At 66.8% G+C, this 55,453-nt stretch carries 51 protein-coding genes and 2 tRNA genes (2 of these 53 only partly in view); 26 read left to right on the top strand and 27 right to left on the bottom strand.

Translation table 11 applies throughout. The features are described 5' to 3' along the window. The 4 genes from MMF98_RS13180 to MMF98_RS13165 all read left to right on the top strand — a co-directional run. A protein-coding gene (locus MMF98_RS13180; protein WP_243306728.1) for a transglycosylase SLT domain-containing protein crosses the window boundary here: on the top strand, positions 1-1,571 show its 3' portion. The gene continues 661 nt to the left of window position 1, outside the view; 1,571 of the gene's 2,232 nt are visible here — the last part of the coding sequence; its start codon lies beyond the left edge, outside the window; its stop codon occupies positions 1,569-1,571. Beyond that, the gene (locus tag MMF98_RS13175) at positions 1,572-8,498 is read left to right on the top strand and encodes a GNAT family N-acetyltransferase (RefSeq protein WP_243306727.1); all 6,927 of its coding nucleotides are present in this window, start codon (positions 1,572-1,574) and stop codon (positions 8,496-8,498) included. A 174-nt stretch (positions 8,499-8,672) separates the two neighbouring features. Next, a complete protein-coding gene (locus tag MMF98_RS13170) occupies positions 8,673-9,137 on the top strand; it encodes a helix-turn-helix domain-containing protein (protein ID WP_243306726.1) in 465 nt (154 codons plus the stop codon). A gap of 30 nt (positions 9,138-9,167) precedes the next feature. After that, positions 9,168-9,713, top strand: a complete 546-nt coding sequence (locus MMF98_RS13165) for a PIN domain-containing protein (RefSeq protein ID WP_243306725.1) — start codon at positions 9,168-9,170, stop codon at positions 9,711-9,713. 51 nt (positions 9,714-9,764) lie between these two features. On the opposite strand, the gene MMF98_RS13160 is transcribed toward MMF98_RS13165, so the two are convergent. Both MMF98_RS13160 and MMF98_RS13155 read right to left on the bottom strand, forming a co-directional pair. Then, the gene (locus MMF98_RS13160) at positions 9,765-10,217 is read right to left on the bottom strand and encodes a Rap1a/Tai family immunity protein (protein WP_243306724.1); all 453 of its coding nucleotides are present in this window, start codon (positions 10,215-10,217) and stop codon (positions 9,765-9,767) included. 21 nt (positions 10,218-10,238) lie between these two features. Further along, positions 10,239-10,712 carry a hypothetical protein gene (locus MMF98_RS13155; RefSeq protein ID WP_243306723.1) on the bottom strand — a complete coding sequence of 158 codons (474 nt, stop codon included), beginning with the start codon at positions 10,710-10,712 and terminating at the stop codon, positions 10,239-10,241. A gap of 118 nt (positions 10,713-10,830) precedes the next feature. Between MMF98_RS13155 and MMF98_RS13150 the strand changes: the two genes are divergently transcribed. The 4 genes from MMF98_RS13150 to MMF98_RS13135 all read left to right on the top strand — a co-directional run bounded on the left by MMF98_RS13150 (position 10,831) and on the right by MMF98_RS13135 (position 12,848). Beyond that, the gene (locus tag MMF98_RS13150; RefSeq protein WP_243306722.1) at positions 10,831-11,016 is read left to right on the top strand and encodes a hypothetical protein; all 186 of its coding nucleotides are present in this window, start codon (positions 10,831-10,833) and stop codon (positions 11,014-11,016) included. 105 nt (positions 11,017-11,121) lie between these two features. Then, positions 11,122-11,511 (top strand): hypothetical protein, encoded by a 390-nt coding sequence (locus MMF98_RS13145; RefSeq protein ID WP_243306721.1) that lies wholly within the window; start codon positions 11,122-11,124, stop codon positions 11,509-11,511. 186 nt (positions 11,512-11,697) lie between these two features. Beyond that, complete coding sequence (locus MMF98_RS13140; protein WP_243306720.1) at positions 11,698-12,621, top strand: site-specific integrase; 924 nt, start codon at positions 11,698-11,700, stop codon at positions 12,619-12,621. Next, positions 12,618-12,848, top strand: coding sequence for a DUF4224 domain-containing protein (locus tag MMF98_RS13135; RefSeq protein WP_243306719.1), 231 nt, complete (start codon positions 12,618-12,620; stop codon positions 12,846-12,848). Before MMF98_RS13140 ends, MMF98_RS13135 begins: the two co-directional genes overlap by 4 nt. 102 nt (positions 12,849-12,950) lie before the next feature. Here MMF98_RS13135 and MMF98_RS13130 read toward each other — a convergent pair. From MMF98_RS13130 to MMF98_RS13105, 6 genes are all read right to left on the bottom strand, one after another. Next, a tRNA-Lys gene (locus MMF98_RS13130) sits at positions 12,951-13,026 on the bottom strand. A gap of 174 nt (positions 13,027-13,200) precedes the next feature. Further along, positions 13,201-13,276, bottom strand: a tRNA-Ala gene (locus MMF98_RS13125). Positions 13,277-13,352: 76 nt separating this feature from the next. Beyond that, a complete protein-coding gene (locus MMF98_RS13120) occupies positions 13,353-14,222 on the bottom strand; it encodes an NAD(P)-dependent oxidoreductase (RefSeq protein ID WP_243306718.1) in 870 nt (289 codons plus the stop codon). 106 nt (positions 14,223-14,328) lie between these two features. Further along, positions 14,329-15,687, bottom strand: coding sequence for an NAD(P)H-dependent oxidoreductase (locus MMF98_RS13115; RefSeq protein ID WP_243306717.1), 1,359 nt, complete (start codon positions 15,685-15,687; stop codon positions 14,329-14,331). Between the two features lie 4 nt (positions 15,688-15,691). Further along, positions 15,692-16,564, bottom strand: coding sequence for a phytanoyl-CoA dioxygenase family protein (locus MMF98_RS13110; protein ID WP_243306716.1), 873 nt, complete (start codon positions 16,562-16,564; stop codon positions 15,692-15,694). Beyond that, the gene (locus tag MMF98_RS13105) at positions 16,561-17,244 is read right to left on the bottom strand and encodes a GntR family transcriptional regulator (protein ID WP_243306715.1); all 684 of its coding nucleotides are present in this window, start codon (positions 17,242-17,244) and stop codon (positions 16,561-16,563) included. The genes MMF98_RS13110 and MMF98_RS13105 overlap by 4 nt, the downstream gene beginning before the upstream one ends. 129 nt (positions 17,245-17,373) lie before the next feature. On the opposite strand from MMF98_RS13105, the gene MMF98_RS13100 reads away from it, so the two are divergent. Together MMF98_RS13100 and MMF98_RS13095 are read left to right on the top strand one after the other, a co-directional pair. Continuing rightward, positions 17,374-18,228, top strand: coding sequence for an alpha/beta hydrolase (locus MMF98_RS13100; protein WP_243306714.1), 855 nt, complete (start codon positions 17,374-17,376; stop codon positions 18,226-18,228). Between the two features lie 227 nt (positions 18,229-18,455). Next, positions 18,456-18,917, top strand: a complete 462-nt coding sequence (locus MMF98_RS13095) for a hypothetical protein (RefSeq protein ID WP_243306713.1) — start codon at positions 18,456-18,458, stop codon at positions 18,915-18,917. A gap of 79 nt (positions 18,918-18,996) precedes the next feature. Here MMF98_RS13095 and MMF98_RS13090 read toward each other — a convergent pair whose 3' ends face one another. Continuing rightward, on the bottom strand, positions 18,997-19,974 hold the full coding sequence (locus MMF98_RS13090; RefSeq protein ID WP_243306712.1) for a GMP reductase: 978 nt from the start codon (positions 19,972-19,974) through the stop codon (positions 18,997-18,999). Positions 19,975-20,116: 142 nt separating this feature from the next. Beyond that, on the bottom strand, positions 20,117-20,809 hold the full coding sequence (locus tag MMF98_RS13085; RefSeq protein WP_243306711.1) for a hypothetical protein: 693 nt from the start codon (positions 20,807-20,809) through the stop codon (positions 20,117-20,119). Positions 20,810-20,834: 25 nt separating this feature from the next. Between MMF98_RS13085 and MMF98_RS13080 the strand changes: the two genes are divergently transcribed. Further along, positions 20,835-23,213 carry a UvrD-helicase domain-containing protein gene (locus MMF98_RS13080; RefSeq protein WP_243306710.1) on the top strand — a complete coding sequence of 793 codons (2,379 nt, stop codon included), beginning with the start codon at positions 20,835-20,837 and terminating at the stop codon, positions 23,211-23,213. 95 nt (positions 23,214-23,308) lie between these two features. On the opposite strand, the gene MMF98_RS13075 is transcribed toward MMF98_RS13080, so the two are convergent. From MMF98_RS13075 to MMF98_RS13065, 3 genes are read right to left on the bottom strand one after another with little or no spacing between them, the layout of a single operon-like run. Continuing rightward, entirely contained in the window at positions 23,309-23,965 is a 657-nt protein-coding gene (locus tag MMF98_RS13075) for an ABC transporter permease (RefSeq protein ID WP_243306709.1), read from the bottom strand. After that, positions 23,958-25,694 (bottom strand): transporter substrate-binding domain-containing protein, encoded by a 1,737-nt coding sequence (locus MMF98_RS13070; RefSeq protein WP_243306708.1) that lies wholly within the window; start codon positions 25,692-25,694, stop codon positions 23,958-23,960. Before MMF98_RS13070 ends, MMF98_RS13075 begins: the two co-directional genes overlap by 8 nt. Next, positions 25,694-26,377 (bottom strand): 50S ribosomal protein L11 methyltransferase, encoded by a 684-nt coding sequence (locus MMF98_RS13065; protein WP_243306707.1) that lies wholly within the window; start codon positions 26,375-26,377, stop codon positions 25,694-25,696. The genes MMF98_RS13070 and MMF98_RS13065 overlap by 1 nt, the downstream gene beginning before the upstream one ends. A 239-nt stretch (positions 26,378-26,616) precedes the next feature. Here MMF98_RS13065 and MMF98_RS13060 point away from each other — a divergent pair, with 239 nt between their 5' ends. Further along, the gene (locus MMF98_RS13060) at positions 26,617-27,069 is read left to right on the top strand and encodes a tetratricopeptide repeat protein (RefSeq protein ID WP_243306706.1); all 453 of its coding nucleotides are present in this window, start codon (positions 26,617-26,619) and stop codon (positions 27,067-27,069) included. Between the two features lie 60 nt (positions 27,070-27,129). Here MMF98_RS13060 and MMF98_RS13055 read toward each other — a convergent pair whose 3' ends face one another. The 4 genes from MMF98_RS13055 to MMF98_RS13040 form a co-directional block, all read right to left on the bottom strand. Next, complete coding sequence (locus tag MMF98_RS13055) at positions 27,130-27,891, bottom strand: FecR family protein (RefSeq protein ID WP_243306705.1); 762 nt, start codon at positions 27,889-27,891, stop codon at positions 27,130-27,132. After that, positions 27,888-28,679, bottom strand: a complete 792-nt coding sequence (locus MMF98_RS13050; protein WP_243306704.1) for a BPSS1780 family membrane protein — start codon at positions 28,677-28,679, stop codon at positions 27,888-27,890. The genes MMF98_RS13055 and MMF98_RS13050 overlap by 4 nt, the downstream gene beginning before the upstream one ends. Positions 28,680-28,771: 92 nt before the next feature. Beyond that, positions 28,772-29,722, bottom strand: a complete 951-nt coding sequence (locus MMF98_RS13045) for a homoserine kinase (protein ID WP_243306703.1) — start codon at positions 29,720-29,722, stop codon at positions 28,772-28,774. A 32-nt stretch (positions 29,723-29,754) separates the two neighbouring features. Further along, on the bottom strand, positions 29,755-30,108 hold the full coding sequence (locus MMF98_RS13040; protein ID WP_243306702.1) for a hypothetical protein: 354 nt from the start codon (positions 30,106-30,108) through the stop codon (positions 29,755-29,757). Positions 30,109-30,164: 56 nt separating this feature from the next. Here MMF98_RS13040 and polA point away from each other — a divergent pair, with 56 nt between their 5' ends. Next, complete coding sequence (gene polA, locus MMF98_RS13035) at positions 30,165-32,969, top strand: DNA polymerase I (RefSeq protein WP_243306701.1); 2,805 nt, start codon at positions 30,165-30,167, stop codon at positions 32,967-32,969. Positions 32,970-33,005: 36 nt separating this feature from the next. Here polA and MMF98_RS13030 read toward each other — a convergent pair whose 3' ends face one another. After that, positions 33,006-33,230 (bottom strand): 4-oxalocrotonate tautomerase, encoded by a 225-nt coding sequence (locus MMF98_RS13030; RefSeq protein WP_279343567.1) that lies wholly within the window; start codon positions 33,228-33,230, stop codon positions 33,006-33,008. Between the two features lie 114 nt (positions 33,231-33,344). Here MMF98_RS13030 and acnA point away from each other — a divergent pair, with 114 nt between their 5' ends. The 5 genes from acnA to MMF98_RS13005 are packed head-to-tail and all read left to right on the top strand — an operon-like array spanning position 33,345 to position 39,612. Next, positions 33,345-35,984, top strand: coding sequence for an aconitate hydratase AcnA (acnA, locus tag MMF98_RS13025; protein WP_279343566.1), 2,640 nt, complete (start codon positions 33,345-33,347; stop codon positions 35,982-35,984). After that, on the top strand, positions 35,981-37,132 hold the full coding sequence (locus MMF98_RS13020) for a 2-methylaconitate cis-trans isomerase PrpF family protein (RefSeq protein ID WP_243306698.1): 1,152 nt from the start codon (positions 35,981-35,983) through the stop codon (positions 37,130-37,132). Before acnA ends, MMF98_RS13020 begins: the two co-directional genes overlap by 4 nt. Continuing rightward, on the top strand, positions 37,125-37,847 hold the full coding sequence (locus MMF98_RS13015) for a GntR family transcriptional regulator (protein WP_243306697.1): 723 nt from the start codon (positions 37,125-37,127) through the stop codon (positions 37,845-37,847). The genes MMF98_RS13020 and MMF98_RS13015 overlap by 8 nt, the downstream gene beginning before the upstream one ends. A gap of 10 nt (positions 37,848-37,857) precedes the next feature. Continuing rightward, complete coding sequence (locus tag MMF98_RS13010) at positions 37,858-38,859, top strand: tripartite tricarboxylate transporter substrate binding protein (RefSeq protein WP_243306696.1); 1,002 nt, start codon at positions 37,858-37,860, stop codon at positions 38,857-38,859. A 27-nt stretch (positions 38,860-38,886) separates the two neighbouring features. Continuing rightward, on the top strand, positions 38,887-39,612 hold the full coding sequence (locus MMF98_RS13005; protein ID WP_243306695.1) for an ABC transporter substrate-binding protein: 726 nt from the start codon (positions 38,887-38,889) through the stop codon (positions 39,610-39,612). Between the two features lie 56 nt (positions 39,613-39,668). On the opposite strand, the gene MMF98_RS13000 is transcribed toward MMF98_RS13005, so the two are convergent. Genes MMF98_RS13000 through MMF98_RS12990 form a run of 3 tightly spaced genes read right to left on the bottom strand, consistent with a single transcriptional unit; the run spans position 39,669 to position 42,345 of the window. After that, on the bottom strand, positions 39,669-40,427 hold the full coding sequence (locus MMF98_RS13000) for an SDR family NAD(P)-dependent oxidoreductase (RefSeq protein ID WP_243306694.1): 759 nt from the start codon (positions 40,425-40,427) through the stop codon (positions 39,669-39,671). Position 40,428: 1 nt separating this feature from the next. Continuing rightward, positions 40,429-41,412 carry a Bug family tripartite tricarboxylate transporter substrate binding protein gene (locus tag MMF98_RS12995; RefSeq protein ID WP_243306693.1) on the bottom strand — a complete coding sequence of 328 codons (984 nt, stop codon included), beginning with the start codon at positions 41,410-41,412 and terminating at the stop codon, positions 40,429-40,431. Positions 41,413-41,436: 24 nt separating this feature from the next. Then, a complete protein-coding gene (locus MMF98_RS12990) occupies positions 41,437-42,345 on the bottom strand; it encodes a cupin domain-containing protein (RefSeq protein ID WP_243306692.1) in 909 nt (302 codons plus the stop codon). Between the two features lie 91 nt (positions 42,346-42,436). Here MMF98_RS12990 and MMF98_RS12985 point away from each other — a divergent pair, with 91 nt between their 5' ends. After that, complete coding sequence (locus MMF98_RS12985; protein ID WP_243306691.1) at positions 42,437-43,108, top strand: TetR/AcrR family transcriptional regulator; 672 nt, start codon at positions 42,437-42,439, stop codon at positions 43,106-43,108. Positions 43,109-43,126: 18 nt separating this feature from the next. Then, positions 43,127-44,422 carry a M20/M25/M40 family metallo-hydrolase gene (locus tag MMF98_RS12980; protein WP_243306690.1) on the top strand — a complete coding sequence of 432 codons (1,296 nt, stop codon included), beginning with the start codon at positions 43,127-43,129 and terminating at the stop codon, positions 44,420-44,422. A gap of 45 nt (positions 44,423-44,467) precedes the next feature. Here the strand turns inward: MMF98_RS12980 and MMF98_RS12975 are convergent, their stop codons facing one another. Genes MMF98_RS12975 through MMF98_RS12965 form a run of 3 tightly spaced genes read right to left on the bottom strand, consistent with a single transcriptional unit; the run spans position 44,468 to position 47,259 of the window. Then, complete coding sequence (locus MMF98_RS12975) at positions 44,468-45,250, bottom strand: 3-hydroxybutyrate dehydrogenase (RefSeq protein WP_243306689.1); 783 nt, start codon at positions 45,248-45,250, stop codon at positions 44,468-44,470. Positions 45,251-45,305: 55 nt separating this feature from the next. Beyond that, positions 45,306-46,046 carry an acetoacetate decarboxylase gene (locus tag MMF98_RS12970; protein WP_243306688.1) on the bottom strand — a complete coding sequence of 247 codons (741 nt, stop codon included), beginning with the start codon at positions 46,044-46,046 and terminating at the stop codon, positions 45,306-45,308. A 22-nt stretch (positions 46,047-46,068) separates the two neighbouring features. Then, complete coding sequence (locus MMF98_RS12965; protein ID WP_243306687.1) at positions 46,069-47,259, bottom strand: patatin-like phospholipase family protein; 1,191 nt, start codon at positions 47,257-47,259, stop codon at positions 46,069-46,071. A 152-nt stretch (positions 47,260-47,411) separates the two neighbouring features. Here MMF98_RS12965 and MMF98_RS12960 point away from each other — a divergent pair, with 152 nt between their 5' ends. Then, positions 47,412-48,293 carry a dienelactone hydrolase family protein gene (locus tag MMF98_RS12960; protein ID WP_243306686.1) on the top strand — a complete coding sequence of 294 codons (882 nt, stop codon included), beginning with the start codon at positions 47,412-47,414 and terminating at the stop codon, positions 48,291-48,293. Positions 48,294-48,390: 97 nt separating this feature from the next. Beyond that, on the top strand, positions 48,391-49,218 hold the full coding sequence (locus MMF98_RS12955) for a ZIP family metal transporter (protein WP_243306685.1): 828 nt from the start codon (positions 48,391-48,393) through the stop codon (positions 49,216-49,218). A gap of 37 nt (positions 49,219-49,255) precedes the next feature. Here MMF98_RS12955 and MMF98_RS12950 read toward each other — a convergent pair whose 3' ends face one another. Continuing rightward, on the bottom strand, positions 49,256-49,756 hold the full coding sequence (locus tag MMF98_RS12950; protein ID WP_243306684.1) for a DUF4019 domain-containing protein: 501 nt from the start codon (positions 49,754-49,756) through the stop codon (positions 49,256-49,258). A gap of 180 nt (positions 49,757-49,936) precedes the next feature. Next, the gene (locus MMF98_RS12945; protein WP_243306683.1) at positions 49,937-50,263 is read right to left on the bottom strand and encodes a hypothetical protein; all 327 of its coding nucleotides are present in this window, start codon (positions 50,261-50,263) and stop codon (positions 49,937-49,939) included. A 147-nt stretch (positions 50,264-50,410) separates the two neighbouring features. Here MMF98_RS12945 and MMF98_RS12940 point away from each other — a divergent pair, with 147 nt between their 5' ends. Continuing rightward, positions 50,411-51,691, top strand: coding sequence for an FAD-dependent oxidoreductase (locus tag MMF98_RS12940; protein WP_243306682.1), 1,281 nt, complete (start codon positions 50,411-50,413; stop codon positions 51,689-51,691). A 42-nt stretch (positions 51,692-51,733) separates the two neighbouring features. Here the strand turns inward: MMF98_RS12940 and MMF98_RS12935 are convergent, their stop codons facing one another. Next, entirely contained in the window at positions 51,734-52,663 is a 930-nt protein-coding gene (locus tag MMF98_RS12935; protein ID WP_243306681.1) for a LysR family transcriptional regulator, read from the bottom strand. A 124-nt stretch (positions 52,664-52,787) separates the two neighbouring features. On the opposite strand from MMF98_RS12935, the gene MMF98_RS12930 reads away from it, so the two are divergent. The 3 genes in view from MMF98_RS12930 to MMF98_RS12920 are tightly spaced (at most 31 nt apart) and all read left to right on the top strand, a layout consistent with a single transcriptional unit that may run on beyond the window. Continuing rightward, positions 52,788-53,816 (top strand): ABC transporter substrate-binding protein, encoded by a 1,029-nt coding sequence (locus tag MMF98_RS12930; protein WP_243306680.1) that lies wholly within the window; start codon positions 52,788-52,790, stop codon positions 53,814-53,816. 31 nt (positions 53,817-53,847) lie between these two features. Further along, positions 53,848-54,675: an ABC transporter permease gene (locus MMF98_RS12925; RefSeq protein WP_243306679.1), complete on the top strand. Its 828-nt coding sequence runs from the start codon at positions 53,848-53,850 to the stop codon at positions 54,673-54,675. Positions 54,676-54,680: 5 nt separating this feature from the next. Further along, a protein-coding gene (locus tag MMF98_RS12920; protein ID WP_243306678.1) for an ABC transporter permease crosses the window boundary here: on the top strand, positions 54,681-55,453 show its 5' portion. 1 nt of this gene lie beyond the right edge of the window; the window shows 773 of its 774 coding nt (coding positions 1-773); the start codon lies at positions 54,681-54,683; its stop codon straddles the right edge of the window (only 2 of its three bases are visible, at positions 55,452-55,453).

Here is a 55,453-nt window from a genome sequence, read left to right as displayed (position 1 = left end):
CGGGGACTCCGGCCGAGGAGGCAATGCTTGCAGCCGTCAGCAAAGCGCAAAGTGGGGTCGTGCTGACCGCGCTCGCCAAGGGAAACCCGCAATACGCGCTGCAGTACCTTGACGGTGCCCGCAAGCGCGGCGAGCTGTCTGCGGATGACGTGCTGAAGCTGCAAGGACACGTCGACCTGGCTGTCTCAAACAACCTTGCTCAGGCCGCCGTCACGGTGGCGACCACGCGGGTATTGCCAGCAATTGCACCCTCCAGCTTTGACACGATGGTGCAGATCACGGCGATGTCGGAGAGCGGCGGGCGAGAGACGAACCGCGACGGCTCAACTGTCACCAGCCCCAAGGGTGCACAAGGTGTGATGCAGGTGATGCCAACCACGAATAAAGACCCTGGTTTTGGCGTCACGCCTGCGCGCGACGACAGCCCCGGCGAACGCGCCCGCGTCGGCCGCGACTACCTGCAAAGCATGCTGCAGAAATACGGTGACCCCGCAAAAGCATGGGCGGCGTACAACGCGGGCCCTGGTGCGCTCGACAAAGCCCTGAGCCAGGCCGCAGCGGGACGCAGCGGCTCACCCGATTGGCTGAGCTACATGCCGAAGGAAACACAGGCGTATGTCGCCAAGAACATGAGCGCGCTCGAGAAGGGGCGGCCCGTCGCGCCGCGGCCGACCGAGTTGGAGTTCGTCGACTCGGTACTTGCACAACTGCCCCCTGGCGCGCCGGCGCAGACGGTGAGGATTACCCGCGAAGCCGCGGTTGCAAAGTTCAACATGATCAACCGCTCTATCACCGAGCAGGGGGAAAACGCACTCGCCGCGGCGCAGCGGTGGGTGATCGACAACAAGGACACACCGGTTTCGATGCTTCCTCCCAAGCTGCTCGACGACCTACGTCGGTTTGCCCCCGGCAAAGTTGACGATTTGGACAAGTTCAGCAAACAGCTGAAGACCGGGGACACGACGACCAACACGGCGGTTTATCTCAAGCTGGCATCAGATCCGCAGTATCTGGGCGGACTCACCGACGCGCAGTTTTTTCTGCTCCGTCCCATGCTCGCCGAAAAGGATTTTGTCGAGTTCAACAAAACGCGGATGGCGCAGCGCACTGGAACGGGTGCGGGTGGCTGGGGCAATCTCAACACCCAAGCTATTAACGACACGATGAGCTCCCGGCTGCGCAGTTTGAAAATTGATCCCACCCCCAAAGAGGGTAGCGACGACGCGGTCTATGTGGGTTCCCTACACAAGTTTGTGCGCGATGAGATTGCCACCGCTCAGCGCGCCGCAGGCAAGGCATTTTCCGACGTGGAAACAGCCAAGTTCATCGACGGCCTGTTTGCGTCGAACGTGCAATTCAAGAACACGGTGATGGGGGTTGCTGTGGGCAGTAGCAGCAAGTCACTGCTCGCGCTCAAGCCAGATGACATACCTGGCGACGTCAAACAGGCTCTGAAAAAAGACTTCGCTGCGCGCGGTAACTCCAACCCCTCAGACGCCGACTATCTGGGCGCGTACCTCTACCTCAAACGCCACGCGCCTCAGCCGCGCAGCAACACCGGAGCGAAATAGATGGCAGAAAAACTAGACACCCAAGGCGCGGTTGACGCGTACCTGGGTGAAATGGCCACGCCGGCCGCACTCGGTGCGCAAGCCCGGCTCTCAATGAACGCCGTCATCGGCAACCGTCCGGACTACGAGGCGGAGCTCCGCGCTGTCGCGAGACGGACTGGCGTGCCGGTGGACACCGTCCGTAGCTTGCCCGAGGAGATGAAGCGCCAGGCCACGTTGGGCGCTTACGATTTTGATTCGATGGCGGCCCAGTTTCCCCTCGCCACCAAGTTCCTGGCGGACCAGGACAAGGCCGCAATCGCCCACGACGACGTCGGTGTGTTGTCCGGTTTGGAGGGCGCCGCCAAATGGATGGTGAGCGCCCCTGGCACAGACCGCAATCTGGCGAATGCCGGCGAGTACCTTCGCCGTTCTGCGCACGCGGGGTTCCTCAGCTTGACTGGGACGGGGGCAAAACTGCTCAATGCTGCCACCGGCGGCCTGACTGAAGCCGAATTGGCTGTGGTCTACAAAGATGACCCGCTGGCCTTTCAGCGGACCATGAACGAAAGCGCTGCCGCGGCACCGTTGCGCTTCATTCGCAGCCAGCAACAACGTAGCGAACAGGTCATGGCGGAGCTGTCGCCGGAAACCAAGGCCCAATACGGCGGCCTGCGATACGGCACTCTCGAGGAAAATGAGTCCGCTTGGCGCAGTCCGCTCAAGATTGTGGGGGACGCGCTGCAGTCGATTCCTTCTGCCCTCGCCACGGCGGTGAGCGTGTACCTCACGAAGGGGGCTGGCGGCGCAGCGAAGGCCGATGCCCTCGCCGCCGGTTTGACGCCCCAAGCCGCGCAAGCCGCTGCGGTATTGGCAGCCGGGGAGACCATGGCACGTATGGGCGCCGTGACCGAGGGTGCGGTGGGGTATGCGCAGCAGGCGAACCAGACGCGCGAGGACGCGGACAAAGTCAGCGACGAAGTGCTGGCGACCTCGCCGGCGTATCAAAAGCTGCTCGCAGACGGCTACCACCCCAAAGTGGCACGCGTCCTGGTGTCCGCCAACGCCGCCGAACAGGCTGGCGTCATCGCGGGCATCGTAGACGCGGCGGTGAATTTGGTTGGCGGGAAGTTCCTCGGCCGCATTGTTGGTGAAGGCGGCCGCCCCGGTGTCGCTGCCGCGAAAGCCGCCGCGACCGAAGGCGCCACCGAGTTCGTGCAGAGCCCCGGTGAGCAACTGGGCCAGAACATGGCTATCCAGCAGAACATGAACCCCGGCCAGGATCTGACCGAGGGGCTTCTCGAGAGCGCCCTCCAAGGTCTTGCCGTCGGCGGGCTCACCGGGGGCGCTATGGGCCATTTGGCGGCGCGCACAGCCAAAGCGGACACATTCGCCCAGCAGGCCGAGCACAACGCCACCGTGCTGGAGGCGATGCAGAAGACGGCCGAGGCCAGCAAGTTGCTCGAACGCAGCCCCGAGACCCTGACCAGCTACATGCAGGACCTGGCCGACCAGGGCGCCCCCGTGGTGTACGTGGATTCTGCCAAGCTGGTGGAGGCGGGCGTGGACCTGAATGCGTTGGCGCAGGCCGTGCCCGCCGTGGCAGCCCAGCTGCCCCAGGCGGAGACTGGCGGCGATTTCGCCATCCCCACCGGCGAACTGCTGACCCAGACCATCGGCACGGAATTTGCCCAGCCCCTGATCGACCACGCCCGAACGGCGCCCGACGGCATGAGCCGTGAGGAAGCCAAAGCCTACATGCAGGAGCACGGCGACCGGCTGACCGCAGAGGTGGAGCGCGTGTTGGCCACCGAGGCTGACGACGCCGAGTTCAAGGCCGGGCGCGACCAGGTGCAGGCCCAGCTGGTGCAGCAACTAAACGAGATCAAGCGATTCACCGCCAAGGTGAATGAGCAGTACGCGACGCTGGCGGCCAACTTCTACGCCGTCATGGCCGCGCGCACCGGCATGACGGTTCAGCAGTTTGCCGACACCTACAAATTGGGGTTTGCCGCGGGCGAGGCCAAGGGCTCAACCGTGCTGGATCAGGCTCCTACTCTCGATCAGCTACGTGCAGACTTCGATGCCGCCGGGCTGGACCACGCCGTAGCGGAAAAGAATGGCGTGATCACGCTCTCCAAGATCGTGGTGTCGCAGGCCTCACGCGGCCGGGGCGCCGGCACGCGCGCGATGCAGGCCCTGGTGAAATACGCCGATGCGACAGGGCAGCACATCGCGCTCAGTCCCTCGGCCGACTTCGGCGGTAACAAGGCGCGGCTGGCAGAGTTCTACAAGCGCTTTGGCTTCATCGAGAACAAGGGCAAGAACCGGGCTTTCAAAACCACCGAGTCAATGTATCGCCCGGCACCGGGCAAGGTGTTGGAGCAGTCGGCGGTAGCCGGAATGCCACTGCAGGGCGACGAAGTGGTGCCCACGAGCGCGACGCCCGCCCAGGTGCGGGAAAAAGTCACGGCGTGGGCCAAGCAACGATGGAGCGAAGCCAGCGGCGGCGCGCCCGAGGCAGTGCGCAATGCCGACCCGGCGTTCGGCAAGGAGGTCGTTATCACCTGGCAGGGCGCAAAGCATGCGCTCGCGGGCGCCAACGAGCCGGAGCTACGCTTGGTCCCCCACATCCCGGACATCTTGCGTGCGGCGCGGTTCACGCGTACCGAGCCTGCCAAGCCGGGCGCGGCGGTCACTGTCAAGCAGACGCACTTTTTGAGTACGGAAGTGGTGTTGGCCGGGGAGTCTTTGACCGTTGGCATCGTGGTGCACGAGAAGGCCAATGGGCAGATGTTTTATGACCAGTTCATCGTCAAGAATCCAGCCCACAAAAACGCACCCCCGCTTGGTGCTTCTGGGTCCGCTTCATCGGGCGAATTTTCCGATGCGTTGGGATACCAGCCGTCCGGCGGGGGTAGCAGTATTTTACCTCAAGACGCGCGCGGCCAGATCGCCTTTGCGGACGACATCACGCGGCAGGCCAGCATCATCAGCCTGTTCAAGGGCGCCGATCTGTCGACGTTCATTCACGAAAGCGGCCATTTCTACCTGCAAGTCCAGGCTGATCTGGCCGCACGCATAGCACAGCGCGTGGCAGCCGGCGAGCAACTGACCCCGGGTGAGCAGGGCATCGTCGATGACTTCAGCAAGCTGCTGGACTGGATGGGCGTCAAAGCCACCCCCGAGCTGTCGGCGCTGGATCACTGGGCAGCCATGACCGGCGCCGAAAAACGCCCCTTCCATGAGAAGTTTGCGCGCGGCTTCGAGGCCTACGCCTTCGAGGGCAAGGCACCCAGCCAGGACCTCACCAGGACGTTCCAGACCTTCCGCGCCTGGCTGGTGAACGTGTACCGCTCGCTGCTCAGGTCCGTCAGTGCCACGCCCACCGACGTGGCCAGCGCGATGGACGTGGAGCTGACGCCCGAGGTGCGCAGCGTCATGGACCGCATGCTGGCCACCAGCGACCAGATCGCTGAGGCGGAAGCCGCGCGCGATATGGGCCCGTTGTTCAAGACCGCCGAAGAAGCGGGCATGACGCTGGACGAGTTCAAGGCCTATCACGACCAGGGCGTGCAGGCCACCGCCGACGCCATCGACCAGTTGCAAAGTCGTGGACTCAAAGACATGCAGTGGCTGCAGAACGCGCGCAGCCGCAAGCTGAAAGAGTTGCAGAAGCAGCACGATGCGCTGCGCGCGGAAATCACGCGCGAGGTGCGCGCCGAGGTCATGGCCCAGCCGATCTATCAGGCGTGGGCGTTCCTGACCAGCCGCAGCGAATCCAAGGTGGTGCCGGGTGTCACCGACACGGCCACGGCGGATCTGTCGCAGGCGTCGGGCAAGCTGCGCACCCAGGCGCTGCGCGACGCGTACGGCATCGAGGACGACGCCATCTGGCGCAAGCTGTCGGCGCTGCACATGACCAGCGACGAGGTGGGTTCGCACCCTGACATTGCGGCCGAGATGTTCGGCTTCACCTCGGGCGACGAACTGGTGCGCAAGCTGGTCGCGGCGGAGCCCCCGGCCTCGGTGATCCAGGGCATGATCAATCAGCGCATGCTTGAGGAGCACGGCGACCTGTCCAGTCCGGCCGGCATCGAGCGCGCGGCGGACGAGGCCATCCACAACGAGGCCCGCGCCCGGTTCGTGGCCACCGAACTGCGCGCCCTGCAGAAGGCCATGAGCGTGCGCGAGAAGGTGCCCGGCCAGAAGAACACGGTGGACGTGCTGGCGCGCGCCGCTCGGGAGTACGCCAGCGCCACCATTGCCCGGTTGAAGGTGCGCGACATCCGGCCCGGCCAGTACGCCGCGGCTGAGGTGCGCGCGGCGAAGGCAGCCGCCAAGGCCATCGGTGACGTGGCGAAGGCCACGATGCACAAGCGCAACCAGTTGATCAACATGTACGCCGCCAAGGCCGCCTACGCTGCGCAAGACGAGGTCGGTGCCATCGTCAAGTACCTGCGGAAGTTCGATGCGTCCGCGACGCGCCAGGCGCTGCCCGGTGAGTACTTGGCGCAGATCGACATGCTGCGCGAGAAATACGAACTGCGCGAGCAGTCGGGCGCGGAGATCGACCGCACGGTGGCGCTGCGCACCTGGGTGCAGTCGCGGTTGAACGCCGGCGAGATCCCCGCCATTTCCGAGTCGCTGCTGGCGCCGGCCGAGCGCCGCGCGTACACCGCCGCGATCGAGGCGCGCGACGAGGAGGGCAATCTGGTCTACCCGGACGACGAGGAGCGGATCAAGCTGCTGGCCGACGCCATCGAGCGCGGCGCGCGCCGGCCGTACAAAGAGATGACGGTGGAGGAAATCCGGGGCTTGCGCGACACGATCAAGCAGATCGAGCACCTGGGCCGCCTCAAGGAAAAGATGCTGACCGCGCGCGACGGCGCTACCTACGCAGCAACGCGCGACCTGCTCGCGCAGACCGTGGTGGACAACGCCAAGAAAAGCGGCAAGAACGTCCGCACGAGCAACACGCTCACCGGCAAGGCCCTCGACAAGGTCAAGGAGTTCGGTGCCAGCCACATCAAGGTTGCCACGTGGACGCGCATCTTCGACGGGGGCAAGGACAACGGGCCCTGGTGGTCGGCGGTGATCCGGCCCGCCAATGAACGCGCCACCTTTGAATCGACGCGGCGCGCGAAGGCCACCAGCGAGCTGATGGAGATCATGGGCCCGGTGCTCAAGGACGTGTCCGTGATAGACCAGATCGGGAAGGGGCAGTATTTCCCCGAGCTGGGCACCAGCCTCAACTGGGAGGAGAGGTTCGCCATCGCGGCGAACTACGGCAATGAGTCGAACCTGCAGCGGCTCATGGGCGGCGGCATCGAGGGCGCCACCAAGACACTGAGCGAGGCGCAGATCCAATCCGTGCTCCGCACGCTCACGGCGGCTGAGTGGCATGCCGTGCAGAAGGTCTGGGACCACTTCGAGAGCTACCGGCCCGAGATCGCGGCCAAGGAGCTGCGCGTCAACGGCGTTGAGCCCGAATGGATCGCGCCGCGCCCCTTCAGCGTGCGGACGGCCGACGGCCAGGTGGTCGCGCTGCGCGGGGGCTACTTCCCGGTGGTGTACGACCCCAAGACCAACATGAAGGCCCAGCAGCACAGTGACGCCGAAGCGGCCAAGAACGCGATGAAGGCGGCCTACAGCGTGGCCACCACGCAGCGCAGTTTCACCAAGGCGCGCGTCGAGGAGGTCACCGGCCGGGCGCTGCTGCTGAATCTGCGCGGTCTGTATTCCGGTGTGAACGACGTCATTCACGACTTGGCCTGGCACGAGTGGGTCATCGACATGAACCGGCTGATGAAGAGCAATACTATTGACACCGCTATCCGCGAGCACTACGGGCCCAACGTCAAGCGCGAGCTGACGAAGTGGCGCGATGACATCGTGGCGGGCAGCAAGCGGCTTGACCACGGCATCGAGAACGCCGCGGGTTGGATGCGCAAGTTCGTCAGTGCTGGCGCGCTGACCTACAACGTCATGAGCGCGATGATGCAGCCCCTGGGCATCACCCAGTCATTCACGCGCGTAGGCACGGGCTGGGTGGCAAAGGGCATCGGCCAGTACGCGGCCGGCCCAGTGGAAGCGACGCGGATGGTCAAGGAGAAATCCGACTTCATGGCCAACCGGACGCGCACGATGTTCCGCGACCTGAACGAACTGCGCAACCGCGTCGCCGGGCAGACCACCGGCCGCGAGCTGATGGGCCGGTACGGCTACTTCCTGACCATGCACCTGCAGATGGGGGTGGACATCCCGACCTGGATTGGCGCCTACGAGAAGGCCACAGCCGCCGGCCACGACGAGGCCACGGCTATCGCCTTGGCCGACCAGTCAGTGAAGGACTCGCAGGGCGGCGGCGAGGAGGTGGACCAGGCGGGCATCACGCGCGGCGGGCCGTTAGTCAAGCTGTTCACCGTCTTCTACGACTTCATGAACACCCAGGCCAACGTGCTGTACGGCAAGGCCGCCACGAGCGAGTCCAAAGCCAGCACCTTCATGCACTTCGCGCTGGTGGGCGTCATCACGCCGATCCTGGCCGCCGCACTCAAGGACGCGTTGACGCCCGGCGATTCCGGCGACTGGGACGACTGGGAGAAGGCGCTCAAGAAAATGGGCGTGGAGGCCATGTCCAATCTGCTGGGCATGGTGGCCTTTGGCCGCGAGTTCACTACGGCTGCAAAAGCGCTGGTGGGCGAAGACAAGGGGGTTGGCTACACCGGGCCCGCCGGCCTGCGCATGATCCCGGATACGTTCAAGCTGGCCCACCAGGGCGAGCTGGACGACGCATTCCGCAAGGCGTTCGTGAACCTGATGGGCGACCTTGCCGGTATCCCGGCGGTGCAGATCAACCGCACCGTGACGGGCATCGAAGCCCTGCGGGACGGCAAAACAACGAACCCAGCCGCGCTTGCGTTCGGGTATCAAGTAGCGCGGTGACGGCGTAGATGAGTGGTCACTAACATAAGTGCGCATCGCGTTGCGGTTGTTTGTTGTGCGTGTTTGTGTTTCGTTGTTCGTTGTTGCGTTTACTGCGTTTGTTGCGCATAATTCGTTTAGGCCCGCCTAAACAAGAGGCCACCACTGGCAACTGCGAAACGATCAAGGAGAAACATGACCAACCAAGTACTGGAGCCGGCAAATGAAGCCGAGGCCGAGATGGCTGCCGTAGCCACCGCGTGCCTCGTGAAAGCACTGGATCACTCGAAGGCAAAAACGATTCGGATGACCATGCTTTTTGACGACGGGCAAGGTGATTGCCCTGAACTACTGCTGCCCCCGCGCGCCCTGCGTTTTTTCGCGGACGTGTTAAGGCAGATGGCCCGGCGCGAGCCCATGTTGCTGATGCCTCAGCACACTGAGCTCACGACGCAGGAGGCCGCCGCGATGCTGAACGTGTCGCGCCCTTTTGTTATTAAGGAAATCGACGCGGGCCGCATCAAATGCCGCATGGTGAATCGTCATCGACGAATCCTCTTTGTTGACTTGGTCCAGTACCAGGCGCAGCAGAAGAAGGATTCGGCAGCAGCATTGAAAGAGCTCAGTCAAGTCAACCGCGAAATCGGTCAGGAGCTTTGAATGTCTGGAGCAGCGCGTTACACAGGACTTTTGGACGCCAACGTCCTATACCCAGCACTGATGTGTGACGTGCTGCTCAGCTTGGCTCATGTTGATCTTTACTATGCCCGGTGGTCGCCACACATCGAAGAAGAGGTGCGGCGAAACCTCGTGAAGAACTACCCCGGCACCGACGCGGCCGTCGACAGGCGCCTGACGCTGGCCCGTAACGCAATCCCTGATTGTTTGGTGACGGGCTACGAGCCGTTGATCGATACCCTCAAGCTGCCGGATGTTGACGACCGGCACGTCCTGGCCGCGGCCATCGTGGGCCACGCCGATGCGATAGTCACGTCGAACGTGAAGCACTTTCCATCCGAAGCGCTTGCGCCTTACAACATCGAGATCCAGACACCTGATGAATTCATCGTCAACCAGCTCGACCTGCGCAAGGTCACGGCGTTGACGGCCATCAAAAACATGCGTGAACGCTGGGAGCGGCCGGAAATCACCGCCGAGCAGCTGCTGCAGTTGCTGGCTGATCGCGGCATGCCGTTGACGGCAGCACACCTGGCCGATGCGGTCGGGCTGATCTAATTTGTTTTACACAGCCCGTACTGCTCGATGATGATGGGCTGGGGAGAAAGCTCACAAAGAGCAGCCGTACTTTGCTGCCACGGCCTCGCGCGCTGCGACGCCAAACGGTGCGGTGCCCTGTCTAGGGTGGCGGCTCATGTACGTCACGAAGGCCTCCACCACATCGGCTACTTTCGCGTCGCTCGGTATGCACCGGGCCCGTGGGCGGATGGCGTCGAGTCGTTTACCTAGATCTGCCACGCCGCGCGTGGTAAGCATAGCCTCGCGGTCATGGATAAGAACAGCTGCCGCGCCGCTGTCCGCCCCTTGTGCGTACCCCGCCATGAACCCCCAGGTGGCAAACGCACACAACTCGCCGCGATCGGCCGCGCCAGCCCGCGAGAGAGTGCAGTCAAGATACACGCGGCCGGCGTCTGGCATCTCCTCCCCGATGGGTGCCGCGAACGCGCCCAGGCAAATTGAGACCGAACCGGCCAGAACGACAAAAAGGCGAAGGGGGTCCATTAGACGCTCCAAGTGGATAGATCAGTTTTGACCTGACGGGTCTGGGTACCGGGTGATGATGGCCTTCAACTGCTCCTGGCGATAGGGGAATACCTCGTTCGAGTCGCTGAAGTCGTTTTGGAAATCGTGATCACCAAAGCGGCGCCGCGCTTCTTCGTAGTACGGGATCTGAACACGTCGAACAAAGTCGACAAACTCATTCATGTCGAGCACCCTGCCTTCAGGTGTTCCAGGATCCGGTTCCTGCACGGGGCCACGGCTGAGTTTGGTCAGCAGATAAGTCAAGCCGTCCACGCCAAGGAAGTCGGTAAGTGCAGCGGATGAACTGAAGTTTTTGTTATCGCAAATCTTCTGGTGAATTATTTTGAAATCGTGGGCCTTGTGGAAGCCATCCACACCCCCCGGAGTGGACTGCCAAATCACGTAGCCCCGTTGATTTGGCTCAATGGGTTTGTGGCAGACGTCGCAATACCAGCGGGTTAGGGGCTTGTCCATGATGTGCATCCTGTGGGTCGAGGTCGTAAATAAATTCTAGTCCGACCGCCAATCGGAGCGTTGTGATTTCTCGCACAAGGATTTGCGCAAAATTGATTATGGGAGTACCATAATCAATATGAAAAATGAACTTGCTGGGCGCGGCGGCGCGGGCAGAGGTCAAGGGCGCAAAGCGTTGCCCGAAGACCTGGTGCTGAAAGCTGTGACGATAAAGCTGAGCGCCGCTCAACGCGAAAAGCTTCAACGCCTTGGCGGCGCACCGTGGGTGCGCAAGAAAATCGACAAGGCAAAGGTATCGGAATAACCGCTTTGCCCCGCGGCGGTCTATGCGGGGCACAAAAGACGACGGCCAAGGTGCTTGGAACCACCCTGACCGTCTGACCATAACCGATCGCTGAAAGGATCAACCATGGCTGACGCAACTGTAAATCAAACCTCGCGGGCTCGCGCGCCCACAATCACGCCTTTCGAATTTCACCGTGGTGCGGTGGACAACGTCAGACTGCCCGGCCGTATGGCGATGGCTTTCGCGGAGCGAGCCCGTAGCATCGCAGCCGGCGCGGCGACGGTCGCGACCATCCTTCACCACAACGACATGGCCGAGAACGGCGGCGATCTCGATAGCACGCCGCTCTTGTCACCCAGCGATAGGGAATCGCTGATGCTCATGCTCAGCTGCAGCTTGAGCTATCTCGTTGAAGACGCCGACCAGCACATGGATGAAGCCTACGAACAGCACACTTCCGAAGGCGAGGCCGAGCGCCTCCGTTTCGCAGCCCATACGGTCGCTAGGGGCTAGCGCGGCCACTTTTTAAAGGCACACCGTACCGCCCCGAGTGCCGGGGGCATTTCCAATGAGGTATCCAAAATGACCGTAGGCCACGCGCCGCATCGGGGGACGCCCCCGTGCGAGAGGCACATCCGTTTCCGCACGAAGCGCTCTCGAGGGGCTAAGGGACAGGACTACATCTACTATTTTTACGACATGCGCGGCACGGGCAAACCCGACGTTTCGCTCGGCCGTGACCGGGCCGCAGCGCTGGCGAAGTGGGACAAGCTGCACAACAAACAGCCCCTTACCGTCGGCACGGTGCAAGAGGCCATTGACCGGTGGCGCGAGCGCGAGCTGCCCGAATACGAGAATGCAGAGACGCGCAAGGCATACACAAAGCAGCTGGCCAAGATCGAGGCCTGGTGCGGCTCGATGGCTTGGCACGAGATTACTTTGCCGATGATGAGGGCCTACCTCGACAAGCGCAGCGCCATGACCCAAGGCAACCGCGAGATGTCGGTGCTGTCGATCGTTTGGGGCAGGGCGCGGCTGTGGGGTATGACCGCGCTTCCGTGGCCGGCGGCCGGCGTCAAGAACTGGAAAAACGAGGAGGCAGCGCGAGAGTCGCACGTCACCGACGAACTGTTCGAAGTGCTCTATGCCCAGGCCGATCAAGTACTCCGTGACTGCATGGACATCGCGACGGCCACCGGGATGCGCCTGACGGACGTTCGCACCATCAGGTTACCGGTGGCTGGCCTGCTGCGTTTCAAGGCGAGGAAGACGGGGAAATGGGCAGAGTTCGACGTCGCCCGTTCGCCCGTGCTCTGCGCGCTGGTGGAGCGGCGCCTGGCCATGAAGGCGTACAGCGTGATGCTGCTGGCGACGCACACCGGCCGGCAGGTGTCTTCCCGAATGCTCAGCGACCGCTGGAACGCCGCCCGGACCGCTGCGGCCAAGGCCCACCCCGAGCTGGCCGACCAGATCGCGGCGATGTTTCTTCGGGACATGCGCAAGCGCGCGGCGGATCTGGCCGAGGACATGGGCGCCGCGTCGACGCTGTTGCAGCACAGCAGCACCAGGTTGACTGAGGCACACTACCGGACCAAGGCCACGAGGCTGAAGGCCGTGCGATGATCGCAGCAGCATCGCCTCCGCAAAGTGAGTTTTTAGCCGCCACGGAGCTTCGGGATCTCACTGGGTTTGCGCGGTCGACGGCCCAGATCGCCTGGTTGCAGGTGAAGGGCGTGCCGCACCGGGCCGACGGCCGGCGCGTTATCGTGTCGCGCGTGCTGGTGCGTGAGTGGCTGCAGGGTCGGCAAGCAGTCACCAGCAAGGGGCCGAACTGGTCGAGCGTGAAGTAGCTCCTACGCCATCCACTTCGCGGCAAAAACACAGCTCGGCAAAAAGTAAAGCCCGCTACCAATTCGATAGCGGGCTTTCCAATGCTCCTGCGAGCTTACAAGTGGTGGGTCCTGAGTGACTCGAACACTCGACCTACGGATTAAGAGTCCGCTGCTCTACCAACTGAGCTAAGAACCCGAATTGAATGCCTGTTGCCGTGAAGGCTTCAGTTCAATTTCAGACAAGCCTCAGATTATAGCGTAATCATTCTGGCCGATGGGTCTGCGAGGCAGATTTTTTCGAAGCGGGCCGAAAATACCAGCGGCCGGAAAAATAAAAGGCCAGACACCGGGGTGTCTGGCCTTTGGGTCTTGGTGGAGAGGAGGAGGATCGAACTCCCGACCTTCGCATTGCGAACGCGACGCTCTCCCAGCTGAGCTACCCCCCCAAGAGAACTCAAGTATAGCAAGCCGCGCGGGGAATGTCAGTTCCGGCCCGGGGGCGCGGAGGTCCCCGCGCCGCGGCTACTGCATGCCGTTGCGGCTGGCCAGTTCCACGAACAGGCCCGCGTGGTCGAGATCGGTCAGCCCGTGCTCGATGCCGTCGGCATAGAGCTGCTCGAACAGCGCGGTGATCGGCGCGTCGAAGCCGCTTTCCTCCATGGTGGACAGCGCATTGCGCAGGTCCTTGAGCTGTACCGACATGCGCGCGCGTGGCGCGAAGTCGCGCTCCACCATGCGCTGGCCATGCACCTGCAGGATGCGGCTGTCGGCAAAGCCGCCGGAGATGGCCTCGCGCACCTTGGCCATGTCCGCGCCGCCCCGGGCCGCGAACAGCAGGGCCTCGGCCACCGCGCCGATGGTGATGCCCACGATCATCTGGTTGGCCAGCTTGGCGAGCTGCCCGGCACCGTGCGGGCCCACATGCGTGGCGCGGCCCAGTGCCTGGAACACCGGCTGCGCGCGCTCGAAGTCGGCCGCCTTGCCGCCGGCCATGATGGCCAGCGTGCCCTGTTCGGCACCCACCGTGCCGCCCGACACCGGGGCGTCGAGGTGGGCGATGCCCAGCGCGCCGAGCCGTGCCGCGTGGTCGCGCGCCTCGCGCGGCTTGATCGAGGCCATGTCGATCAGCAGCGCGCCCGCGCGCATCGCGGCGGCCACGCCGTGCTCGAACAGCACGTCGTGCACCACCGCGCCGTTCTCCAGCATGCTGATCGCCACCTCCGCCTCGCGCACGGCGTCGGCGGCCCGGCCGTGCACCGTGGCACCACAGGCCGCGACCCGCTCGGCCTTCTCGCGCGAGCGGTTCCACACATGCACCTCGTGGCCTGCTTCGCACAGGCGCCTGGCCATGGGAAAACCCATGAAGCCGATTCCCAGGACGGCTATCTTCATCGCTATTCCCCTTGTGGAAAGAAAACGGCCCGGACGATGGCCCGGGCCGCCGTGCCAGCGGACCCATCATGGGTCCGCGCGGCGATCTGGAGCTGAAGGTTTCCTGTCAGGCCGCCTTCAGCGCCGGCGCGGCGAACATGGCTTCCATCTCGCGGCGCACCCGGTACGCCTGCGTGGAGGTGTCCATCGCCACGTCGGCCCAACTCAGGCTCTGGCCCTTCTTCACGGGCCGTACCAGCTTGACGTCGTGAGCCAGGCCCAGTGGCAGGCCGCCGGCGGCCTGTGAGGTCTCGGCCGGCAGCAGCTTGCCCCAGACCGTGTAGCCGCCTTCACCGTCCAGCACCTCGCCGGGGGCCAGGTCGCGCTTGGCAGTGGCCACCACGTCGGCGTTCCAGCCGGTGGCCACGCCCGTGGGCTCGCCGCGCAGCGCCACGCTGGCCACGCTCACGCCCACTTCCAGCCCGATCAGGTGCCAGCGCTTGTACAGCGTGAAGTAGCGCCCGCTCGGATCGGTGTGGGCGTTGTACTCCTCGAAGCAGTTCTTGATGTACTCGGTCTCGGCCTCCACCGTAACCCACACGCCCATGCGGATGTCGTAGGGGATCTTGCGGCCGTCGGCCTCCAGGCTGGAGATCACCTCGACCATGCCCTTGCGCTCCAGCACGCCGCCTTCGCTGATCGGGCGCGTGACGTAGGGGATGTCCTCCACGCTGGCGGGCGGGTAGAGCAGGCCGTTGCTCGGCACGCCGAGGCCGGTGGCGTTGCTCACGGCCGTGCTTTCGATCGAGGGCTTGGAGCCGTCGAGGAAGCTGTTGAACATCTTGGGGTTGAGGCCGCCGCGCGCCGCCTGCTCGGGCGTGAGGCCGTAGTGGCCCCACACCGTCTCGGGCGTGGACTCGCAGAAGTGCGGCAGCCACTTGTGGCCGCGCCCGGCCGCCACCACGGGAAAGCCGCAGGTGCGGGCCCAGTCCACCAGGTCGCAGATCAGCGCGGGCTGGTCGCCGAAGGCCAGCGAATAGACCACGCCGGCCTGCTGCGCGCGGCGCGCCAGCAGCGGGCCGCAGAAGGCGTCGGCCTCCACCGTGACGTTGACCACGTGCTTGCCATGGGCGAAGGCCTCCAGGCAGTGGTCCACCGCGGCGATGGGGTGGCCGGTGCACTCCACGATGATGTCGATGGCCGGATGGCGCACCAGCGCCTGCCAGTCGTCGCTGATGTGGGTTGCTCCTGTTTTGATAGCATTCTCGATCGACGTGGCCTGGACCTTCGCCGGATTCCATCCCACACGGGCGAGGTTGGCTCGGGCGCCGTCGGGCGACAGGTCGGCAATGCCCACCAGGTGCACGCCCGGCGTGCGCGGCACCTGCGCGAGGTACATGGAGCCGAACTTGCCGGCGCCGATCAGGCCGATGCGCACCGGCTTGCCGTCGGCCGCGCGCTGCTGCAGTTTGCTGTAGAGGTTCATGGTGTCAGGCGGCCAGCTTGAGTTCGTCGAGCGAGGTCTGCAGCGCGCTGGCGGGCAGGCCGTTTTTCCACGGCAGGTCCACCGGGTAGTCCTTCAGCAGGCAGTCGTCGGGCAGGCACTCGATGGGTGTGAAGTCGCGATGCGCGATGTACTCGGGCCGCTTGTGGCGGCGGATGTGGTTGCTCACGGCGCACAGGCTCAGGTAGACGCTCACGCGGTTCCAGGGCGAGATGTTGCTGCTGGAGGCATGCACCAGGCAGCTGTGGAACAGGATCATCGAGCCGGCCGGGCCCTTGGGCGCGACGATGCCGCCCTGCTTGCCGCCGGCGCGCTCCACCAGCTTGCCGATGAGTTCGTTGTCCACCGTCCACAGCGGGTAGCTGGTGGTGGTGAGGTCGTGCCTGGCCTCGACCACGCCTTTCTTGTGGCTGCCGGGGATGAACATCAGCGGGCCGTTGTAGTCGTTCACTTCGTCCAGGAAGATGGCCACGTTCATCGCGCGCTCGGTGGGCATCAGGTCGTCGTTGAGCCAGGTGCCGTAGTCCTGGTGCCACTGCCAGACGTCGCCCTCGAAGGCCATCTTGCCGTTGATCTTGAACTGGTGCATGTAGAGCTTCTCGCCGAACAGGTCTTCCACCGGCTCGATCATGCGCGGGTGCCGCGCCAGCCGCGCGAACGGCTCGCTGTACATGTGGGCGGCGAAGTTGGTGCGCACGGCGTCGCTGCCTTTCTCGCGCACGTTGTAGGCCTCGCGGCGGTTGTACAGCTCGGGCACGGCGTCGTTCAGGTTCCTGGTTTCCTCGGGCGTGAACAGGCCGGGGAAGAACAGGTAGCCGTCGCGGTCGAACTGCTCGAGTTGCTGTTGGCTCAGTCTCATGGTGTGTCTCCTGTGGTGGTGTTGAGAACGCGGGACAGCCGCTGCGCCAGATCGTCGCTGGCCTGCTGGCTGTGGTGGTCGATCAATTGCACGGCCCGTTGGGCATCGCCCGCGGCGATCGCCCGGGCAATGGCCTCGTGCTCGTCCCAGACGCTTTCGCGCTGCCGCGAGGACTGCAGCACCGCGCCCATCACGCGGCGCAGGTGGCGCCAGTGCTGCTGCGCGCTCTGCTCGAGCAGCGGGTTGCGCGAGGCGGCATAGAGCGCGTTGTGGAAGGCCATGTCGGCGTCGATCATGGCCTTGACGTTGCGCCCGCGCGCGGCCTTGCGGCCCTGCTCGATCAGCTTCGGGTCCACCCGGTAGCGGTAGCCGGCGGCCAGGCGCACGGCCAGCGCGTCGAGCGCGCCGCGCACCTGGTAGACGCTGGCCGTCCAGGCGGCGTCCAGCGGCGCCACCAGCAGGCCGCGGCCCGGGGCGTCGAGCACGAAGCCGTCCTTCTTGAGCAGGCGCAGCGCCTGCAGCACCGGCTGGCGCGACACGGCGAGCTGCTCGGCGATGTCTTCCTGCGTGATGCGCTGGCCCGGCGCGAGCGAACCCTCGCAGATGGCGTCGAGCAGGGAGCGGTAGACCTGGTCCACCAGGTCGGGGGCGGTTTCGAGCTTGACGAGATGGGCGGTCATGGTTTTTTCTGGATTCCGTATACAGAGTACGGTGTTCGGCGAACGCTGTCAAGCCGGCCCGCCGGCAGGATGGGCCGGGCGGCTGCGGCGCGCGTTGTGCCAAGATGGCGCGCATCCAAGGAGACACTGATGGCAGCCTACGACGGCGACTGGCTCGACTGCATGTACAACAACCGCGCCCGCGTGCCCGAGCACGTCGAATCCCTGCGGCGCTGGGCCGCGGACTCGGCCGAGGTGTTGCGCAGCCAGCCGCGCGAACTGGACATCCGCTACGGCGGCGGGCCCAATGAGCATCTCGACGTCTTTCCTGCCGAGGGCGGCGCGGCCGGGGCGCCCGTGCTGGTCTTCATCCACGGCGGCTACTGGCGCGCGCTCGACAAGCGCGACCATTCCTTCATCGCGCCGGCCTTCACACGCGAGGGCGTGTGCGTGGTGATTCCCAACTATGCGCTGTGCCCGGCCGTGACGATTCCGCAGATCACGCTGCAGATGGTGCGGGCGCTGGCCTGGACCTGGCGCCATGTCGCACGGCATGGCGGCGACCCCGGCCGCATCACGGTGGTGGGGCATTCCGCGGGCGGCCAACTGGCGGCGATGCTGCTGAACTGCGTCTGGCCGGCCCACGCCGGCGACCTGCCGGCCGACCTGGTGAAGAACGCGTTGTCCATCTCGGGCCTGTACGACCTCGAACCCCTGATGCACACGCCGCACCTGCAAAGCGTGCTGCGGCTCACGCCGCAGCAGGTGCAGATGGCCAGCCCCGCGCGGCTGCCCCGGCCCGCGCGCGGCACGCTGCAGGCCATGGTGGGCGGCGACGAGAGCGCCGAATATTTGCGCCAGAACCAGTTGATCCGCGAGGTCTGGGGCCGCGAGGCGGTGCCGGTCTGCGAGGTGCTGCCGGGCCTGCACCACTTCAGCATGCCGCAGACGCTGGCCGAGCCAGGCAGCCGCCTGCACCGGCAGGCCCTGCAACTGCTGCGCTGATCAGCGGATCGCGGGCCCGTGCCGGACGGGCTCAGCCAAAAGCGCCGCGCAGGCCGGGTGCGAATCCGTGCTGCCGGTCTTCCTGGCATGGCCTTGCGGATCACCCGTTCTTCTTGGCAAGGCAGCTTGCTCAGTCACAAAAAAGTCTAAGATCATTTTTGACTATTGTAGATTTAATATAAGACTGAAGTAGATATAATGAAACGGTATTCCGATAAAGTCGTTTCATGTCCACCCATGAAATGGCTTCACAGGCTGAGAGCTTTGCCGAGCGCCTGCGCATGGCACTGGAGAACAAGGGGAGAAAACCCAGCCCGACCGTCCTGGAGCGCGAATTCAACCTGCGCTGGCGTGGCAACCCGGTGTCGGTCCATGCCACGCGCAAGTGGCTGCTGGGCCTGTCGATGCCGACCCTGGACAAACTTGCGATCCTGGCACGCTGGCTCGATGTTTCGGAAGACTGGTTGCGGTGGGGCGTGGCGGCCGACGGCGCGGCGCTGGTGGCCGCCGAGCCCGGGGCGCGCCGGCCGAGCGCGGTGCAGACCGGCAGCCGCCAGGCTCAGGAAGAAAGTTCGCTGGTGCAGGACTACTGGCTGCTCACGCCGGCCGACCGGCAGGTGGTGCGGGCCCTGTTGGAAGCCTTGCTGCGCGAGCGCCGCAAGCAGGCTGCCGGCAGCGGGCCGGCTTGAGCAGCCGCTGCCGTCCGGCGGCGCGGAGTGTACCCACACCTGCCGGTGACGGCCCGCGGAGGCTGCGGGCCGCGCCGGTTCACATCAGCAGGTGTTCGCCCGCGTTGTCGCCGCCCAGGATCACGTAGTTGACCTTGCGGATGTCCATGAGCTTCTTGCCGCCGGCATAGGAGATCGAGGACTGCACGTCTTCTTCCATCTCGCGCAGCGTGTCGGCCAGCTTGCCCTTCACGGGTTCCAGGATGCGCTTGCCCTCGACGTGCTTGTACTCGCCCTTGTTGAAGTCGGAGGCCGAGCCGTAGTATTCCTTGAACAGCTTGCCGTCGACCTTTACCGTGGCGCCGGGCGATTCCTCGTGGCCGGCCAGCATGGAGCCGATCATCACCATGGTGGCGCCGAAGCGCACGCTCTTGGCGATGTCGCCGTGCTCGCGGATGCCGCCGTCGGCGATGATGGGCTTGGTGGCCACGCGCGCGCACCACTTGAGCGCCGAGAGCTGCCAGCCGCCGGTGCCGAAGCCGGTCTTCATCTTGGTGATGCAGACCTTGCCCGGGCCGATGCCGACCTTGGTGGCGTCGGCGCCCCAGTTCTCCAGGTCGATGATGGCCTCGGGCGTGCCCACGTTGCCGGCGATCACGAAGGCCGCGGGCAGCTTGTCCTTGAGGTAGGCGATCATGTTCTTCACGCTGTCGGCATGGCCGTGCGCGATGTCGATGGTGATGTACTCGGGCACCAGGCCGGCCGCGGCGAGGCGGTCCACGGTGTCGTAGTCGGGCTTCTTCACGCCTAGTGAAATCGAGGCGTAGGCGCCCTGGGCATGCATGTCCTTGACGAACTGCACGTTGTCCAGGTCGAAGCGGTGCATCACGTAGAAGTAGCCGTTCTGCGCCATCCAGGTGCAGATCGGCACGTCCACCACGGTCTTCATGTTGGCCGGCACCACGGGGATGCGGAACTTGCGCCCGCCCAGCTCCACGCCGGCGTCGCATTCAGAGCGGCTTTCCACGCGGCACTTGCGCGGCAGCAGCAGAACGTTGTCGTAATCGAAGATTTCCATTTACCAAGCTCCAGAGGATTCGTTGAAAAACGATTGAGCGCTTGGACTTCAGGCCCGGTGCTGTTTCAGGCAGGGCAGAAACAAAAAAACCGGGCTGCAAATACTTGGGCCCGGTGATTGATTCTACCCGTTTCCAATGGGCTCAGTGGCCGCCCGGGCAATGCGACTGCGCCGCCGCCACGACGCGGCCGCGCGCATCCTCCACCCAGCCGACCACGCGCAGCCGCCCGGGGTTGGCGCCCTCAGGGATGCTCATGGGGCGCCATTCGACGAACTTCGCCTGCTCTGATTTCGATAGCGCTCCACGACCATCCCACGCGGACATCAGCATGTTTCTGACCAGATTTCTCGGCACGGGCGTGCCTTCGGTGCCGGCGGGGATGGTTTCCACCAGCAGCAGCCAGGCGCGCCAGGGGCCGCCGGTGCCCGGCTTCATCTCGATCGAGGTGCCGATGTAGTCGTTGAACGGCAGGCCGTGCGCCACGCGCAGCCGGCGCCCGTTCGCGGCGCCCACCGCATGCGTGGCGAGGCGGGCGGTGTCCTGCGGCGCCCCCTGGCCCAGCGCTTCAAGCCGGGCCAGGCTGTCGCGCGTGGCGGCGGCCGACAGCGGCGCGTCGTCGCCCCGCGCGCTCGGCACGATCCAGTCGATCGCCAGCTCGCGCGGCCCGGGGCGGGCGCTGCGTGCGTCGGACCAGCAGGCCTCGCAGTCGGCGCTGATGAAGCGCTCCACCAGCGCAACGGGCGCGCGCTGGCCGTCGCTGGCGCAGAACGATTGCGCCAGGGCGGGGGGCGGCAGGCAGACGGCCAGGCCAAGCAGAAAAAGGGAAGGCTTCATCGGTGGGCTTTCTACAATGGGGCATATGTTCCCAGAAGTCGCAGCCGAGCCCCCCCTCTTACAGAATCTCAACCCCGAGCAGCGCGCCGCCGTCACCCTGCCCAATGAGCATGCGCTGATCCTGGCCGGCGCGGGCTCGGGCAAAACCCGCGTGCTGACCACGCGCATTGCCTGGCTGCTGCAGAACGGGCAGGTCTCGCCCGGCGGCGTGATGGCCGTCACGTTCACCAACAAGGCGGCCAAGGAGATGATGACGCGCCTCACGGCCATGCTGCCCGTCAACGTGCGCGGCATGTGGATCGGCACCTTCCACGGCCTGTGCAACCGCTTCCTGCGCGCGCATTACAAGCTGGCCAACCTGCCGCAGAGCTTCCAGATCCTGGACACGCAGGACCAGCTCTCGGCCATCAAGCGCTTGATGAAGCAGTTCAACGTAGACGACGAGCGCTTCCCGGCCAAGCAGACGCAGTGGTTCATCGCCGGCTGCAAGGAAGACGGCCTGCGCCCCAACATGGTGGAGGCGCGCGACGAGGAAACCCGCAAGAAGATCGAGATCTACCAGCTTTACGAGGAGCAGTGCCAGCGCGAGGGCGTGGTCGATTTCGGCGAGCTGATGCTGCGCAGCTTCGAGCTGCTGCGCGACAACGACCCGATCCGCGAGCACTACCAGCGGCGCTTTCGCCACATCCTGATCGACGAGTTCCAGGACACCAACAAGCTGCAGTACGCCTGGATCAAGCAACTCGCCGGCCCCGGCAGCAGCGTGCTGGCCGTGGGCGACGACGACCAGAGCATCTACGCCTTTCGCGGCGCGCGCGTGGGCAACATGGCCGACTTCGTGCGCGAATTCAACGTGCAGCACCAGATCAAGCTCGAGCAGAACTACCGCAGCTACAGCAACATCCTCGACTCGGCCAACGAACTCATCAGCCACAACAGCAAGCGCCTGGGCAAGAACCTGCGCACCGATCAGGGCCCGGGCGAGCCGGTGCGGGTGTACGAGGCCACCAGCGACTTCGCCGAGGCGCAGTGGATGGTGGACGAGATGCGCCAGCTGGTGCGCGACCACGGCACCGAGCCGGGCTTTGCGCGCAAGGAGATCGCCGTGCTCTACCGCAGCAATGCGCAGAGCCGCGTGATCGAAACCGCGCTGTTCAACGCCGGCGTGCCGTACCGCGTGTACGGCGGCCTGCGCTTCTTCGAGCGCGCCGAAATCAAGCACGCGCTGGCCTACCTGCGCCTGCTGGAGAACCCGCGCGACGACACCAGCTTCCTGCGCGTGGTCAATTTCCCGCCGCGCGGCATCGGCGCGCGCAGCATCGAGCAGCTGCAGGATGCCGCGCGCGCGATGGGCGCCTCGCTGCACGACGCCGTGAGCACGATGAGCGGCAAGGCCGGCGCCAACCTGGGCGCCTTCGTGGCGAAGATCGACGTGCTGCGCGAGCAGACCCAGGGCCAGACCCTGCGCGAGATCATCGAGCTGGTGCTCGACCACAGCGGCCTGATCGAGCACTACAAGGCCGACCGCGAAGGCGCCGACCGCATCGAGAACCTGGAGGAGCTGGTCAACGCGGCCGAGAGCTTCGTCACCCAGGAGGGCTTCGGCCGCGACGCGGTGGCGCTGCCGGTGGACGAGCTGGGCCGCCCGCTCACGCAGTCGCCCGCCAGCCAGGGGCTGGACCCGAACCTGCCACCGGCCGGCGAGCCGCTGGCGCCCGATGCCGACACCGGCGAGACCCTGAGCCCGCTGGCGGCCTTTCTCACGCATGCGGCGCTGGAGTCGGGCGACAACCAGGCCCAGGCCGGCCAGGACGCGGTGCAGCTCATGACGGTGCACTCGGCCAAGGGCCTGGAATTCGACTGCGTGTTCATCACCGGCATGGAAGAGGGCCTGTTCCCGCACGAGAACTCGATGAGCGACTACGAGGGGCTGGAGGAAGAGCGCCGCCTGATGTACGTGGCCATCACCCGCGCGCGCAAGCGCCTGTACCTGAGCCACTCGCAGACGCGCCTGCTGCACGGCCAGACGCGCTACAACCTCAAGAGCCGGTTCTTCGAGGAACTGCCCGAGGCCGCGCTCAAGTGGATCACGCCGAAGCACCAGGGCTTTGGATCGGGCTTCGGGTTTGCTCCTAATTCTGTAGCTAAGAATGACCGCTACACAAGGACCTCCGGCGGATTTAACCAGGATTTGACGCGTTTTGCGAGCCCGCCGGTGCCGGCGCAGAAGACCGCGCCCGCGCATGGCCTGCGCTCGGGCATGCAGGTGTTCCACAACAAGTTCGGCGAGGGCACGGTGCTCACGCTCGAAGGCTCGGGCGACGATGCGCGCGCGCAGATCAACTTCCCGCGCCACGGCGTGAAATGGCTGGCGCTGAGCGTGGCGAAGCTGACGCCGGTGTAGCGGGCTCTCTGGGTGCGCAGGAAAAACCTCTGACCGGGGCACGGGCCGGGCCGAAGGCTGGGACCATCTGAGGCCCTGATGGCAAGCGCAAGGCCTCAAGGCGACCGGGGATCCGACGGGCGAGCCGCCTGGAGGGGACGGTGAAAGCGCTGGACGAGCTTGACACGCAGATGGTTGATGAGGTGGTAGATCAACTGGAAGCACACGGTGAACATCACCATGACCAAGCCGATCAGGAGCAGCCTGTCGCTCACCTTGGGCAGGGTTTCGATGGCACGCAGCGTGATCGTGGTGGCCTCGACCACGCCCACCGCAGCGCCAAACCCGGACGACAGCACCATGACAAAAAGGGCGCGTACCAGGCCCATCAGAAAGAGCATGGCGGCGACTGGCGAACCATTTCGCCACTGCCGCATGGCCTCGACAGCGTTGTCGGACACATAGGCCGCCGCATACAGGGCGAGTGACACCACCATGGCCAGCCAGGGCGTCATGACAAACTGCCAGCGGCCGACGGAAAAGCCGGCGGACGCGACGTTGACCAAGAAAAACATCACGACAAAAGTGGGCACGGTCCGCATCACCGAGACCAGCCAGGCAGCCGGTGCGGCGGCAAGGCCGTTCCGAAACCGCGCAGCCGCCAGCGGCGCCCCCAGCAGCAGGCCACCCAGCAGGGCGCAGATGGCAATCTGGAAGTTCACGACCAGGCCGGACAGAAAATCCGGCAAGAACCGGGGAAGCAACTCAAGCATGGGCGCCTCCCCTGAGGGCCAGCCGCGCCTGCCACAGGTTGGCCAGGCGATGCACCACGGCAACCAGCAGCATGTAAAAGAGGAGCAAAAAGGTGTAGGTGGTGATGCGCTCACTGGAAAACGACGCAACGTCAGTCAGTGCGGACAGGAGTTCGGGTACACCCATCACCGATGCGGCGGGGCTGCCCCGGGTGGCGTTCACGACGAACGCCACCACTTGTGACCTGGCCCGGTAAACTGCGGCGCTCAAAGCGGGCTGCGATGGCGCACGCTCCTCGCGCAGTGTGAGCATCGCTTCCGCAACGGCCTGCCCTGCGTTGCAGCCGTTGAACAGGCCCAGCACCAGCACGGCGGCGGCAAGCGCCACAAACGGCGAACTGGCACCGGCGGCGCCGACCAGCACACTCGCCAGAATCATGAGCAAAATCAGCGGCGTGGACTGCATTGGCCACAGCAGGCCGCGCATGGCCCAGCGCAGCCACGGCTTATGGGAAGTCAGGCCCGCGCCAAAGGCCAGCGCAAAAGCCCAGGTCGCCAACACGGCACCCAAAACCAGCAAGATGGAAAACCAGATGCCTTCGAAAAGAAGGTCCAGCGCCACCCATGTCTTGAACATGGCCAGGGTGACCTTGATGCCGGTGGCCTGGTGGATGAATTTTTCCAGCCGGCCAACCAGCGGCGCAAATGATGTTGGCTCCAGCTGGTTGTCAGGCGGCGCCAACACGCAGGCCGGGTCCGTCAATGAGGTCATCTGCGCACAGCGGCTGCTTGCCCACAACAGGCGCTGCTGCTCCAGAAATGGCGAGTTCACCCCATATTTTTTGGCCAGCGCCTGCAACGCACCCGAATTGTGCAGGTGCCGCATCGACAGGCCCAGCACGTCTGCAAGGCGTTCACCACCTTCACGCGCCACGGCCGCCCCCCATGGCAATGGTGCAAAGCCAAACTTGGTGTCGTAGGCTGCGGCAAACGCGGGCTGCTGCAGATAGGACGCGAAAAAACTGTCGTCCTGCGCGACCAGAGAGCAGCCGCCCAGGCGAAGTTCATCGACGAGGCTCGAGGCTTTGTCGAAAAGCTTCAGGCGCGCGCCATTGACCGACAGCTCGGCATTGGTGCTGTTACCCACCGTCACGCAGACAGTGTTGCCGCGCAACTTGGCCAGGCCATCGATCGCAAGCTCCTTGCGCCCCAGCACAATGGTCTGCGACTGGTAGTAGTGCGGCCGCACAAAGAGGGCTTCCTTGTCTCTTTGCGAGGTGTGCCCCATGGTGGCAATGACCAAATCAACGCGCCCTTCACCCAGCAGGGCAAGGCGGTTGGCAGGCGTGACCACCACAAACACGGGCGCAACACCCAGCGAATCCGCAAGCTGGCGCGCCAGGTCAATTTCAAAGCCCTGCAGCAGGTTTGCGTTCTCGAAGGCAAATGGCGGGTAGCCGGTGCGCACGCCCACTCTCAGGGTTTTGGTGCAGATGACGCGCGACCACACATCCGCCGCACCATCGCAATTTGTGCTTCTTTGCGGACTGGCCTGTGTTGCCGGTGGCATCGGCGGCGACGGCCGGGTGTCTTGGCCCGCCGCGCTGAAACACAGCAGCGCCAGGCCGATGGCCAGCAACCGGCGCATCGATATCGTCCTGAATGCCGGCACAAGCGCCGAAGTACAGGCCACGACTTGCGCCAGCCTCCGCATGGCGAGGCTGCTTTCATCCACGCGGCAGGTTCGCATCAAGCTTTCTCAGGCTTCCAGCTGATTTCAACAAGGTCGAAATCGACAAACCAGTAGTTGCCCATTTTGTGAATGCCTTGGCCCGTAAAACGCGCCAGCACGGGAGGACTCAGGCTTGCCAGCTTATGCGCGGGCAAAGGCGCCGAAGCACAATAGGCGACGCGGGCTTGCAGGCCCAGGGCATCGGCCATCGCCTGCGTCTTGCCGATGTCGAGAAACACGTTGTGGGTCATCACAGCCAGGCCGCCGGGAGCCAGGTGGCGGCTCAGGCCCGTCAGAAATGGATCGACACAGCGGCGGCCGTCGGCGCCGCCCGCGCTCCAGCTCGCCAGGCGACCATCGCCCTCGATGTGCTCAGCCGCAAACTGCGGCAGGTTGGTGACCACAAGATCAAAGCATGCATCTCCACATGCCGCCCACATGTCACCCTGAACCAGGTTGGCCTTTTCAAGCAAGCCCTCTTGATCCAACAATTTTTGTGTCGCCTGAACTGCCAGCGGTTCGAGCTCCACACCCAACGCACTTTGCGCGCCCAGGGCCAGAAGCGTCGCCATCATCACGCCACTGCCGGTTCCCATGTCGAGCGCCCTGGACGATTGCACACGCGCCGCGTGCTTGCGTACGTAAAGCAGCAAGGCGGCGGTGTACTCGCTCGGGCTGAACAATGATTCGGTGTCGCTCAAAGTCGTTCAAAAAACGGTTTTATGGCATCACAGAGCAGTGGCTCCCCGGCGTCGGGCGAACGGCCGGAAGCACGGGTCGAGCGATAGTAACCTATGGATACACCTTGTAACGAAGCCGTGCGCCGGCGGCCACCTCGCCAGACAGGGGCTGCGCACCGATTGACAGAGGGGGCGAATGGGTTGAAACTTTTTGGTTAATTTCCACTCAAGTGGTTTTTCATAACCGGAGAGCGTTCATCATGATCAAGACCCTCATTGCCTGCCTGGCGCTGCTGGCCGGCGCGGCCTTCGCCGCCGACACGCCTTCCGGCCCGACTGCCAGCGAACGCATGGCCACGGCCCGCAAGGCCATCGACGCCAAGGACTGGAACAAGGCCCTGTTCGAGCTCAGCCAGGCGGCGCGCGAAGAGCCGCGCAACGCCGACGTGCACAACCTGCTGGGCTACACCTACCGCAAGAAGGCCACGCCCGACCTGCCCAAGGCCTTCGAGGAATACAACACGGCGCTCAAGCTCAACCCGAAGCACAAGGGCGCACACGAGTACATCGGCGAGGCCTATCTGATGGACAAGAAGCCGGCCGAGGCCGAGAAGCACCTGGCCGCGCTGGAGCAGATCTGCGGCAACAAGACCTGCGAAGAATACGAAGACCTGGCCAAGGCCATCGCCGACTACAAGGACAAGAACAAGTGAGGCGTGGCCCACCCATGAAAAAGCCCGGCTCGGCCGGGCTTTTTCATGGGCGGCCTGCGGTCAGCGTTGGCGCTGGGTGTCCGCCGGGTGCATCTGCCCGGGCTTGTCTTCCATGTAGCCCTTGCCGTCCTTCACGCCCTTGTGGCCCGAGATCTGCCAGGCCGTGCGCTGGTCGACCAGGCCGGCCAGGTATTCGAGTTCCTCGTCGGTGTGGTTGATGGCCTTGGCCGGCGTGAGGAAGCGGCCTTCCTTGGGCCGGACCTCGCCCCAGAAGGCCTGGTGGTAGTCGGACTGGCTCAGCGCCCGGTCGGGGCCGGCGCCCATCTCCACCGTGCCATAGCAGTTGCAGAAATAGCTGCGGTTGTCCTGCTCGGGAAAGACCTCGGCGTAGACGCCCGTGCCGCGGATGCCTGCGGTCAGCGTGGGCGTGACGATCTGGCGGCTCGACCCCTTGCCCCAGACGCTGGCCACCGCTCCCGTGACCAGGCGCAGCACGCTCACCACGCTCAGCGTGCTGCCGCGCTCCACCGTCAGGCGCGAGTTCTGCCGCACCAGGAACGAGGTGTTGCCGATCACGAAGACCAGGTTCGTGCCGGGCCCGGTCTGCACCTGGTCGCCGGTCATGATGGTGTGCTGCGGCAGCAGCCGGCTGCCGTTGAGCAGCGCGTCGCCCCGCAATTCCACGATGTTGCTGCGGGCCTGGGCCAGCGCGGCGGCCGAGCCGCCCACGGCCGTCCAGGCCGCCGCAGCCTGCAGGAAGCTGCGTCGGCGGAACCAGAGCAGTTCGTTCTCGGTGCGGCCTTGCAGGATGTGCTGGGTCATGCGCTCTCTCCGGGTGGGGTGGGGTCGTCGGCAACGAAGCTGTCGCGGAAGGTGAAATAGGTCGAGGTGAAGAACATGGCCGCCAGCACCAGCGCCACCGGCATCATGAGCAGGGAGGCCAGCTCGGCGCTGCCGCTGAGGGCCGCCATGCTGGTGATCACCGTCAGCGACAGCACGAACACTGCGGCCCAGGTGAGGCCGTAGAGGGTGAAGGCGCGGAAGTTGCGCAGGCATGCGACGAAACTGAAGAACAGGCTCTTGAGCGGCGGCACGCCGTGCCAGTGCACCAGCGCCGGCGCATGCCAGAACAGCAGCGACAGCGGCAGGTACAGGCCCATCGCCACCCACATGGCGAGCTGGAAATCAGGCGCCATCACCAGTTCGCGCGTGAGCTGGCCGCCCACCAGATAAAGCCGCGCGAACTGGCCGCCGTCGAACAGCGCCGAGACGCCCATCACCAGCAGGAAGCCCGCCGCGTAGAGCGCGCCCAGCACCATCATGGCCTGTGCGCGTTGCTGGCCGGCCCGGAAGGCGCTGACCAGGATGGACGGCATCGGGAACTTGCCCTTGGTGGCCTCCAGCGTGGCCGCCATCAGCCCCAGCGAGGCGGCCGGCAGCAGCGCCAGCGCGAGCGCGCCGCCGATGAAGGGCAGCAGCGTGGCCAGCGACATCACGGCCATGAACATGAAGAACAGGCCCGCCAGCGCGAGCGGCTGCTTGAAGAAGGTTTGGATGCCGAGCTTGACCCATTGGATACCGGTACGCGCGGGAACGATGTTCAGTTTCATTGGCGATGCATGAATGAGGGCAATGGGACACGAAGGTTCTGGCCAACCGGGGGGCCCCAGTTTGCGTGACAAATCCAGTGCAGGCAAGCGGCTCAGGCCGTCACCGGCTGGCGGATGCGCTGGCGCAGCACGCGCTCGAAGTGGCCGGGGTCGTGCGGCTGCAGCATGGCGGCTTCGCGCGGCAGGTGGAAGTCCCACAGCCGCGAGATCCAGAAGCGCAGCGCGCCGGCGCGCAGCAGGGCGGGCAGCAGCTGGCGCTCGGCGGCGGCCAGCGGCCGCACGGCGGTGTAGGCGGCAAGGAGGCTGTGGGCGCGAACGGCGTCGTGCGCGCCGGTTTCCAGCTCGATGCACCAGTCGTTCAGACACACGGCGATGTCGAACAGCCAGGCGTCGACGCCGGCGAAATAGAAGTCGAAGAAGCCGCTGAGCTGGCCGTCGTCGAACATCACGTTGTCGCGGAACAGGTCGGCATGCACCGGCCCGCGCGGCAGCGCCGCGTAGGCGGAGGAGGCCGCGACGTGGTTCTGGAACGCCAGCTCGGCCAGGATCAGCGTGCGCTGGCTGTCGCTCAGGTGCACCAGCACCACCGGCACCGTTTCGTTCCACCAGGCCAGGCCGCGCAGATTGGGCTGGCTGCGGTTGAAGTCGCGCGCGGCCAGGTGCATGCGCGCCAGCGTCGTGCCCACGGCGGCGCAATGCTCGGGTCCGGGCGCCAGCACGCTCCTGCCGCGCAAGCGGTTCACCACGGCGGCGGGCTTGCCCTTGAGCCGGTGCAGGATGTCGCCGTCGCGGTCGGCCGCCGGGTCGGGCACGGGAATGCCGCGCTGCGCCAGGTGCTTCATCAGGTGCAGGTAGAACGGCAACTGCTCGGCGCTCAGGCGCTCGAACAGCGTGAGCACATGCTCGCCCTGGTCGGTGGTGGCGAAGTAGTTGGTGTTCTCGATGCCGCCCTCGATGCCGCGCAGCTCGCGCAACTCGCCCAGGTTCAGCTGGCGCAGCAGAGCCTGCGCCTCCTCGAATGAGACTTCGGTGAATACGGCCATCTGGCAACAGTCGTGTGAACGGGCCCTGGTCCCTAGAACTTGATGACGTTCCACACCCGCTGGCCGGTCGGCCCGGGTGTGTCGAGGCCGTTCGGCCGGCTGCGTGCGCCGTCCAGCGGCAGTACCTCGTACTCGGGCACGTTGGCCTTGGGCTGCACGGTGATGCTTTGCGTCTCGCCGCCGTAGCGGACCTCGTCGATGCGCGAGCCGCCGTCTTCCACCCGGATGCGCTCGATGCGCTGGTCGCCGCGCAGCGCGGCCGGCCCCGAGCGGGTCAGCGGCTCCTGCCCGCCGGGCGGGGCCGGCAGGGCGTTGGGCGCCGGGTTCTGGGCCAGGGCCGCAGAGCCGGCGGCCACCAGCAGCAGGGAGAGGAGGACGGCACGCATGGCCCGATTGTAGAGGCGGGGCGCGGCGTGCGGCTGCGGCCGTGCACAATCTGCCCATGAGCGACGAAAAAGCAACTGCAAGCCCGAAAACCCTGGTCCTGGTGGACGGTTCCAGCTACCTGTACCGCGCCTTCCATGCCATGCCCGACCTGCGCGCCGTGCCGGGCGACCCGGCCAGCCCGGCCACCGGCGCCATCCGCGGCATGATCAACATGATGCAGGCGCTGCGCAAGGAAGTGCAGGCCGACTACGCCGTCTGCGTGTTCGACGCCAAGGGCCCGACCTTCCGCGACGCGCTGTACCCCGAGTACAAGGCCAACCGCTCGCCCATGCCGGACGACTTGCGCGGCCAGATCGAGCCGATCCACGAGGTGGTGGGCCTGCTGGGCTGGAAGGTGCTGGCCGTGCCCGGCGTGGAGGCCGACGACGTGATCGGCACGCTGGCTGTGACGGCCGCGCGCCAGGGCGTCGAGGTGGTCATCTCCAGCGGCGACAAGGACTTGTCGCAACTGGTGAACGAGCACATCACCATCATCGACACCATGAACGGCAAGAAGCGCGACGTGGCTGGCGTGACCGCCGAGTTCGGCGTGCCGCCGGCGCTGATGATCGACTACCAGACCCTGGTCGGCGACGCCGTGGACAACGTGCCCGGCGTGCCCAAGGTCGGCCCCAAGACCGCCGCCAAGTGGCTGCAGGAATACGGTTCGCTCGACGCCCTGGTGGCGCGCGCCAATGAGGTGAAGGGCGCCGCCGGCGAGAACCTGCGCCAGACGCTGGACTGGCTGCCCAAGGGCCGCGAGTTGCTGACCATCAAGACCGACTGCGACCTGGCGGCCTATGTGGCGGGCCTGCCGTCGTTCGAGGCGCTGACCTTGGCTGAACAGAACAACGAGGCGCTCAAGACCTTTGGCGAGCAGTACGGCTTCAAGGGGCTGGTCAAGACACTGGCCGCGCAGGCGCCGGCCGAGGCGCCGCCGGCCCGCAAGAAGGCCGACAGCGGCGCACCGGGCCTGTTCGACGAGCCCGAGCCGGCCGCTGCCGCCCCGGTGGCCAGCCACCTGAAATACGACACCGTGTTCACCTGGGAAGCCCTGGAGGGCTGGCTGCGCCAACTGGAGGCCGCCGAGCTGGTGGCGCTGGACACCGAAACCACTTCGCTCGACGAGATGCGCGCCGAGATCGTGGGCATCAGCTTCAGCGTGGTGCCTGGCGAAGCGGCCTACATTCCGCTGGCCCACAACTACCCCGACGTGCCCGCGCAGCTGCCGCGCGACGAGGTGCTGGCGCGGCTGAAACCCTGGCTGGAGAACCCGGCCAAACACAAGCTCGGCCAGCACATCAAATACGACCGCCACGTGTTTGCCAACCATGGCATCGAGGTGCAAGGCTATGCCCACGACACCATGCTGCAAAGCTACGTGCTCGAGGTGCACAAGCCACACGGCCTGGCTAGCCTGGCCGAGCGCCACCTGGGCCGCAGCGGCATCCAGTATGAGGACCTGTGCGGCAAGGGCGTGCACCAGATTTCCTTCAGCCAGGTCGATATCGCCAAGGCCGCCGAGTATTCGTGCGAAGACTCCGACCAGACGCTGGACGTGCACCGCGTGCTGTGGCAGCGGCTGGAGGCCGACGAAAAGCTGCGCGGCATTTACGAGTTGGAGATCGCCAGCAGCGAGGCGCTGTACCGCATCGAGCGCAACGGTGTGCTCATCGACGCGCCCACGCTGGCCGCGCAAAGCCATGAGCTGGGCCAGCGCATCGTGCAGCTCGAAACCGAGGCCTACGAGATTGCCGGCCAGCCCTTCAACCTGAGCAGCCCCAAGCAACTGGGCGAAATCTTCTTCGACAAGCTCGGTATGCCGGTGGTCAAGAAGACTGCCACGGGCGCGCGCAGCACCGACGAAGAGGTACTGGAGAAGCTGGCCGAGGACTACCCGCTGCCGGCCAAACTGCTGGAGCACCGCAGTTTGAGCAAGCTCAAGGGCACCTACACCGACAAGCTGGCCCAACTGGCCAACCCGGCCACGGGCCGCGTGCACACCCACTACGCGCAGGCGGTGGCGGTCACCGGCCGGCTGGCCAGCAACGACCCCAACCTGCAGAACATCCCGATCCGTACGCCCGAAGGCCGGCGCGTGCGCGAGGCCTTCGTCGCGCCGGCCGGCAGCCTGATCGCCAGCGCCGACTACAGCCAGATCGAGCTGCGCATCATGGCCCACATCAGCAGCGACGAGGCGTTGCTCAAGGCCTTCCATGACGGCATGGACGTGCACCGCGCCACCGCGGCCGAGGTGTTCGGCGTGGCGCCCGACCAGGTCAGCAGCGAGCAGCGCCGCTACGCCAAGGTCATCAACTTCGGGCTGATTTACGGCATGAGCAGCTTCGGCCTGGCGAAGAACCTGGGCATCGAGACCAAGGCCGCGGCGGCCTACATCGACCGCTACTTCCAGCGCTTTGCCGGCGTCAAGCGCTACATGGACGAGACCAAGGTGTCGGCCAAGAGCCGGGGCTACGTGGAAACCGTGTTCGGCCGCCGCCTGTACCTGCCCGAGATCAACTCGCCCAACGGCCCGCGCCGCTCGGGCGCCGAGCGCGCCGCCATCAACGCGCCAATGCAGGGCACGGCCGCCGACCTGATCAAGAAGAGCATGGTCAAGGTGCAGCAGGTGCTGGACGCCGAGCGGCGCGGCACCAAAATGATCATGCAGGTGCACGACGAACTGGTGTTCGAGGTGCCGCAGGCCGAGGTGGAGTGGCTCAAGCTCGAAATCCCGCGCCTGATGGCCGGCGTGGCTGACCTCAAGGTGCCGCTGCTGGCCGAGGTGGGGGTGGGGGAGAACTGGGACAAGGCGCACTGAGCGCGCCGAGGCACCCTCGTTCGCCGGGCGCTGGTGCTACTGTTTCTCCGACCACAGCTCCCCACCGGTCGCCCAGTCGCTGCGCTTGACCTCCTGCAGGATCACGTCCACCCCTTCGGGCTTGGAGCCCAGGGTGTCGACCACGGCCTGGGTCAGGGCCTTGACGAGGTTTTTCTTCTGCTCGTGCGTGCGGCCTTCGAACATTTCGACATGGATGGTGGGCATGGGTTTTTTCCTGTGGAGGTGGATGGTTCCGGGCATTGTGCCGTGATCTGTGCCGCGCCCGTTCCGGGGGCCGAGGGTTTGTAAATCTGTCGACAGAACTTGGGTAAAGACTTGCTGGGGAGCAAGATTTTGACCTAAACTGTCGACATAATGAGCCCCGATTGCCGAAATACCCCAAGGAGTCTTGGAAAACAAGACTTAGTTTTTCATGATTTGAAATCGTCTGTCGACAGCCTGAGGCTGTCCAGATTGCCCTTCTGCCTGCGGATCCTCGCGGAGAACGTCCTGCGCCACATCGGGCACAACGATGTGAGCGATGCGGATCTGGAGCGGCTGGCTGCGTGGCAGCCGGACGGGGCCTTGATCGAGGTGCCGTTTCATCCGGCGCGCGTCCTGATGCAGGACTACACGGGCATTCCGGCGCTGGTTGACCTGGCGGCACTGCGCGACGCATCGAGCCAACTGGGCGTCGATCCTCTCGCCGTGAATCCGCAGATTCCTCTCGACCTGGTCATTGACCATTCGCTGATCGTCGACTACGCGGGACGGCCCGACGCCGTCGCCCTGAACCTGGGGCGCGAGTACGAGCGCAATGCCGAGCGCTTCAGCCTGGCCAAGTGGGCGCAAAGCAATTTTCAAGACATGCGCGTTGTTCCTCCCGGCAGCGGCATCCTGCACCAGGTCAACATCGAACATATCGCCTCGGTGGTCCGCACGAAGAAGTTGGACAGCGGCGTGACTATTGCTTACCCCGACACCATGGTCGGCACCGACAGCCACAGCACCATGGTGAACGGGCTGGGGGTGCTGGGCTGGGGCGTCGGCGGCATCGAAGCCGAAGCGGCGCTGCTGGGGCTTCCCTTGCTCGTGCCGGTGCGCAGGGTCATCGGCGTGCGCCTGAGCGGCAAGCTGCGCGAGGGCGTCACCACCACCGATCTGGTGCTGACGCTGACGCAGAAGCTGCGCCAGTTCGGCGTCGTGGACGCTTTCGTGGAGTTTTGCGGCCCCGCCCTGGATGACTTGTCGGTGTCCGACCGGGCCACCGTGGCCAACATGGCGCCGGAGTTCGGCTCCACCTGTGCGTTCTTTCCGATCGACTCGCAAACATTGCGCTACCTGTCCATGACGGGGCGCGATCCCGGCCAGGTGGCGCTGGTGGAGGAATACGCCAAGGCGCAAGGCCTGTGGCGCGATGACGCCGTGACGCCTTCGTACAGCGCCGAGCTGGCGCTCGACCTCGCCGAGGTCGAGCCCTGCGTGGCCGGGCCGCGGCGCCCGCATGACCGGGTGGCCTTGGCGCAGCTTTTCAGCACCTTCGAGGCGGCTGTTCCGCGCGCGAGCGCCGCCACGCGCGCGGCCTTGTCGCATGGCAGCGTCGTGCTCGCGGCCATCACCAGCTGCACCAACACGTCGAACCCCTCGGTCATGCTGGCGGCTGGCCTCGTTGCCGAGAAGGCCATGGCCCGTGGGCTGCGCGTACCGCCATGGGTCAAGACCTCGCTGACACCCGGATCGCGCGTGGTGGCCGATTACCTGAAACAGGCCGGGCTGCAGCGCTCGCTGGATGGGCTCGGCTTTCATGTCGCGGGGTATGGCTGCGCGACCTGCGGGGGCAACTCGGGCAACCTGAGTCCCGACGTGGAGCGGGCCATCCAGGAGCAGGACCTCACGGTCTGTGCGGTGCTCTCGGGCAACCGGAATTTCGAGGCGCGCATCCACCCGCTTGCCAAGGCCAACTATTTGATGTCGCCGCCGCTGGTGGTGGCGTTTGCGCTGGCGGGTCGCATCGATCTCGACTTCAGCGCGGAGCCGCTAGGGCATGACAATCAGGGCGCGCCGGTCTTCCTGCGCGACATCTGGCCTTCCTCGCAGGACATCGCATCGGTGGCCGAGAAGGTGCTGTCCGCGCCGCTGTTCGTCAGCGGGTATGCGGATCTCTTCAAGGGCGACGGCCAGTGGTCCGCGCTGGACGTGCCGCAAGGCGTGCAGTTTCCATGGCAGCCCGAGAGCACCTACATCCGCCGGCCGCCCTACCTCGACGCGTTCGATCCCGGCGCGGCATTGGCAACGCCGGATGTGCAGCAGGCACGGGTGCTGGTCATGCTGGGGGACGCCGTCACGACCGACCATATCTCACCCGTCGGGGCGATCGCCGCTGCTTCGCCAGCCGCGCGCTACCTTGAAGAGCGGGGCGTGCGCCGCATCGATTTCAACGCCTATGGTTCGCGCAGGTCCAACCACGAGGTGATGGTGCGCGGCACATTTGCCAACATCCGCCTGCGCAACGAGCTGCTGCCCGGCAGCGAAGGCGGCGTGACCCGGCATTTCGACAGTGGCGACATCATGCCGATCTTCGACGCTGCGCAGCGCTATGCGGCCACCGGCACGCCCCTGGTCATCATCGCGGGCAAGGACTACGGAGCCGGGTCATCGCGCGACTGGGCCGCCAAGGGCACGCGGCTGCTGGGGGCGTGCGCGGTGATCGCACAGAGCTTCGAGCGCATCCACCGCTCGAACCTGGTCAACATGGGCGTGCTGCCGCTGCAGTTCCCGGAGGGTGTTTCGCGGGAATCCCTGGGCCTGGACGGCTCGGAGACCCTGGATCTGGTGGACATCGGCGCTCCCATCGTGACCCTGCGCATCCACCGCCAGGGCGGCGGGGTTGAGGCCGTACCGTTGCATCCGAGGCTGGATACGGCCAATGAGCGCAGCGTCTGGCGCCATGGCGGCATGATGCCCTTCGTCATGCGGCGCATGGTCAGCGCTGCCGCCGTGGAGGCTGTGCAATGAACGCCTTGCCGCAGAGGGCCGTGCGCGCGGTCTATGTCCGTGGCGGCACGAGCCGGGCACTGGTGTTCCACCGTGCAGACCTGCCGGCGGATCGCTCCCATTGGGATGCGATTTTCCTGGCCGCGCTGGGCAGCCCGGACCCGGGTCGGCGCCAGCTCGATGGCCTGGGCGGAGGGATATCCTCGTTGTCGAAAGTGGCCATCGTGGGCGCTCCGTCGCGGCCGGATGCCGATGTGGACTACACGTTCGCCCAGGTGCCGATAGACGGAGGCCCGGTTCAATACCGCGGCAATTGCGGAAACATCTCGTCGGCCATCGGTCCGTTCGCGCTGGACGAGAGGCTGGTCGCCGCGGCCGGCTCCGAGGCCGTGGTCCGGATCCACAACACGAACACCGGCAAGATCATTGTCTCCCGGTTCCGCACGCAGGGCGGCAAGGCCGCCGTCGAAGGCGGCTTCAAGCTCCAGGGCGTCGCCGGCACGGGTTCGCCGATCCGCCTGTCATTCCTCACGCCGGGCGGCGCGGCCACCGGCCAACTGCTGCCCACCGGCCAGCGGCAAGACCGGCTGGCGCTTGCTTCGGGGCAGCAGATCGACTGCTCGCTGATTGACGCGGCCAACCCGGTCGTCTTCGCGGCGGCTGCCTCGCTCGGGCTGACTGGCATCGAGTCGCCCGCAGAGCTGGAGGCGCATCCGACCGCCCTGAGGGATTGCGAGGAACTGCGCATCCAGGCCGCCGTGCGCATGGGGCTGGTGCAGACCGAGGCACAGGCCCGTACCGAGCTGCTCAATCTCCCGCAGGTCGGCTTGCTGTCAGCGCCCACCGCAGGCGCCGGGGCGAACATCGTGGCCCGGATGATTTCCACGGGCCAGCCTCACCGCGCAACGCCACTGACGGGGGCCATGTGCCTCGCGGCCGCCATCCGCATTCCGGGCACCGTCGCCGCCCGGCTGGCGGTGTTGCCGGGAGATCCGGCCGCTGACCTGATGATTGCCCACCCGACCGGCACGCTGCCGGTGGCGGCGACCGTACGGCTAGCGCAAGACGGGCAGGTCGTCGTCGAGGAGACGGTGGTCTATCGCACGGCAAGGCGCCTGATGGAAGGCAGCGTCCTCGTTCCCGCAACCGTTGGAGAAGACCATGGCTAGAACGCCGCGCGAAACAGCCGAATACCCCGAAGCCGCCGAACCGGCCGCGGCCGGCGAGCCGGGCGCCTGGGCCTCCGTGGCCGACAGCGTGCTCGGGCACCTGGAAGAGGCCATCCTCTGCGGCGAGCTCAAGCCGGGTGCCAAGATCAGCGAGCCGGAAATGGCCAAGCGCTTCGGCATCAGCCGTGCGCCGCTGCGTGAAGCGATCCGCCGCCTTGAAGAGCGCAAGCTGGTCACCCATGTGCCGAGGCAGGGGGCCAGGGTCATCGTCCTGCCGCCCGAACGGGTGCGGCAGATCTTCGTGATACGGGAAGCCATCGAAGGCATGGCGGCACGCGAGGCAGCCTTGCGCATCAGCGAACAGGACATCCAGCATTTGCGCGACAGCCTGAAGCGCCAGAGCGAGCAGTTGAATGGGCCTGAGCCGGTGGGCTTGCCCCATGTGAGCTTCGACATCGATTACCACGCGGCCATCGTCCGGGCGAGCGGCAATGAGTTTCTGATCAGATTCCTGAGCGAGGATTACCACGCGCTGATCGAGCTGTGCCGCAGCCGCCAGCGCAGGCGTCCCGAGCGCGTTCAGAGATCCCTGCAAGAGCACGCCAGGATCGTCGATGCCCTGGCAGACCGCGATCCGGAGCTTGCCGAAATGATGATGCGCCGCCACATCGCCGGTGCCCGAGACGATGTGCTGAATCACATGCCCCAACCCTGAGAGAGACAACATGAACACCATGACAAGCGGGGCGCAAGCCCCCTTTTTTCGCCGAACTTTCGTCCTGTCGATGCTGGCCCTGAGCCATGCCGCCGCAGCGCCCGCCTGGGCCCAGGAGGCCTGGCCGAGCAAACCCGTCAAGGTCGTCGTTCCCTTCGCCGCCGGCGGCGGCTCCGACATCATCGCCCGGTTCGTCGCGACCAAGCTGGGCGCGGCACTGGGCCAGCCCTTCGTGATCGACAACAGGCCCGGCGCGGGCGGCAACCTGGGCACCGAACAGGGCGCCAAGGCGGCGCCTGACGGCTACACGCTCACGCTGATCGCTTCCAGCTACAGCGTCAACCCCTCGGTCTACAAACTCGGTTTCGATCCGATCCAGGACATCACACCCATCGTGCAGATTTCGGGCGGCCCGCTGATCATCGTCGCCAACCCCCAGACGCCGATCAAGACGGTGCGGGATCTGGTCCAGGAAGCCAGGAAGCGGCCAGGACAGCTGAACTATGCAACGTCCGGCGCCGGGGGCATCGCGCACGCTGCCACCGAGCTGCTGCTGGACCAAGCCGACATCAAGATGACGCACATCCCCTACAAGGGAACGGCGCCTGCGCTGAACGACACGATCGCGGGCACCACCGACATCTACTTCAGCAGCGTCACCAGTGCCCTGCCCCAGATCAAGGCCGGGAAACTCAGGGCCATTGCCGTGACGGCCTCGACGCGCCTCAAGGTGCTGCCGGAGGTGCCGACGGTTGCCGAGTCCGGCCTGCCTGGCTACGATGTGCCGCACTGGCATGCGCTGATCGGGCCCAAGGGGATGCCGCCGGCCGTGGTGGCGAAACTCAACCAGACGGTGAATGCCTTTCTGAAGCAGCCGGATGCCGATGAGCACCTGCAGCGCGATGGCGTGTCCGCGGTGGGAGGCACGCCGGCCCAGCTCAATGACCGGATCGTCCGGGAGATCGGGCGCTGGAAAAAGCTGGCCGCCGCAGGCAATTTCAAGGTCGAATGACAAAAAAACAACCCAGGTTGAACAAGCATGCCTGATTCCATCCGCCGTCTGTTCGCGCCCGCCGGGCGCCTGCGCGCCTCCATCAACCTGGGCAACCCGATCCTCGCCGGCAAGAACGCGGCGGGGCAGCCGATTGGCGTGTCGGTCGACCTGGCACGCGCCTTCGCCGCCCGGCTCGGTGTTGACTGTGAGTTGGTGGTGTTCGACACCGCGGGCAAATCGGTCGATGCCGTGAAGGCCGAGCAGGCCGACATCGGCTTCTTCGCAATCGATCCGCTGCGCGGCGACGGCATCAGCTTCACCGCCCCTTATGTGTTGATCGAAGGGGCCTGCCTGGTGCGCATGGATTCGCCGCTCCAGGACAACCGCGAGGTCGATGCCGCCGGCCGGCGGGTCATGGTCGGCAAGGGCAGCGCCTACGACCTGTACCTGACGCGTGAGCTGAGGGCCGCGACCATCCTGCGCGCGCCTTCTTCGCCAGCCGTGGTGGATACCTTCCTGGCTGAAGGTGCCGATGTCGCCGCGGGCGTCAGGCAGCAGCTCGAAGCCGATGCGGCACGCTTGCCCGGCCTGCGCCTGCTGCCGGGCCGCTTCATGGTGATCCAGCAGGCCATGGGCACGCCTGCGGGCCGCGGCCAGGCGGCGCAAACCGCGCTGGCGGCTTTCGTTGAGGACATGAAGGCGAGCGGCTTCGTGGCCGAGGCGCTGGCGCGCCACGGTATCCAAGGGGCCACGGTGGCGCCGGCGCGCTGAATCCGGCGGGCGAACCTGCAGACTTTCGCCTGGGTCTGCCGATCATGGGCGCTTTCTCAGGCGCTCATGCCGCCGTCCACCATCAGCAGGCTGCCTGTGGTGAAGCTGCTCTGGTCCGAAGCCAGGTACAGCGCCGCGTTGGCGATCTCGGCGGGCCGGGCATGGCGCCCGAGCGGGATCAGGCCGTCGAAGAAGGCCGTGGCATCGCGCTGCAGCACCTGCGAGAGTTCGGCCTCGATGCGTTCCTGAAAGCCGTTGTCCACCGGCCCCGGGTGCAGCGTGTTGACGCGGATGCGCCGCGCTGCCGCCTCCTTGGCCACGGCGCGCATCAGGCCCACCTGCGCGTGCTTGGCCGTGATGTAGCCATACACCCCCGCGTCGCCGCGCACGCCGGCCACGCTGGAGGTGATGATGACGCTGCCGCCGTCGTTCATGGCCGCGATGCCGTGCTTGCAGGCAAGAAAGGCGCCGCGTACGTGCACGGCCAGCACCTGGTCGAACACGTCCTCGGGATAGTCGGCCAGCGGCGCGATCACGCCGGTGTTGCCCGCGTTGCTGAACAGCACGTCGATCGCGCCCCAGTGCCGCACGGTGTCGAGCACGTAGCGCTGGACGTCGGCGCTCTGGCTGACGTCGGCAGTGGACACCGCCACGCGGTCGCTGGCCAGGGCGCCGGCAGCGTGGCGCAGGGCGGCTTCGTCCCGGTCCACCAGCATCAGCCTGGCGCCCTCGTCGAGAAACAGCCGCGCCGCGGCCAGCCCGATGCTGCCGGCGCCGCCGGTGATGACGCAGACCTTGTCGCTAAGCCGGCCCATGTCAGTCCACCTTGATGCCGCGTGTGCGGATGAGTTCCGAGCGGGCCTGGGTTTCGCGCCGGATGCGCGCCTCGAAAGCCTTGGCATCGGCGTTGATCAGGCGCATGCCCTGGGCTTCGAGGCGCGGGCGCAGCTCCGACGCCTCGCGTGCTTTCAGCGCGGCCGCGTTGAGCAGGTCGATGGCGGCCTGGGGCGTGCCCTTGGGCGCGAGGATCGCGAACCAGCCCGTCTCCTCGAAGCCCGGCCAGGTTTCGGCCAGGGCCGGCACGTTGGGCAGAGTGTCGAAGCGCGTCGGCGTCGTGATGCCCAGCAGGCTGAGCCGGCCCGAACTCACGTAGGGCGCAATCGACGGCCAGGTGCTGAAGGCCGCAGGCACCAGGCCCGCAGCGACTTCGGTGATGGCCTGCTGTGCGTCGCGGTACGACACGCGCGTCCAGTCCAGGCCGTTGAGTGCGGTGAAGCGTTCGCCCGCGAGATGGTGCGGCGTGCCCGTGGGCGCCGAGTAGTTGAGCTTGCCGGGCTCGGACTTGACGAGCGCTACCAGGTCCTTGGCGCTGCCGAGCTTGAGGCTGGCGTTGCTCACGAGGAACAGCGCGGCTTCGGCCAGCGGCGTGACCAGCACGAAGTCGGTGCTGGCGTCGTAGCCGGCCTTGGGGAACAGGAAGGGGTTAAGCGAGTACAGCGAATCGGTGCCCATCAGCAGGGTGTGGCCGTCGCGCCGCTCGTTCAGCACGGCCAGGGCCGCCACGTTGCCGCCGGCGCCCGGCCGGTTGTCCACCACCACCTGCTGGCCCAGGGCCTCGCTCATCTTCGGGGCGATGCTGCGGGCGATCGTGTCCGGCCCCGAGCCGGCCGGGAAGGTCACCACCAGCCGCACGGGCCGGGAGGGGAAGGCCTGGGCCCCGGCGGGCATCGTGGCAGCGCAGCCGGTTGCGGCCAGCAGGCCGGCCAGGGCCAGCCGGACCATCGTTCTTTTGGTCATCATGGGTCTCGCTCCTGGTGGGGGGTGTCAGTGGGTGTCGGCGGTCACGGATTCGTCGGGTGTGGGCTCCACCGCCTCGAGGTCCGAGTGGTCCCAGTCCGCGTCGAGCAGGGGCAGGGCGAAGCCCAGCAGGAGCAGCTCCTGCGCGGCGGTCACCTCGCACGCTTCGCCGGCATCGAGCTGCGCACCGAAGTGCTGCCCCAGCGCTTCGGCGCCGAAGCGGCCTTCGCCTTCGAGCACGAAGAACAGCCGGATCGCTTGCTCAGGCAGCAGCCGCAGCGTGGCGCCCGCGGGGATGCGGTGGATGTCCGCCACCACCCCGCGCTCGCTGAACGCACCCAGCAGCTTGCGCTGCACGCCGCGCTGCTGCGGCACCGGCGTCCAGCGGTAGGCGCGCGGGTTCATCAGGATCGGGCGGCTGTAGCGCGGCGCCGGAATCAGCATGCGCGCGCCCATGGCCTGCTCCCAGATGGCGTTGATGCTGAACTTCTTTGTGGTGCGGCCGTCCGCGCCTTCGCGCAGGTAGACCGGCCCCTCGAAGCGGCCGGCGCGGCCCAGTGCTTCGCGGCCGGCCAGGTACTGGTCTGGGCTCATGTAGCCGTAGCCATTGCTGCCGCCGAACTGCATGGTCAGCACCACCGGGCCGGCGCCGTCGTCCTGCGGGCCGTAGGGCGTGCCTTCGGGGAAATAGCACAGCTCGCCCGCGCGCAGCACGTCGCCGTCGCCCAGGTTCATCTGGCCCGAGATCACGTAGCGGAACTGGTCGAAGTTGTGGCGGTGCCGCACCATCTGGAAGTGGCCCAGATTCTCGGCAATCAGCATCACGAAGTTCTCAGGCGTGTTCTCGGCGCCGCGCAGCAGGTAGCGAAAGCCCAGCACACCGGTAGGGTGGTCGTCGGTGCGGACTTCGCTGTCGGCGGGGTTGGCAACTTGCATCGTTTGTCTCCTTGTCGATCGTCGCGTTTTAATTATTACACTGATTGGTGTAGTAATTCAAGCGATTGCAGCATGAACTTAAGATGGCGGCATGTCCGCATCTGCATTGCCGCCTGTGTCCGCCCGCTCCCCGGCCGTTGCCGCCAGCCGTCCGGGGCGGCCGGTGTCGCTGGAAAAGCGCCAGGCCATCCTCGAGGCCGCCATCGACGAGTTCACCGAGCACGGCTACGACCATGCCAGCGTGGACGCCATCGCGGCGCGGGCCGAGGTGTCCAAGCGCACGCTGTACAACCATTTCGGGAGCAAGGAAGGGCTGTTCGCCGCGCTGGTGGACGAGGTGGCGCAGCGCATCAGCATGTCGGCCAGCATCGAATACGAAGCCGCCGAGCCGCTGCGCGCACAGCTGCTGCGCTATGCCAACGAGTCGCGCCGCCTGATGAGCCGCCCCGCCAACCTGCGGCTGCTGCGCGCCGTGCTGGCCGAGCACATCCGCCACCCGCAGCGGGTGGAGCCGGTACTGGAGAAATACTGGCGCACCGAGTACGGCTTCACCGACTGGGTCGAAGCCGCGCGCCGCGACGGCCGGCTGGCCGGCGACCCGGTGCGCCTGGGGCAGGTGATGAGCTCGATGATGAAGTCCATCATCTTCTGGCCCACGGTGCTGGGGCGCGGCACGCCCAGCCACAAGCAGACCGATGCCGCCATGTCGGATGCGATCGAGATGTTCCTGCAGTTTTACGGCGCTGCCCGCCAGGACCGCTGATCAGTGAGAATCCTGCCCATGAACACGACTTTCAACTTCACCCGACATGCCCTCGCCGCGCTGCTGGCCGGTGCCGCCCTGGTGGCGGCGCAGGCTGCCCCGGTCGAGCCCATCCTCGCGCTGGCCGCCAAGGAAAAACCCGTGCTGCTGGACAACCTGCAGCAGTTTGTCTCGATCGAATCGGGCAGCCGCGACCTCGAAGGCCTGGACAAGCTGGCCACCCTGATCGCCGGCAAGCTGCGCGAGCAGGGCGGCCAGGTCGAACTGATCGAGCCCACGGCCGAGACCACCTACCGCATGGAGGACACGCCCGAGAAGATCGGCAAGATCGTGCGCGCCACCTTCGCGGGCGCGGGCACCAAGAAGATCATGCTGATTGCGCACATGGACACGGTCTACCAGCGCGGCATGCTGGCCAAGCAGCCGTTCCGCATCGAAGGCAACCGCGCCTACGGCCTGGGCATCGCCGACGACAAGCAGGGCATCGCCGTCATCCTGAGCACGGTCAACATGCTCAAGGCGCTGAACTACAAGGACTATGGCACGCTGACCGTGCTGATCAACGCCGACGAGGAAATCAGCTCGCCCGGCTCGCGCAACCTCATCGCCAAGCTCGGCGGCGAGCACGACGTGGTGCTGTCGCACGAGGGCAGCTACGTTAACGACGACAAGCTCTCGCTGGCCACGGCCGGCATCGGCGCCGTGTCGCTCAAGGTGCAGGGCCGTGCCTCGCACGCGGGCTCGGCACCCGAGAAGGGCGTCAACGCACTGTACGAGCTGTCGCACCAGGTGATGCAGATGCGCGACCTGTCCGACCCGGCGACCGGCCTCAAGATGAACTGGACCATCGCCAGCGCGGGCAGCAACCGCAACGTGATCCCGGCCAGTGCCACGGCCGCGGCCGACGTGCGCGTGCTGCGCGTGGCCGACTACGACCGCCTGGAGCAGCAGATCCAGGAGCGCGTGAAGAAGCAGCTGCTGCCCGAGGCCAAGGTGGAGGCGCGCTTCGAGCGCCGCCGCCCGCCGCTGGAAGCCAACGACGCCGCGCGCGCCGTGGCCAAGCACGCCCAGGGCATCTACCGCGAACTCGGCAAGGAGCTGGGCGCCGATGCCTCGGCGGCCGGCGGCGGCACCGATGCGGCCTTTGCCGCGCTGCAGAACAAGGCGGCGGTGATCGAGCGCTTCGGCCTGCAGGGCTATGGCGCGCACTCGGCCGATGCCGAGTACGTGATGCTCGATTCGATCGAGCCGCGGCTGTACCTGATCACGCGGCTCATCATGGACATCTCCAGCGGCAAGGCCGGCGCGCCCTGAGCACCCGGCCGGCGTGCCGCACGGCGCCGTGCGGCACGCCGGGGCCTACTGCATGAACCAGCCGTGGCTCACCACCAGCGACTGGCCAGTGAGCGCATTGCTCGGGAACGAGGCGAACAGCAGCGCCACCTCGGCCACATCCTGCACGGTGGTGAATTCGCCGTCCACGGTGTCCTTGAGCATCACGTTCTTGATGACGTCCTGCTCGCTGATGCCCAGGGTCCTGGCCTGCTCGGGAATCTGCTTTTCCACCAGCGGGGTGCGCACGAAGCCCGGGCAGATCACGTTGGCGCGCACGCCATGCTTGCCGCCTTCCTTGGCGATGACCTTGGCCAGGCCGATCAGGCCGTGCTTGGCGGTGACGTAGGGTGCCTTGAGCAGCGAGGCTTCCTTGGAGTGCACCGAGCCCATGAAGATCACGCTGCCGCCGCGCCCGCTGGCGTACATGTGCGGCAGCACGGCCTTGGTGGTGAGGAAGGCGCCGTCCAGGTGGATGGCCAGCATCTTCTTCCAGTCGGCCAGCGAGAACTCCTCCACCGGGTGCACGATCTGGATGCCGGCGTTGCTCACCAGCACGTCCACGCCGCCCCAGGCCTTGACGACCTCGGCCACGCCGGCGTTGACCTGTTCTTCGTTGGTCACGTCCATGGCCACGCTCATGGCCTGGGCGCCGCTGGCGCGCAGTTCCGCGGCGGCCGCTTCGGCCGCGTCCTTGTTCAGGTCGGCGATCACCACCTTGGCGCCCTCGCGCGCATAGGTGTGGGCGATTTCCTTGCCGATGCCGCTGGCCGAGCCGGTGACGAGGGCGATTTTGTCCTGGAGTTTCATGGTCGTTTCCTTGTGACAGTGGATGAACAGCAGTGAGCGGCTCGCCGTGCGGGCCTCAGGGAGCCAGGTAATCGTGTACCACGCGGCCCAGGCCGAGCGTGAGGTCGGCCACCAGGTGCACGCACGACACCACCTCCCGCACAGGCAGGTCGGCCACCGGTGCCAACGCGTGGTGCGACAGTTCGAGCCGGGAGGGCCCCGTCCAGGCGCCATGGAGGTCGATGTCCAGCAACTCGTATTGCACCAGCTCGCAGATGCGCGGCGAGCCGTCCACGTGCGGGATGATCTTCAACAAAAAGCCCGGCGCCTGCAGCGTGTGCAGCACCTGGGCGGCGTCCAGCGCGCGGTGCTTGTAGCCCATGGTGGCCGTGGCCACACGCACCGCGCCGTAGTCCAGCGTGCCGACCAGGGTGTCCTTGTCGACGGTCAGCGAGGGCGAGGCCAGCTTCTTGGGAAAGCCCCAGAGCTCGCGGCCGCCGGCGATCGGCGCGTCGTCGTTCAGGTACATCGAGTGCGTGTAGCCGCCGGCCACGCCATCGAGCGTGACCGGGATGACCTGGCCCGACTCGGTGTAGTCGCCAAAGCCGGTGGAGTCGGGCATGCGGATGAACTCGTACTTGACCAGCGGCTCGTCGAACGCCAGCGGCTCGGGCACCACCGCGCGCAGTGCCTCGGGGTCGGTGCGGTAGGTGATGATGAGGTATTCGCGGCGGCTGAACCGGTACGGCCCCGGCGGGTAGCTGGGGCTGGTCAGCGGCATCGAGAAGGCCTTTTTTCGCACATCGCTGATGTTCATGGCGTGCTTTCTCTTGTGGGGGTCAGGCCTTGAGGGGCGGGGTCAGGTCCAGCGTCCGGATGCCGGCGGCGGGCCGGCCGCGCGAGATCCAGTGCTCGTCGGCCAGGCTGCGCCGGACGTCGGCTACGCCGGCGGCCCAGTGCTCCTGCACGGTGGCGCGCGAGAACTCGTAGTCCTTGGACTGCGTCTCGTACAGCTTGCTGCGGTGGATGAGGTGCAGGATGGTGATGGCCGCCGGCGAGCCGGCCTCCAGCAGCGCGCGCAGGTCGGGATCGTCGGCAAATCGGGCCGGCAGCTTGCGGGCCAGCCGCTGGGCGGCGTGGGTGAGTTCCTGCCGCTGCGCGATGACATCGGTGTTGAGCCGGGTGCGGCTGGCGAAGCGGATGTCCTTCTCGCGGCCGGCCACTTCGCTCAGGTTGGTGGGCAGCGGGCCGCGCGCGCTGAACAGGTCAACCTGCACGACCAGCATGTCGTGCTGCAGGGGCTGGTCCAGCACGTACTGCAGCGGCGTGTTGGAGACCAGGCCGCCGTCCCAGTAGTGCTCGCCCTCGATCTCCACCGGCGCGAAGCCGGGCGGCAGCGCGCCGCTGGCCATGATGTGGCGCGGGCCGATGAGCCGGGTCCGCCCGGAGCGGGGCGTGACGGTGTCCTGGCCGTCGGAATCGAAGTAGACGAAGTTGCCGGTGCGCACGTTCACCGCGCCCACCGACAGGCGCACGCGGTGGCGCGGGTCGGGCGAATTGATCAGGTCGAAGTCCACCAGCCGCTCCAGGGTTTGCTCGAGCGGGGCGGTGTCGTAGTAGCTCAAAGCGCCCGGGGTGCCGGCCGGCTGGAAGGGCGCGGGCGGGACGCGCGGCGTGAAGAAGCCCGGCACGCCCAGGGCCGCCACCAGGGCCGCGCTGGATTCATTGAACAGTTCGCGCGCCGCGATGCCATAGCTGCGGGGCAGGGTGGGCGCCAGCAGGTTGGAGGAGACGCCCTCCCAGAACTCGCGCAGCCGCGCCACGCGGCGTTCGGGCGGGTTGCCTGCGATGAGGGCGGCATTGATGGCGCCGATCGAGATGCCGGCCACCCATTGCGGCTGCAGGCCGTGCGCATCGAGCGCCTCATACACACCGGCCTGGTAGGCCCCGAGGGCGCCGCCGCCCTGCAGCACCAGGGTGCGCTGCTCCTGGCTCGCGCCAGGCTTGGCTCTTGCTGCAGATGCTGTCACGCGATCTCCTTGTGTGGCAAGCCGATGCTGCAGTGCAGTATAGGCCTGCGGCCCATGGTTGAGGGGCGGTGGGGCGGGCAAGACCCTGCCAGTGGCGGGAACCCCAAGCCCTGCCTAGAATCCACCACCGTTTTATTCATAAGGAGACTCGCATGCGCCAAGACTTCGATTCCCTGCTGCCCGGCACCACCACGGAAGAAGGCCCGACCCGCCGCACGGCCCTCAAGGCCGCCCTGGGGGCAGGCTACGCCGCCGCCGCGGGGCCGCTGATGGCGCAGACCGCGATCAAGACCTCGTCCGACGGCCTGACCGTGGGCGAGATCACCTACGAGGTCAACGGCTTCAAGGTGCCGGCCTACCGCGCGGCGCCCGCCGGCAAGACCAACCTGCCCGTGGTGCTGGTCGTCCATGAAATCTTCGGCGTGCATGAGTACATCGCCGACACGGCGCGCCGCTTCGCCAAGGCCGGCTACCTGGCCATTGCGCCCGAACTCTATGCGCGCCAGGGCGACCCGAGCCAGTACAACGAGATGGCCAAGCTGATGTCCGAGGTGGTGTCCAAGGTGCCGGACGCCCAGGTCATGGCCGACCTGGACGGCGCCGTCAAGTGGGCCGGCGCCCATGGCGGAGACCTCGCGCGCGTGGGCATCACCGGGTTTTGCTGGGGCGGCCGCATCACGTGGCTGTATGCGGCCCAGGGCCCGGTGAAGGCCGGCGTGGCCTGGTACGGCCGGCTGGTGGGCGCGCAAAACGAGCTCACGCCCAGGAACCCGATCGACCTCGCCGCCAGCCTGCACGGGCCGGTGCTGGGCCTGTACGGCGGGGCCGATCCCGGCATCCCCCTTGACACGATTGATAAGATGAACACAGCTCTTGCCGCGGGCAATGCCGCTTCCAAGGCCTCGCAGTTCGTGGTGTACCCCGATACGCCGCACGCCTTCCACGCCGATTACCGGCCCAGCTACCGCAAGGAAGCCGCCGAGGATGGCTGGAAGCGCGCGCTGGCCTGGTTCCAGGCCCACGGCGTGGCCTGAGCCGCCGCCGCCCGCCTGCAGGCCGCGCAAGCGGCCTTTTTTTGTCGTTTTATAAGGAAAATGGCCAGAGGTCCTTGTCCCCTGGTCTTTTGTAGCTATGACTTTGATAGCAACCCTCCTCGCCACGCTGGCCGCCGGCATTGGCAGCGTGTGGCTGGCCGCGCTGCTGATGCGGCTGGGCCTGCAGGCCGGCCCGGCCCGCCCGGGCGCCATCGGCCCGCAGCATCTGCTGAGCCTGGCCGCCGGCGCGCTGCTGGCCACGGCCTTCATGAACCTGCTGCCCGAGGCCTTCGAGTCCCCGGCTGGCGCCAAGGAGCTGTTCGCCACGCTGCTGGTGGGCGTGGTGTTCTTCTTCCTGCTGGACAAGGCCGAGCTGTGGCACCATGGGCACGAGCACCACCACGACCACCACGGGCAGGGCCATGACCACGATCAGGGTCACGAGCACGGCCATGCGCATCCCCCGGCCAGGACCGGCGGCTGGGCCGTGCTCACCGGCGACAGCGTGCACTGCTTCGGCGACGGCATCCTGATCGCATCGGCTTTCGTCGCCGACCTGCGCCTCGGGCTGGTGGCCGCGCTGGCCGTGCTGGCGCACGAGGTGCCGCACCACATGGGCGACCTCGTGGTGCTGCGCCAGAGCTCACGCAATTCGCGCGCCGCGCTGGTCAAGGTCTCGCTGGCCGGCACCACCACGGCGCTGGGCGGCCTGGTGGGGGTGTTCCTGGTCGGGCAGCTGCACGACTACCTGCCGTACTTTCTGGTGGTGGCCAGCAGCAGCTTCATCTACGTGGCGCTGGCGGACCTCATCCCCCAGCTGCAAAAGCGCCTGAGCGCGCGCGAGACGGCGGCGCAGATCGTGTGGCTGCTGGTCGGCATCGTCCTGGTGAGCCTGGTCGGGGGGCTGGCGCACCACGGACACTGAGCGCCGGCGCAGCAGCCCCAGGGCGGCTTGCGGGCGGTCAGCGCGCCGCGTAGCCCGTGACGCGCCACTGCCCGTCGGTTTCGCGGGCCATCGTCACGATTTCTTCCGCATCGGGCTTGTTGGCGAACTTGCTGGCGAACACCACCGTCACGTACTCGCCGTCCGGGCGGCCCGGCAACTGGGTCTTGTAGCCCACGGTCTCGGGCTGGCGCTCCTGCAGCGCACCCAGCGGCGCGCGGGCCTTGGGGATGCCTTCTGTCCACTGTGCCAGCGGGATGGTGCTGCGGAACAGCTGGCCGGCCTGCTGCCAGGCCTGGTTCCAGCTCTGCGTGTCGAGCAGCAGCAGCCAGTTCGCGGCGGCGCGCAGGCCGGCGGCTTCCTTCTCGGCCGTGGCAGCCGCGGTGGCGTTGTCCGCGGCCGGCGCGGCGGGGGCGGATGCCGAGGGCGAGGTCGACGGCATCTTCAGTTGTGCCGCCGCCGGCAGCGACAGCAGGGAAAGCGACAGGGGCAGGGCAAGGCAAAAAGCGCTGAAGTTCATGGAATCTCCGAAAACGGGTGAGCCGGTAGGACTGCAATGGTGGCGCCAGGTGCCATGCCATCGTGTAAAGATGGCTGTTACATCCATCGCGGCGGGGCGGCCCGGGGGCCGTTGCCCCCTATTGTGCCGGCAGGTGATCCCCGTAAAACGCAGTGACGCACCCATGGCAAGGCTTGCCGCTCAGGGCCGGCCGCGGTCGCCGCGGGCCCAGCCGCCGCGCTGCATGACCCAGCCGCCATTGCGCTGGACCCAGTGGGGCTGCATGTAGCGATAGCCGGGCCGGGCCTGCACGAAGTAGCCGCCCATCCAGATGTAGCGATGGCCGCGCCACTCCCAGTGGCCCGGCACCCACATCTGGCCGCGGCGCGGGTGGGGCATGGCTTCGAAGCGCGGCGGCGGTGGCGCCACCTGGACCGAGATGGCCACCGCGGCCGAGGCCGGGGTGGCGGTGATGGCGGCCAGCGAGGCCAGCGCGAGGCAGAGGGCGGCGACGGGGGTTTTGATCATGGTGAGCTCCTGGACATGAAGTGGCTCCATCGTGGCCGGCGCGGGTGAACGGCCGGTGGCGCGCCGTCGCAGTTTTGTGAAGCCTTGTATCCAGCCTGGCCGAAGGCCCCTTGTGGCGGCTGGGGGCGGGCGCTAAGCTGGCACTCCATGGCCACTGCACTCTCCACCCGTTGCTGCATTGCCGGCGGCGGCCCCGCCGGCCTGATGCTGGGGCTGCTGCTGGCGCGGGCTGGGGTGGATGTGCTGGTGCTGGAAAAGCACGCCGACTTCCTGCGCGACTTTCGCGGCGACACCGTGCACCCGTCCACGCTGCAGGTGATGCGGGAGCTGGGCCTGCTCGAAGCCTTCCTGGCGCGCCCGCACGATCCGGTGCGCGAGCTGCGCGCCGTGGTGGGCGGCACCGAGGTGGTGGTGGCCGATTTTTCGCACCTGCGCACCGGTTGCCGCTTCATCGCTCTGGTGCCGCAGTGGGAGTTCCTGGATTTCCTGCGCGACGAGGCCGTGCGCTACCCGAACTTCCGCCTAGTGCTGAATGCCGAGGCCGTGGGCGTGCTGGAGTCTGCCGTCGGCCGCGTCAACGGGGTGCGCGCCGCGCTGCGCACGCCGGCGGGCGAGCCCACGGGCGAGGTGCTGGAAGTCGCCGCCGACCTGGTCGTGGGCGCCGACGGCCGCCATTCCGCCCTGCGCGCCGCGGCGGGCCTGGTGGTGCGCGACCTCGGCGCGCCCATCGACGTGCTCTGGATGCGCCTGCCCCGGCAGCCGGACGATCCGACCACCACGGGCATGCGCATCGACGCCAGCCGGTTTCTGGTGATGCTCAACCGCCGCAGCTACTGGCAGTGCGCCTACGTCATCCCCAAGGGCGGCATGGAGGCGCTGCGCGCGCGCGGGCTGGCGGCCTTCCGGGACGAGCTGGCCGCCATCGCGCCGCTGCTGTCGGCGCGCCTGGGCGCGGCGCTGGCCCATTGGGATGACGTCAAGCTGCTGAGCGTGAGCGTGGACCGGCTCGAGCGCTGGTGGCGGCCCGGCCTGCTGTGCATCGGCGATGCGGCGCATGCGATGTCGCCGATCGGCGGCATCGGCATCAACCTCGCCATCCAGGATGCGGTGGCCGCGGCCAATCTGCTGGCGGCGCCGCTGGCGGATGCCGCGTGCACGGCCGACGCGCTCACGCCGCTGCTGGCGCGCGTGCAGCAGCGGCGGCTGTGGCCCACGCGGCTGACACAGGCGGTGCAGGTGGCGATCCAGGACCGCGTGCTGGCGCCGGTGCTGGCGGCCGGCCAGGCCGCCGGCAGGCCGCCCCTGGCCGTGCCCTGGCCGCTCAGGCTGCTGAACCGCTTCCCGCGCCTGCGCACCTTGCCGGCCTGGGCGGTGGGTGTCGGCGTGCGGCCCGAGCATGTGCGCTCGCCGCAGCGGCCGCCCGGTTGAGGGGCGGGCCGCCCGCCGTTCCTAGAGACTGCGAACAGGCTCTCAGGCCCGCAGTGCCCCGGCCAGGTGCTCCAGGCAGTCCGCCACGGTCGGGCTGCGCAGCTGGGCCGGGCCGCGCGCCATCAGCACGATGCGCCGCGTGATGGCCGGCGCCCCCAGCGCCTTGACGCTCAGGCCGTCGGCGCGCAGGCCGTGGGTGTACAGGCGCGAGATCACGCCCACCGCCAGGCCGCTGCGCACCAGGCTGAACAGCGACTCGCTGTACAGCATGCGCTCGGTGCCCCCCAGCGCCACGCCCTGCTGGCGCAGCGTGGCCATTGCCAGGTCGTAGGTGCTGCCGCGCGCGAACAATGCCAGGCGCTCGCCCAGCAGGTCGCGCCAGCGCAGCGTGGCGCGCGCCGCCAGGCGATGCTGGCGCGGCAGCACCGCCACCAGGTTGTCGCTGGCCACGGCCACCGTGTCGATGCCGGTGGGCAGGTCGAGGTCGGTGCCCAGGCCGATGTCCACCTCGCCGGTATGCACGGCGGCCACCAGGTCGTCGTTGAGGGGGTCGCGCACCGTCAAGGCCACGTCGGGGTTGCGGGCGTGCCACGTGGCCAGCGGCGGCGCCAGCAGGTGCATGGCCGAGGGCAGGGCGGCCACGCGCAGGCTGCGCGCCTGGCTGGCCAGCGTCTGGTGCAGGGCGGCCACGCCGTGGCCGTAGCTGTTGACCAGCCATTCGACCTGCGGCAGCAGGGCCTCGCCGGCCGGCGTGAGCGCCACGCGGTGGGTGCTGCGCACGAACAGCGTCACCTCCAGCAACTGCTCGAGGTCGCGGATCGCGGCCGACAGCGCGGGCTGGGTCAGCGCCAGCGCATCGGCCGCCCGGCTGAAGCTGGCATGCCGCGCCACGGCCTGGAAGCCGCGCAGCTGGCGCAGCGTGGGCTGGCGCGAAGGGCCGCCATGGAGCGGCGCGGGGGCAATCTTGCTCATAAATTCATGTGATGAACGTATCAAATTAAACCATTATCTTTATGGCGCGGGACGGCCTGGGCGGCGGTATAGTCGTTGCTCGCCGCCACGCTGCGCGGTCCGTTTGCCAAGACAAGAGGTTGCCATGAAGGCTGTCGTTCGTTGTGGATTGGGCCTGGCGGCCGCCGTGCTGCTGGCAAGCGGCGCTGCCGCGCAGGAGCGCACCCTGGTGCTGTCGGCCTTCGGCGTGAGCCAGGACCTGCTGCGCAAGGACCTCTATGCGCCTTTCGAGGCCAAGTGCAAGTGCAAGGTGGTGGTCAACGTCGGCAACAGCGCCGACCGGCTGGCCAAACTGGAAGCACGCAAGGGCAACCCCGAGGTGGACGTGGCCGTGCTGGCCGACTTCTCGGCGCTGGAGGCCGCGCAGAAGGACCTGATCGAGCCGATCGATGTGAGTCGGCTGTCCAACTACGGCAAGCTGTATGACCTCGCCAAGGACCCGATCGGCAACCACTACGGCGTGGGCTACACCTATTTCGCCACCAGCATCATCTACCGCAGCGACAAGGTGAAGATCAACTCCTGGGCCGACCTCTGGAAGCCCGAGCTGAAGGGCCGGCTGGCGCTGCCCAACATCACCACCACCCAGGCGCCGCTGATGCTGATGATGGTGGACAAGGCTTTCGGCGGCACCTCGCCCGATTTCTCCACCGCGATCGGCAAGGTCGCCGGCATCAAGGGCGACGTGGTCACCTTCTACGAGCGCTCGGCCCAGCTCGTGCAGCTGTTCCAGCAGGACGAGATCTACGCCGCCGTCACCGGCCGCTTCAACTGGCCGCTGGTGCGCAAGCTCAACATGCCGCTGGCCTGGGCCACGCCGAAGGAAGGCCTGACGGGCGGCACCAATGTGCTGGTGATCCCCAAGGGCGCGAAGAACAAGGACCTGGCCTATGCCTTCATCAACGAATGGATCTCCACCGAGGCCCAGACCCGCATCGCCATGGACCTGGTGGACAGCCCGGCCAACAAGGACGTGAAGCTGCCGCCCGAGGTGGCCGAGGTGCTGACCTACGGCAAGGACACGGTCAAGGCGCTGAACCTGATCCCGCCGACCCAGATGCTGCTGCATCGCAAGGACTGGGTGAACGGGTGGAACGCCAGAATTGCCCGTTGAGGGCGGCGACTGACATCCGGGAGCCCTGAGCGTGTTCGACAACCGACGCATCGGCATGGCGCTGGCCGCGCCCGCCGTGCTGTTCGTGGCGCTGGCCTTCCTGTTGCCGGTAGCGGTGCTGCTGTCGGGCAGCTTCACGCTGGAAGGCGGCGGCTGGGGCCTGGGCCGCTTCACCGGCTTCTTTGCCGAGCCGCTGTACCGCGAGGTGATGTGGCGCACGCTGCGCCTGGGCGCCGTGGTCACGCTGGTTTCGGCGGCCATCGGCTATGCGGTGGCGCTGGCCATCGTGCAGGCCGGGCCGTCCTGGAAGGGGCGCTTCGTCGGCCTGTTCGTGCTGCCGCTGATGATCTCGCCGGTGGCGCGCACCTATGCCTGGATCGTGATCCTGGGGCGCACCGGCATCGTCAATCAGGCCATCGTGGGGCTGGGCTTGTCGCCGGAGCCGCTGCGCCTGCTGTTCACCGAGACCGCGGTCTTCATCGGCCTGGTGCAGCTGTTCCTGCCGCTGATGGTGCTGTCGCTGGTGAGCGCGCTGGAGAATCTGCCGGCCGATGTGGTGCCGGCCGCGCGCGTGCTCGGGGCGGGCTGGCTCACCGTGTTCTGGCGCGTGCTGCTGCCGCTCACGCGCGAGGGCCTGGTGATCGGCGGCACGCTGGTGTTCACCGGTGCCATCACGGCCTACATCACGCCGGCGGTGCTCGGCGGCTCCAAGGTGCTGATGCTCGAAACCCTGCTGTACCAGCGCGTCTCGGTGGCCAATGACTTCGTCTCGGCCAGCGTCATCGCGGTGATCCTGATCGTCATGAGCGTGGTCGCCCACGCCGTGCTCAAGCGCGCGTCCGCCGCGCGCGGGAGGTGATGCGCATGCGCGCCGCCGGCCTGACTGTTCTGTTCGCCGTCCTGCTGTTCCTGCTGGGCCCCTTCGCGGTGATCGTGGCCGCGGGCCTGTCAGCCGGCGACACGCTGGCGTTCCCGCCGCAGGGCCTGTCGCTGCGCTGGGTCGAGGCGGTGTTCGGCATGGAGAATTTCCGCGCGAGCTTCGTGCTCTCGCTCGAACTCGGCGTGGGCTCGACGCTGCTGGCGCTGCTGCTGGGCGTGCCCGCCGCCTACGGCCTGGCGCGCTACCGCGTGCCGGGGCGCGAGGCGGTGCGCACCGTGGTGCTGACGCCGGTGATCGTGCCCGGCATCATCGTGGGCCTGGCGCTGCTGCGCCACGCGGTGGTGCCGCTGGACATGCCGGTCACCCTGGCGCTGGTGCTGGCGCACACGGTGCTGGTCGTGCCCTATGCGGTGCGCGTGGTCACCGCGAGCCTGGAGAACCTGCGCACCGACGTGGAGGAGGCGGCCGTGATGCTGGGCGCCAGCCGCCTCGACACCTTCTTCAAGATCGTGCTGCCCAACATCCGCAACGCCATCCTGGCGGCCTTCATCCTCGGTTTCGTGACCTCGTTCAACCAGGTGCCGGTGTCGCTGTTCCTCACCGGGCCGGGCATCACCACGCTGCCGATCGACATGCTGGCTTCGATGGAATTCGTCTACGACCCCTCGATCGCCGCGCTGTCGGCGCTGATGGCCCTGATGTCCATGGCCATCGTGCTGGTGGCCGAACGCCTGCTGGGGCTATCTCGCTATGTCTG

It is taken from the genome of Variovorax terrae (assembly GCF_022809125.1).
GTDB lineage: Bacteria > Pseudomonadota > Gammaproteobacteria > Burkholderiales > Burkholderiaceae_C > Variovorax_A > Variovorax_A terrae.
This window is presented reverse-complemented; position numbering and strand designations above follow the sequence as displayed.

Excerpts from the sequence above, each read along its gene's own strand:
- MMF98_RS13175 (WP_243306727.1), top strand. The coding sequence starts at position 1,572 with ATGGCAGAAAAACTAGACACCCAAGGCGCGGTTGACGCGTACCTGGGT.
- MMF98_RS13170 (WP_243306726.1), top strand. The coding sequence starts at position 8,673 with ATGACCAACCAAGTACTGGAGCCGGCAAATGAAGCCGAGGCCGAGATG.
- MMF98_RS13160 (WP_243306724.1), bottom strand. The coding sequence starts at position 10,217 with ATGGACCCCCTTCGCCTTTTTGTCGTTCTGGCCGGTTCGGTCTCAATT.
- MMF98_RS13155 (WP_243306723.1), bottom strand. The coding sequence starts at position 10,712 with ATGGACAAGCCCCTAACCCGCTGGTATTGCGACGTCTGCCACAAACCC.
- MMF98_RS13150 (WP_243306722.1), top strand. The coding sequence starts at position 10,831 with ATGAAAAATGAACTTGCTGGGCGCGGCGGCGCGGGCAGAGGTCAAGGG.
- MMF98_RS13145 (WP_243306721.1), top strand. The coding sequence starts at position 11,122 with ATGGCTGACGCAACTGTAAATCAAACCTCGCGGGCTCGCGCGCCCACA.
- MMF98_RS13140 (WP_243306720.1), top strand. The coding sequence starts at position 11,698 with ATGCGCGGCACGGGCAAACCCGACGTTTCGCTCGGCCGTGACCGGGCC.
- MMF98_RS13135 (WP_243306719.1), top strand. The coding sequence starts at position 12,618 with ATGATCGCAGCAGCATCGCCTCCGCAAAGTGAGTTTTTAGCCGCCACG.
- MMF98_RS13120 (WP_243306718.1), bottom strand. The coding sequence starts at position 14,222 with ATGAAGATAGCCGTCCTGGGAATCGGCTTCATGGGTTTTCCCATGGCC.
- MMF98_RS13115 (WP_243306717.1), bottom strand. The coding sequence starts at position 15,687 with ATGAACCTCTACAGCAAACTGCAGCAGCGCGCGGCCGACGGCAAGCCG.
- MMF98_RS13110 (WP_243306716.1), bottom strand. The coding sequence starts at position 16,564 with ATGAGACTGAGCCAACAGCAACTCGAGCAGTTCGACCGCGACGGCTAC.
- MMF98_RS13105 (WP_243306715.1), bottom strand. The coding sequence starts at position 17,244 with ATGACCGCCCATCTCGTCAAGCTCGAAACCGCCCCCGACCTGGTGGAC.
- MMF98_RS13100 (WP_243306714.1), top strand. The coding sequence starts at position 17,374 with ATGGCAGCCTACGACGGCGACTGGCTCGACTGCATGTACAACAACCGC.
- MMF98_RS13095 (WP_243306713.1), top strand. The coding sequence starts at position 18,456 with ATGTCCACCCATGAAATGGCTTCACAGGCTGAGAGCTTTGCCGAGCGC.
- MMF98_RS13090 (WP_243306712.1), bottom strand. The coding sequence starts at position 19,974 with ATGGAAATCTTCGATTACGACAACGTTCTGCTGCTGCCGCGCAAGTGC.
- MMF98_RS13085 (WP_243306711.1), bottom strand. The coding sequence starts at position 20,809 with ATGAAGCCTTCCCTTTTTCTGCTTGGCCTGGCCGTCTGCCTGCCGCCC.
- MMF98_RS13080 (WP_243306710.1), top strand. The coding sequence starts at position 20,835 with ATGTTCCCAGAAGTCGCAGCCGAGCCCCCCCTCTTACAGAATCTCAAC.
- MMF98_RS13075 (WP_243306709.1), bottom strand. The coding sequence starts at position 23,965 with ATGCTTGAGTTGCTTCCCCGGTTCTTGCCGGATTTTCTGTCCGGCCTG.
- MMF98_RS13070 (WP_243306708.1), bottom strand. The coding sequence starts at position 25,694 with ATGCGAACCTGCCGCGTGGATGAAAGCAGCCTCGCCATGCGGAGGCTG.
- MMF98_RS13060 (WP_243306706.1), top strand. The coding sequence starts at position 26,617 with ATGATCAAGACCCTCATTGCCTGCCTGGCGCTGCTGGCCGGCGCGGCC.
- MMF98_RS13055 (WP_243306705.1), bottom strand. The coding sequence starts at position 27,891 with ATGACCCAGCACATCCTGCAAGGCCGCACCGAGAACGAACTGCTCTGG.
- MMF98_RS13050 (WP_243306704.1), bottom strand. The coding sequence starts at position 28,679 with ATGAAACTGAACATCGTTCCCGCGCGTACCGGTATCCAATGGGTCAAG.
- MMF98_RS13045 (WP_243306703.1), bottom strand. The coding sequence starts at position 29,722 with ATGGCCGTATTCACCGAAGTCTCATTCGAGGAGGCGCAGGCTCTGCTG.
- MMF98_RS13040 (WP_243306702.1), bottom strand. The coding sequence starts at position 30,108 with ATGCGTGCCGTCCTCCTCTCCCTGCTGCTGGTGGCCGCCGGCTCTGCG.
- polA (WP_243306701.1), top strand. The coding sequence starts at position 30,165 with ATGAGCGACGAAAAAGCAACTGCAAGCCCGAAAACCCTGGTCCTGGTG.
- MMF98_RS13030 (WP_279343567.1), bottom strand. The coding sequence starts at position 33,230 with ATGCCCGGAACCATCCACCTCCACAGGAAAAAACCCATGCCCACCATC.
- acnA (WP_279343566.1), top strand. The coding sequence starts at position 33,345 with ATGAGCCCCGATTGCCGAAATACCCCAAGGAGTCTTGGAAAACAAGAC.
- MMF98_RS13020 (WP_243306698.1), top strand. The coding sequence starts at position 35,981 with ATGAACGCCTTGCCGCAGAGGGCCGTGCGCGCGGTCTATGTCCGTGGC.
- MMF98_RS13015 (WP_243306697.1), top strand. The coding sequence starts at position 37,125 with ATGGCTAGAACGCCGCGCGAAACAGCCGAATACCCCGAAGCCGCCGAA.
- MMF98_RS13010 (WP_243306696.1), top strand. The coding sequence starts at position 37,858 with ATGAACACCATGACAAGCGGGGCGCAAGCCCCCTTTTTTCGCCGAACT.
- MMF98_RS13005 (WP_243306695.1), top strand. The coding sequence starts at position 38,887 with ATGCCTGATTCCATCCGCCGTCTGTTCGCGCCCGCCGGGCGCCTGCGC.
- MMF98_RS13000 (WP_243306694.1), bottom strand. The coding sequence starts at position 40,427 with ATGGGCCGGCTTAGCGACAAGGTCTGCGTCATCACCGGCGGCGCCGGC.
- MMF98_RS12995 (WP_243306693.1), bottom strand. The coding sequence starts at position 41,412 with ATGATGACCAAAAGAACGATGGTCCGGCTGGCCCTGGCCGGCCTGCTG.
- MMF98_RS12990 (WP_243306692.1), bottom strand. The coding sequence starts at position 42,345 with ATGCAAGTTGCCAACCCCGCCGACAGCGAAGTCCGCACCGACGACCAC.
- MMF98_RS12985 (WP_243306691.1), top strand. The coding sequence starts at position 42,437 with ATGTCCGCATCTGCATTGCCGCCTGTGTCCGCCCGCTCCCCGGCCGTT.
- MMF98_RS12980 (WP_243306690.1), top strand. The coding sequence starts at position 43,127 with ATGAACACGACTTTCAACTTCACCCGACATGCCCTCGCCGCGCTGCTG.
- MMF98_RS12975 (WP_243306689.1), bottom strand. The coding sequence starts at position 45,250 with ATGAAACTCCAGGACAAAATCGCCCTCGTCACCGGCTCGGCCAGCGGC.
- MMF98_RS12970 (WP_243306688.1), bottom strand. The coding sequence starts at position 46,046 with ATGAACATCAGCGATGTGCGAAAAAAGGCCTTCTCGATGCCGCTGACC.
- MMF98_RS12960 (WP_243306686.1), top strand. The coding sequence starts at position 47,412 with ATGCGCCAAGACTTCGATTCCCTGCTGCCCGGCACCACCACGGAAGAA.
- MMF98_RS12955 (WP_243306685.1), top strand. The coding sequence starts at position 48,391 with ATGACTTTGATAGCAACCCTCCTCGCCACGCTGGCCGCCGGCATTGGC.
- MMF98_RS12950 (WP_243306684.1), bottom strand. The coding sequence starts at position 49,756 with ATGAACTTCAGCGCTTTTTGCCTTGCCCTGCCCCTGTCGCTTTCCCTG.
- MMF98_RS12945 (WP_243306683.1), bottom strand. The coding sequence starts at position 50,263 with ATGATCAAAACCCCCGTCGCCGCCCTCTGCCTCGCGCTGGCCTCGCTG.
- MMF98_RS12940 (WP_243306682.1), top strand. The coding sequence starts at position 50,411 with ATGGCCACTGCACTCTCCACCCGTTGCTGCATTGCCGGCGGCGGCCCC.
- MMF98_RS12935 (WP_243306681.1), bottom strand. The coding sequence starts at position 52,663 with ATGAGCAAGATTGCCCCCGCGCCGCTCCATGGCGGCCCTTCGCGCCAG.
- MMF98_RS12930 (WP_243306680.1), top strand. The coding sequence starts at position 52,788 with ATGAAGGCTGTCGTTCGTTGTGGATTGGGCCTGGCGGCCGCCGTGCTG.